The sequence below is a fragment of the Amycolatopsis sp. NPDC101161 genome, assembly GCF_044768185.1.
Taxonomy (GTDB): domain Bacteria; phylum Actinomycetota; class Actinomycetes; order Mycobacteriales; family Pseudonocardiaceae; genus Amycolatopsis.
Genome location: NZ_JBIWPI010000004.1, coordinates 577,306 through 633,188, shown reverse-complemented (window position 1 = coordinate 633,188; position 55,883 = coordinate 577,306). Strand labels below are relative to the sequence as shown.

Annotated in this window: 53 protein-coding genes and 4 tRNA genes (2 of these 57 only partly in view); 42 read left to right on the top strand and 15 right to left on the bottom strand. The window is 69.2% G+C overall.

The window, feature by feature from the left end:
* Positions 1-397: the 5' end (the start) of a YncE family protein gene (locus ACIRSS_RS30615; RefSeq protein ID WP_400900840.1), read on the bottom strand. Its footprint begins 572 nt before the window's first position; 397 of the gene's 969 nt are visible here — the first part of the coding sequence; its start codon is at positions 395-397; its stop codon lies beyond the left edge, outside the window.
* Between the two features lie 134 nt (positions 398-531).
* Here ACIRSS_RS30615 and htpX point away from each other — a divergent pair, with 134 nt between their 5' ends.
* The 3 genes from htpX to ACIRSS_RS30600 are packed head-to-tail and all read left to right on the top strand — an operon-like array spanning position 532 to position 3,843.
* Positions 532-1,383, top strand: a complete 852-nt coding sequence (gene htpX, locus ACIRSS_RS30610) for a zinc metalloprotease HtpX (protein WP_400900838.1) — start codon at positions 532-534, stop codon at positions 1,381-1,383.
* Positions 1,384-1,436: 53 nt separating this feature from the next.
* Positions 1,437-2,531: an LLM class flavin-dependent oxidoreductase gene (locus tag ACIRSS_RS30605; protein ID WP_400900836.1), complete on the top strand. Its 1,095-nt coding sequence runs from the start codon at positions 1,437-1,439 to the stop codon at positions 2,529-2,531.
* Position 2,532: 1 nt separating this feature from the next.
* Positions 2,533-3,843, top strand: a complete 1,311-nt coding sequence (locus ACIRSS_RS30600) for an NtaA/DmoA family FMN-dependent monooxygenase (RefSeq protein ID WP_400900834.1) — start codon at positions 2,533-2,535, stop codon at positions 3,841-3,843.
* Here ACIRSS_RS30600 and rfbA read toward each other — a convergent pair.
* Positions 3,840-4,721 (bottom strand): glucose-1-phosphate thymidylyltransferase RfbA, encoded by an 882-nt coding sequence (rfbA, locus tag ACIRSS_RS30595; protein ID WP_400900832.1) that lies wholly within the window; start codon positions 4,719-4,721, stop codon positions 3,840-3,842. The genes ACIRSS_RS30600 and rfbA overlap by 4 nt on opposite strands.
* Positions 4,722-4,790: 69 nt before the next feature.
* Entirely contained in the window at positions 4,791-5,927 is a 1,137-nt protein-coding gene (locus tag ACIRSS_RS30590) for a sialidase family protein (protein WP_400900830.1), read from the bottom strand.
* Between the two features lie 147 nt (positions 5,928-6,074).
* Between ACIRSS_RS30590 and ACIRSS_RS30585 the strand changes: the two genes are divergently transcribed.
* Both ACIRSS_RS30585 and ACIRSS_RS30580 read left to right on the top strand, forming a co-directional pair.
* A complete protein-coding gene (locus ACIRSS_RS30585; RefSeq protein WP_400900828.1) occupies positions 6,075-6,728 on the top strand; it encodes a hypothetical protein in 654 nt (217 codons plus the stop codon).
* A gap of 419 nt (positions 6,729-7,147) precedes the next feature.
* The gene (locus ACIRSS_RS30580; protein ID WP_400900826.1) at positions 7,148-7,828 is read left to right on the top strand and encodes a hypothetical protein; all 681 of its coding nucleotides are present in this window, start codon (positions 7,148-7,150) and stop codon (positions 7,826-7,828) included.
* Positions 7,829-8,252: 424 nt separating this feature from the next.
* Here ACIRSS_RS30580 and ACIRSS_RS30575 read toward each other — a convergent pair whose 3' ends face one another.
* Together ACIRSS_RS30575 and ACIRSS_RS30570 are read right to left on the bottom strand one after the other, a co-directional pair.
* Positions 8,253-8,726, bottom strand: coding sequence for an HIT family protein (locus ACIRSS_RS30575; protein WP_400900824.1), 474 nt, complete (start codon positions 8,724-8,726; stop codon positions 8,253-8,255).
* On the bottom strand, positions 8,723-9,490 hold the full coding sequence (locus ACIRSS_RS30570; protein WP_400900822.1) for a GntR family transcriptional regulator: 768 nt from the start codon (positions 9,488-9,490) through the stop codon (positions 8,723-8,725). The genes ACIRSS_RS30575 and ACIRSS_RS30570 overlap by 4 nt, the downstream gene beginning before the upstream one ends.
* Before the next feature lie 147 nt (positions 9,491-9,637).
* On the opposite strand from ACIRSS_RS30570, the gene ACIRSS_RS30565 reads away from it, so the two are divergent.
* The 5 genes from ACIRSS_RS30565 to ACIRSS_RS30545 are packed head-to-tail and all read left to right on the top strand — an operon-like array spanning position 9,638 to position 13,148.
* The gene (locus ACIRSS_RS30565; RefSeq protein ID WP_400900820.1) at positions 9,638-10,036 is read left to right on the top strand and encodes a hypothetical protein; all 399 of its coding nucleotides are present in this window, start codon (positions 9,638-9,640) and stop codon (positions 10,034-10,036) included.
* Between the two features lie 3 nt (positions 10,037-10,039).
* Positions 10,040-10,552: a hypothetical protein gene (locus ACIRSS_RS30560; protein ID WP_400900818.1), complete on the top strand. Its 513-nt coding sequence runs from the start codon at positions 10,040-10,042 to the stop codon at positions 10,550-10,552.
* A complete protein-coding gene (locus ACIRSS_RS30555) occupies positions 10,552-11,403 on the top strand; it encodes a replication initiator (protein ID WP_400900816.1) in 852 nt (283 codons plus the stop codon). The genes ACIRSS_RS30560 and ACIRSS_RS30555 overlap by 1 nt, the downstream gene beginning before the upstream one ends.
* Complete coding sequence (locus tag ACIRSS_RS30550) at positions 11,297-11,956, top strand: replication initiator (protein ID WP_400900814.1); 660 nt, start codon at positions 11,297-11,299, stop codon at positions 11,954-11,956. The genes ACIRSS_RS30555 and ACIRSS_RS30550 overlap by 107 nt, the downstream gene beginning before the upstream one ends.
* Positions 11,946-13,148, top strand: a complete 1,203-nt coding sequence (locus tag ACIRSS_RS30545) for a tyrosine-type recombinase/integrase (RefSeq protein WP_400900812.1) — start codon at positions 11,946-11,948, stop codon at positions 13,146-13,148. Before ACIRSS_RS30550 ends, ACIRSS_RS30545 begins: the two co-directional genes overlap by 11 nt.
* Positions 13,149-13,179: 31 nt before the next feature.
* Here ACIRSS_RS30545 and ACIRSS_RS30540 read toward each other — a convergent pair whose 3' ends face one another.
* Entirely contained in the window at positions 13,180-13,671 is a 492-nt protein-coding gene (locus ACIRSS_RS30540; protein WP_400864504.1) for a YajQ family cyclic di-GMP-binding protein, read from the bottom strand.
* Between the two features lie 129 nt (positions 13,672-13,800).
* On the opposite strand from ACIRSS_RS30540, the gene ACIRSS_RS30535 reads away from it, so the two are divergent.
* Positions 13,801-13,883, top strand: a tRNA-Tyr gene (locus tag ACIRSS_RS30535).
* 222 nt (positions 13,884-14,105) lie between these two features.
* The gene (locus tag ACIRSS_RS30530) at positions 14,106-14,900 is read left to right on the top strand and encodes a class I SAM-dependent methyltransferase (protein WP_400900811.1); all 795 of its coding nucleotides are present in this window, start codon (positions 14,106-14,108) and stop codon (positions 14,898-14,900) included.
* 68 nt (positions 14,901-14,968) lie between these two features.
* On the opposite strand, the gene lon is transcribed toward ACIRSS_RS30530, so the two are convergent.
* From lon to ACIRSS_RS30510, 4 genes are all read right to left on the bottom strand, one after another.
* Complete coding sequence (lon, locus tag ACIRSS_RS30525) at positions 14,969-17,371, bottom strand: endopeptidase La (protein WP_400900810.1); 2,403 nt, start codon at positions 17,369-17,371, stop codon at positions 14,969-14,971.
* Between the two features lie 100 nt (positions 17,372-17,471).
* Positions 17,472-18,320 carry an SAM-dependent methyltransferase gene (locus ACIRSS_RS30520; RefSeq protein WP_400900809.1) on the bottom strand — a complete coding sequence of 283 codons (849 nt, stop codon included), beginning with the start codon at positions 18,318-18,320 and terminating at the stop codon, positions 17,472-17,474.
* Positions 18,317-19,171, bottom strand: coding sequence for an SAM-dependent methyltransferase (locus tag ACIRSS_RS30515; protein ID WP_400900808.1), 855 nt, complete (start codon positions 19,169-19,171; stop codon positions 18,317-18,319). The genes ACIRSS_RS30520 and ACIRSS_RS30515 overlap by 4 nt, the downstream gene beginning before the upstream one ends.
* Positions 19,172-19,241: 70 nt before the next feature.
* Positions 19,242-20,180 (bottom strand): GNAT family N-acetyltransferase, encoded by a 939-nt coding sequence (locus ACIRSS_RS30510; RefSeq protein WP_400900806.1) that lies wholly within the window; start codon positions 20,178-20,180, stop codon positions 19,242-19,244.
* 295 nt (positions 20,181-20,475) lie between these two features.
* On the opposite strand from ACIRSS_RS30510, the gene ACIRSS_RS30505 reads away from it, so the two are divergent.
* From ACIRSS_RS30505 to ACIRSS_RS30480, 6 genes are all read left to right on the top strand, one after another.
* Positions 20,476-23,121 carry a putative bifunctional diguanylate cyclase/phosphodiesterase gene (locus ACIRSS_RS30505; protein ID WP_400900804.1) on the top strand — a complete coding sequence of 882 codons (2,646 nt, stop codon included), beginning with the start codon at positions 20,476-20,478 and terminating at the stop codon, positions 23,119-23,121.
* Between the two features lie 80 nt (positions 23,122-23,201).
* Positions 23,202-23,274: transfer RNA gene (locus ACIRSS_RS30500), tRNA-Thr, on the top strand.
* Between the two features lie 51 nt (positions 23,275-23,325).
* Positions 23,326-23,398, top strand: a tRNA-Met gene (locus tag ACIRSS_RS30495).
* A 49-nt stretch (positions 23,399-23,447) separates the two neighbouring features.
* Positions 23,448-23,612, top strand: coding sequence for a 50S ribosomal protein L33 (gene rpmG / locus ACIRSS_RS30490; RefSeq protein WP_005152047.1), 165 nt, complete (start codon positions 23,448-23,450; stop codon positions 23,610-23,612).
* A gap of 77 nt (positions 23,613-23,689) precedes the next feature.
* The gene (locus ACIRSS_RS30485; RefSeq protein ID WP_400900802.1) at positions 23,690-24,139 is read left to right on the top strand and encodes a MaoC family dehydratase N-terminal domain-containing protein; all 450 of its coding nucleotides are present in this window, start codon (positions 23,690-23,692) and stop codon (positions 24,137-24,139) included.
* On the top strand, positions 24,136-24,534 hold the full coding sequence (locus tag ACIRSS_RS30480; RefSeq protein WP_400900800.1) for a MaoC/PaaZ C-terminal domain-containing protein: 399 nt from the start codon (positions 24,136-24,138) through the stop codon (positions 24,532-24,534). Before ACIRSS_RS30485 ends, ACIRSS_RS30480 begins: the two co-directional genes overlap by 4 nt.
* A 180-nt stretch (positions 24,535-24,714) precedes the next feature.
* Here ACIRSS_RS30480 and ACIRSS_RS30475 read toward each other — a convergent pair whose 3' ends face one another.
* Entirely contained in the window at positions 24,715-25,620 is a 906-nt protein-coding gene (locus ACIRSS_RS30475; RefSeq protein ID WP_400900798.1) for an SGNH/GDSL hydrolase family protein, read from the bottom strand.
* A gap of 94 nt (positions 25,621-25,714) precedes the next feature.
* A complete protein-coding gene (locus ACIRSS_RS30470; RefSeq protein ID WP_400900796.1) occupies positions 25,715-26,644 on the bottom strand; it encodes a TIGR03619 family F420-dependent LLM class oxidoreductase in 930 nt (309 codons plus the stop codon).
* A 197-nt stretch (positions 26,645-26,841) separates the two neighbouring features.
* Here ACIRSS_RS30470 and ACIRSS_RS30465 point away from each other — a divergent pair.
* The 6 genes from ACIRSS_RS30465 to ACIRSS_RS30440 all read left to right on the top strand — a co-directional run bounded on the left by ACIRSS_RS30465 (position 26,842) and on the right by ACIRSS_RS30440 (position 30,441).
* Positions 26,842-26,914: transfer RNA gene (locus ACIRSS_RS30465), tRNA-Trp, on the top strand.
* Positions 26,915-26,940: 26 nt separating this feature from the next.
* A complete protein-coding gene (secE, locus tag ACIRSS_RS30460; protein WP_400900794.1) occupies positions 26,941-27,381 on the top strand; it encodes a preprotein translocase subunit SecE in 441 nt (146 codons plus the stop codon).
* A gap of 73 nt (positions 27,382-27,454) precedes the next feature.
* Positions 27,455-28,279 (top strand): transcription termination/antitermination protein NusG, encoded by an 825-nt coding sequence (gene nusG, locus ACIRSS_RS30455; RefSeq protein WP_400900792.1) that lies wholly within the window; start codon positions 27,455-27,457, stop codon positions 28,277-28,279.
* 74 nt (positions 28,280-28,353) lie between these two features.
* Positions 28,354-28,791 (top strand): 50S ribosomal protein L11, encoded by a 438-nt coding sequence (gene rplK / locus ACIRSS_RS30450; RefSeq protein ID WP_043781763.1) that lies wholly within the window; start codon positions 28,354-28,356, stop codon positions 28,789-28,791.
* Between the two features lie 80 nt (positions 28,792-28,871).
* Positions 28,872-29,591 (top strand): 50S ribosomal protein L1, encoded by a 720-nt coding sequence (gene rplA / locus ACIRSS_RS30445; protein WP_400900790.1) that lies wholly within the window; start codon positions 28,872-28,874, stop codon positions 29,589-29,591.
* 70 nt (positions 29,592-29,661) lie between these two features.
* Positions 29,662-30,441, top strand: coding sequence for an alpha/beta fold hydrolase (locus tag ACIRSS_RS30440; RefSeq protein ID WP_400900788.1), 780 nt, complete (start codon positions 29,662-29,664; stop codon positions 30,439-30,441).
* Between the two features lie 10 nt (positions 30,442-30,451).
* Here ACIRSS_RS30440 and ACIRSS_RS30435 read toward each other — a convergent pair whose 3' ends face one another.
* Positions 30,452-31,375: a hypothetical protein gene (locus tag ACIRSS_RS30435; protein ID WP_400900786.1), complete on the bottom strand. Its 924-nt coding sequence runs from the start codon at positions 31,373-31,375 to the stop codon at positions 30,452-30,454.
* A 313-nt stretch (positions 31,376-31,688) separates the two neighbouring features.
* Here ACIRSS_RS30435 and rplJ point away from each other — a divergent pair, with 313 nt between their 5' ends.
* From rplJ to ACIRSS_RS30355, 16 genes are all read left to right on the top strand, one after another.
* Complete coding sequence (gene rplJ / locus ACIRSS_RS30430; RefSeq protein ID WP_086860692.1) at positions 31,689-32,243, top strand: 50S ribosomal protein L10; 555 nt, start codon at positions 31,689-31,691, stop codon at positions 32,241-32,243.
* 49 nt (positions 32,244-32,292) lie between these two features.
* Positions 32,293-32,679, top strand: coding sequence for a 50S ribosomal protein L7/L12 (gene rplL, locus ACIRSS_RS30425; protein ID WP_400900784.1), 387 nt, complete (start codon positions 32,293-32,295; stop codon positions 32,677-32,679).
* Between the two features lie 93 nt (positions 32,680-32,772).
* Positions 32,773-32,910, top strand: a complete 138-nt coding sequence (locus ACIRSS_RS30420) for a hypothetical protein (protein ID WP_400900782.1) — start codon at positions 32,773-32,775, stop codon at positions 32,908-32,910.
* A 288-nt stretch (positions 32,911-33,198) separates the two neighbouring features.
* Positions 33,199-34,395, top strand: a complete 1,197-nt coding sequence (locus ACIRSS_RS30415) for an ABC transporter ATP-binding protein (RefSeq protein WP_400900780.1) — start codon at positions 33,199-33,201, stop codon at positions 34,393-34,395.
* A gap of 38 nt (positions 34,396-34,433) precedes the next feature.
* A complete protein-coding gene (locus ACIRSS_RS30410; protein ID WP_086675527.1) occupies positions 34,434-35,186 on the top strand; it encodes an ABC transporter permease in 753 nt (250 codons plus the stop codon).
* A 4-nt stretch (positions 35,187-35,190) separates the two neighbouring features.
* Positions 35,191-36,027 (top strand): ABC transporter permease, encoded by an 837-nt coding sequence (locus ACIRSS_RS30405; protein ID WP_003060266.1) that lies wholly within the window; start codon positions 35,191-35,193, stop codon positions 36,025-36,027.
* Positions 36,024-37,349 (top strand): MCE family protein, encoded by a 1,326-nt coding sequence (locus ACIRSS_RS30400; RefSeq protein WP_400900778.1) that lies wholly within the window; start codon positions 36,024-36,026, stop codon positions 37,347-37,349. The genes ACIRSS_RS30405 and ACIRSS_RS30400 overlap by 4 nt, the downstream gene beginning before the upstream one ends.
* Positions 37,346-38,374 (top strand): MCE family protein, encoded by a 1,029-nt coding sequence (locus ACIRSS_RS30395; protein WP_400900776.1) that lies wholly within the window; start codon positions 37,346-37,348, stop codon positions 38,372-38,374. Before ACIRSS_RS30400 ends, ACIRSS_RS30395 begins: the two co-directional genes overlap by 4 nt.
* Positions 38,371-39,357 (top strand): MCE family protein, encoded by a 987-nt coding sequence (locus ACIRSS_RS30390; protein WP_400900774.1) that lies wholly within the window; start codon positions 38,371-38,373, stop codon positions 39,355-39,357. Before ACIRSS_RS30395 ends, ACIRSS_RS30390 begins: the two co-directional genes overlap by 4 nt.
* Positions 39,354-40,535, top strand: coding sequence for an MCE family protein (locus ACIRSS_RS30385; RefSeq protein ID WP_400900772.1), 1,182 nt, complete (start codon positions 39,354-39,356; stop codon positions 40,533-40,535). The genes ACIRSS_RS30390 and ACIRSS_RS30385 overlap by 4 nt, the downstream gene beginning before the upstream one ends.
* Positions 40,532-41,707: an MCE family protein gene (locus tag ACIRSS_RS30380; protein WP_400900770.1), complete on the top strand. Its 1,176-nt coding sequence runs from the start codon at positions 40,532-40,534 to the stop codon at positions 41,705-41,707. Before ACIRSS_RS30385 ends, ACIRSS_RS30380 begins: the two co-directional genes overlap by 4 nt.
* Complete coding sequence (locus ACIRSS_RS30375; protein ID WP_400900768.1) at positions 41,707-42,972, top strand: MCE family protein; 1,266 nt, start codon at positions 41,707-41,709, stop codon at positions 42,970-42,972. Before ACIRSS_RS30380 ends, ACIRSS_RS30375 begins: the two co-directional genes overlap by 1 nt.
* Before the next feature lie 36 nt (positions 42,973-43,008).
* Positions 43,009-43,593 carry a hypothetical protein gene (locus ACIRSS_RS30370; protein WP_400900766.1) on the top strand — a complete coding sequence of 195 codons (585 nt, stop codon included), beginning with the start codon at positions 43,009-43,011 and terminating at the stop codon, positions 43,591-43,593.
* Positions 43,594-43,677: 84 nt separating this feature from the next.
* Positions 43,678-44,637, top strand: coding sequence for a hypothetical protein (locus ACIRSS_RS30365; protein WP_400901925.1), 960 nt, complete (start codon positions 43,678-43,680; stop codon positions 44,635-44,637).
* Positions 44,638-45,293: 656 nt separating this feature from the next.
* Positions 45,294-48,797: a DNA-directed RNA polymerase subunit beta gene (locus ACIRSS_RS30360; RefSeq protein ID WP_400900764.1), complete on the top strand. Its 3,504-nt coding sequence runs from the start codon at positions 45,294-45,296 to the stop codon at positions 48,795-48,797.
* Between the two features lie 92 nt (positions 48,798-48,889).
* Positions 48,890-52,801: a DNA-directed RNA polymerase subunit beta' gene (locus ACIRSS_RS30355; RefSeq protein WP_400900762.1), complete on the top strand. Its 3,912-nt coding sequence runs from the start codon at positions 48,890-48,892 to the stop codon at positions 52,799-52,801.
* Positions 52,802-53,163: 362 nt separating this feature from the next.
* Here the strand turns inward: ACIRSS_RS30355 and ACIRSS_RS30350 are convergent, their stop codons facing one another.
* The gene (locus ACIRSS_RS30350) at positions 53,164-53,940 is read right to left on the bottom strand and encodes a M15 family metallopeptidase (protein ID WP_400900760.1); all 777 of its coding nucleotides are present in this window, start codon (positions 53,938-53,940) and stop codon (positions 53,164-53,166) included.
* Positions 53,941-53,987: 47 nt separating this feature from the next.
* A complete protein-coding gene (locus tag ACIRSS_RS30345; protein WP_400900758.1) occupies positions 53,988-54,488 on the bottom strand; it encodes an Lrp/AsnC family transcriptional regulator in 501 nt (166 codons plus the stop codon).
* 95 nt (positions 54,489-54,583) lie between these two features.
* Between ACIRSS_RS30345 and ACIRSS_RS30340 the strand changes: the two genes are divergently transcribed.
* Both ACIRSS_RS30340 and ACIRSS_RS30335 read left to right on the top strand, forming a co-directional pair.
* Positions 54,584-55,753 carry an MFS transporter gene (locus tag ACIRSS_RS30340; protein WP_400900756.1) on the top strand — a complete coding sequence of 390 codons (1,170 nt, stop codon included), beginning with the start codon at positions 54,584-54,586 and terminating at the stop codon, positions 55,751-55,753.
* Between the two features lie 95 nt (positions 55,754-55,848).
* On the top strand, positions 55,849-55,883 hold the beginning of the coding sequence (locus tag ACIRSS_RS30335; protein ID WP_400900754.1) for a zinc ribbon domain-containing protein. The gene runs 607 nt beyond the window's last position; only the first 35 of its 642 coding nucleotides appear in the window; its start codon is at positions 55,849-55,851; its stop codon lies beyond the right edge, outside the window.

The following is a 55,883-nucleotide window of genomic DNA, read 5'->3' as shown; positions in this document are numbered from 1 at the left end:
CGTCCACGGCCAGCGCGGACGCGCCGGCGCCCGCGCCGATCACGCTGACCAGGTCGTGGGTGCGGCCGTCCAGCACCACGACGGTGCCGGCCGGCGGGTTCGCGACGTAGATCCGGTTGGCCTTCGGGTCGACCGCGACGTCGCCGGGAGCGCCGCCGACGGTGATGACCGCGCCGACCGAGGCCGCGCGCGGGTCGATGACCGAGACCGTCCCGGCCTCGGGATCCGTGACGTACGCCAGCCCGGTGACGGGATTCACCGCGACCGCGGTCGGGGACCCGCCGAGGTCGATCGACCGGACGTCCTCCGCCCGCGCCACCCCGGGCAGGACCACGGCCCCGGCACCCGCCGTGACCAGGGCGAACAGGGTCCTCCGGCCTATCGGGCGACCTCGCATCGGCGCCTCCGCTCGTGATCAACTCGCCCTCGGAGCCTAACCCGCGCGATCATCACGTGAAGGAACTTCGCGTCCCCCGATCGCGTTGTTTCCACTGGGTAACCCACTTCCAGAGCGGACGGAGGCGAGCGCGCGTGCACGGGCACCAGAACGGGTTGAAGACGGCGATGCTGCTCGGCCTGATGTCGGCGATCATCATCGCGATCAGCGGCCTGTTCGGCCGCGGTGCGCTGGTCATCGGCCTGGTCATCGCCCTGGGGATGAACGCGTACGCCTACTTCAACTCCGACCGGCTGGCCCTGCGCGCGATGCGGGCGCGGCCGGTGTCCGAGGTCGAGCAGCCCGCGATGTACCGGATCGTGCGCGAGCTCGCGCAGGTCGCCCGCCAGCCGATGCCGCAGCTCTACCTGAGCCCGACCGTCGCGCCGAACGCGTTCGCGACCGGCCGCAACCCGCGGCACGCGGCCGTCTGCTGCACCACCGGCATCCTCGACCTGCTCGACGAGCGCGAGCTGCGGGCCGTGCTCGGCCACGAGCTGTCCCACGTCTACAACCGCGACATCCTCATCTCGTGCGTCGCCGGCGCGCTGGCCAGTGTGATCAGCGTGCTCGCGAACATCGCGCTGTTCTTCGGCGGCAACAACCGCGACGGCAGCCCGCTGGTCAGCCTGATGCTGGTCTTCGTCGGCCCGATCGCGGCCGCCGTCATCCGGATGGGGGTCAGCCGGTCGCGGGAATACCAGGCCGACGCGTCCGGCGCCGAGCTGACCGGCGACCCGCTGGGCCTGGCCTCGGCGCTGCGGAAGCTGGAGGCCGGGACGCGGGCGCGTCCCCTGGTCGCCGAGCCGCAGCTGGTGTCTCAGTCGCACCTGATGATCGCCAACCCGTTCCGCCCCGGCGAGGGCCTGAGCAAGCTGTTCTCGACGCACCCGCCGATCGCCGACCGCATCGCGCGGCTGGAGGAAATGGCCCGCCGCCAGTTCTGATCCCAGCTGGTGGGAGCGGGAATCCCGATCTGACCAGCGGAGTTGGCGTAGGCATGGTTTCCGCACAGCTGCACCTGGGCGTCGCCATCGACGGGGCCGGGTACCACCCGGCCGCGTGGCGTGTCTCCGCGGTCGAGCCCGCCGCGCTGTTCACCTCCGGTCACTACCTCAAGTACGCGAAGCTCGCCGAAGCCGCTTCGCTCGACTTCGTGACCCTCGACGACTCCCTGGCCCTGCAGCCCGGCGGCGAGGAGGTCGTGCGCGGGCGTCTCGACGCGCTGCTCACGCTGTCCGCCCTCGCGCCGGCGACCAGCCGGATCGGCCTGGTCCCGACGGTCACCACCACCCACACCGAGCCGTTCCACGTCTCGACGTCGGTCGCGACCCTCGACTACGCGAGCCGAGGCCGCGCGGGCGTCCTCGCGGTGCCGTCGCTGACCGACGCGGAGGCCGCGCACTTCGGCCGCCGCCCGGCCCCGTCGCCGGCGGACGCCGAGGCCGAGACCGCCGAGGTCCTCGACGTCAGCGCCCGGCTCTGGGACAGCTGGGAGGACGACGCGATCATCCGTGACGCCGCGACCGGCCGCTTCATCGATCGGGAGAAGCTGCACTACGTCGACTTCGAGGGGCGCTTCTTCAGCGTGAAGGGCCCGTCGATCACGCCGCGGCCGCCGCAGGGCCACCCGGTGACCGCGGTCTACGGCGATTCGCCGCACGCCGTCGGCGCCGACGTGGTGATCACCCGCGCGGACCACCTCGAAGCCGTGCGCGCCGCGGCCGCCCGGTTCCCCGGCGCGAAGGTCCTCGCCACGGTGTCGATCGTGCTCGCCGAGACCGAGCAGGGCGCCCGCGACCGGCAGCACGAGCTGGACGCGCTGACGCCGTTCGAGCCCGCGGGCCTCTCGTTCGTCGGCACGCCCGCGCAGCTGGCCGCCGAGCTGCCCCGGTGGGCCGCCGAGACCGGCGTCGCCGGCTTCCACCTGCGGCCCGCCGTCCTGCCCGACGACCTCGACCTGCTCGCCGGCGAGGTCGTCCCGGCGCTGCGCGCGGCCGGCGCGTTCCGGGACGGCTACCGCGGCGAGACCCTGCGCGACCACCTCGGCCTCGGCCGGGCCGTCAACGCCTACGCCGTCACCCCGGGAGCCTGAGATGACCAAGCAGATCAAGCTCGCCGCGCACTTCCCCGGCGTCAACAACACCACGGTGTGGAGCGACCCGGCGTCGGGCAGCCAGATCGACTTCGCGTCCTTCGAGCACCTCGCCCGCACCGCCGAGCGCGGCAAGTTCGACTTCCTCTTCCTCGCCGAGGGCCTGCGGCTGCGTGAGCACGCCGGCAAGATCCTCGACTCCGACGTCGTCGGCCGGCCCAACACGACCACCGTGCTGGCCGCGCTCTCCGCCGTCACGACGCACCTCGGGCTGGCCGGGACGCTGTCCTCGACGTTCAACGAGCCCTACGAGGTCGCCCGCCAGGTCGCGAGCATCGACCACCTCTCCGGCGGCCGCGCGGCGTGGAACGTCGTGACGTCGCCGGACGCCTTCACCGGGCAGAACTTCCGCCGCGGCGGCTTCCTCAAGCGCGAGGACCGCTACGCGCGCGCCGAGGAGTTCCTGACCACCGTGCGCGAGCTGTGGGACAGCTGGCAGCCCGGAACCCTGGTGGGGGACAAGGAGAACGGCGTCTTCGCCCGCGACCGCGGCAAGTTCGTCCACAGTGGACCGCAGTTCGACATCCACGGGCAGTTCACGCTGCCGCGGACCCCGCAGGGCCAGCCGATCGTCATCCAGGCCGGCGACTCCGACGAAGGCCGCGAGTTCGCCGCGAAGGCCGCCGACGTCATCTTCAGCCGCCACGGCAGCCTCGAAGACGGCCAGGCGTTCTTCCACGACGTCAAGCGGCGCCTGGCCGCGTACGGCCGCGAGTACGGCGAGCTGCTGATCATGCCGGCGGCGACGTTCGTCCTCGGCGACACCGACGCCGAAGCCGAGGAGCACGCGCGCGAGATCCGGCTCCAGCAGGTCCGCCCCGCCACCGCGATCCAGTTCCTCGAGCAGGTGTGGAGCCGCGACCTGTCGGACTACGACGTCGACGGCCCGCTGCCGGAGATCGACCCGGACCCGGACGCCGAGCCGCTGACCTGGGGCCGCGTGCGCCACGAGAAGGACCAGATCGCGCTCGCGCGCAAGTGGCGGGCGATCGCGGAGGAGAAGAAGCTCTCGATCCGCGAGCTGGTGATCGAGGCCACGGCGCGCCAGCAGTTCGTCGGCACGCCGTCGACCGTCGCTTCGACGATCAACGAGTACGTGCAGTCCGACGCCGCCGACGGGTTCGTCCTGGTGCCGCACCTGACGCCGACCGGGCTCGACGAGTTCGTCGAAAAGGTCGTGCCGCTCCTGCAGGAACGCGGGGTGTTCCGGACCGAGTACGCCGGGACGACCCTGCGCGAGCAGCTCTTCTAGGCCGAGGCTCCCGCAGCTACGGCGACTGCCTTGACGTAGTCGCCGTAGCCGGACTTCGCCAGCTTCTCGCCCAGCGCGTAGCACTCGTCTGCGTCGATGAAGCCCATCCGCAGCGCGATCTCCTCGAGGCACGCGATGCGCACGCCGGTGCGGTGCTCCAGTACTTGGACGAACTGGCCCGCTTCGAGCAGCGAGTCGTGCGTGCCGGTGTCGAGCCAGGCGAAGCCGCGGCCGAGGTCGACCAGCGACGCCCGGTCCTGGCGCACGTACGTCAGGTTGACGTCGGTGATCTCGAGCTCGCCGCGCGGTGATGGCTTGAGCGCGCGCGAGATCTCGACGACCTGGTTGTCGTAGAAGTACAGGCCGGTGATCGCCTTGTTCGAGCGCGGCTTCGCGGGCTTCTCCTCGATGGTCAGCAGCTTGCCCGCCGCGTCGACCTCGCCGACGCCGTAGCGCTCGGGGTCCTTCACCGGGTAGCCGAACAGGACGCAGCCGTCGAGCTCGCGCACGGCCGTCTGCAGCCGGCCGGAGAAGCCCTGGCCGTAGAAGATGTTGTCGCCGAGCACGAGCGCCACGTCGTCGTCGCCGATGAAGTCCGCGCCGATCACGAAGGCCTCCGCGAGGCCGTTCGGGCTGGGCTGCTCGGCGTAGGAGAACGAGACGCCGAACTGGTCGCCGTTGCCGAGCAGCTTGCGGAACATCGGCAGGTCGGCGGGGGTGGAGATGACGAGGATCTCGCGGATCCCGGCCAGCATCAGCACCGAGATCGGGTAGTAGACCATCGGTTTGTCGTAGACCGGCAGCAGCTGCTTCGACACCGCCTGGGTGATCGGGTGCAGGCGCGTCCCGCTGCCTCCGGCCAGCACGATGCCCTTCATGAACTGCCTCCTCGGATCCGGCGTCGGCCCCACCCTACGGGCTGGCTCAAGCCGCTCACTCGGGAAGCGCTAGAAGGCCGGTCCCTTGCCGAAGTAGGCCTTGCAGCCGGAGCTGTACTCGGTGGCGATCTCGAGCACGTTCTGCCCGTCGTCGACCGGCAGGAGCGTCGAGGAGTAGTTGGGGCAGAAGTTGTTGTAGATGCCGGTGATGTGCACGGGCGCGGGCAGCTCGTACCAGTTGCCGCTGCCGAAGTCGTCGTTCGCCAGCAGGACCTGGCCGTTCCCGGGCTGCGGCTGGCCCTTCGCGTTGGTGTAGATCTGCCCGACCATGACGATCCGCACGCCGTTCGGGCCGCCGGGGAAGAGCGCGATCGTCTGCGCGTGCTGGAAGTAGTTGCCGTTCGCGGTGTTCACGCGGGTGCCGGGGTCGGCCGGGCTGCCCCAGTTGGCGCCGTCGGGGGAGATCTTGAAGTACGGGTCGCAGTAGCGGTCGCGGAAGTTGCAGATCTCGTAGGCGAAGTAGAAGCGACCGTCGGGCAGCCGGCGGATGATCGGCATGCCGGGCCGGACCCGGTCCGGCGGGATGGCCAGGGTGAGCTGCTTGGTGCCCCACGTCACGCCGTCGGTCGAGGCGACGCGGTTGAGGACCTGCGCGTACTTCGGGGCCTGCGTCTCGTCGGCGAAGTGGAGCCAGAGCGTGCCGCCGGCGTCGACGGTGAACTCGGGCTCCCAGATGCCGTCGATGTTGTGCGACCGCGCGGCCTCGGACAGGAACCGCCACGAGCGGCCGCCGTCCGGGCTGGCCCAGACCTTGATGCCGACGCGGCGCTGGGCCCCGGCGTCCTGCCGGTAGGAGGCGGCCCAGAGCAGGGTGCCCGCGCGGAGCCGGCCGACCCGCTGCGGCAGTTCGTAGAGGGTGCCGCAGCACATGCCGTACCGGCCGTCGGGGTCGTGGATGGCGCCGATCTGGTGGAACGTGTCGCCCTCGTCGGTGCTCTCCAGCACCGGCGTGTACTTGCCGCCGGCGTCTTCGCTGGTCAGCGCGGCGACGATGTGCCCGCGGCCGAAGATCGAGTAGTCGAGCCGGACGAGCCGCGCGTAGGAGCCGAGGCCGGGCAGGAGCAGCTTGCGCTCGGCGGCGCTCGCGGGCGTCAGTGTCGCGCCGATCACGGTGAGTGACAGCACGAAGGCGAGCAAGCGGCGCATCCTGACCCTCTCCACGCGGTGACGGCGCGATTAGAGCACGGGGATCGGGTCCTTCGTGGACAGTCACACGGCCCATTCGCGCGTTCGAGGGGTTTGCTGTGCGCTTTCGGGTGACCGGTAACGTGGAGTGGCTGCGAGGGGGAAAAGATGAAACTGCGGTGGTCCGGTCTTCTGGTTCTGGTCCTGCTGGCCGGGTGCGCCCCGGCGACGGGGTTCGGCACGATCGTGACTTCTTCGGCTGTGGCGCCTCCCACCACATCGGCGGCGCCGGTGCTGAAGGACGTGCCGACGGAGACGCACACGGGCAAGGGCGACGGCGAGTTCGCGACGACGTGGCCGGCGGACCAGCTGGGCTTCTTCACGTTCGACTGCCCGAAGTGCTCGTCGAACGTGATGGTGGACACCGACGGCGGCGAGTACGGCCTGGTCAACGCGATCGGCAAGTACAAGGGGACGACGTGGCTGAACACGGAGCCGGACCGCCCGACAACGAAGGTGACGGTCCACGCGAACGCGGCTTGGACGGCGACGATCGCGGACTACCGCAGCTTGCCGGTGGCGGGTCCGGGAGCGACGGCGTCGGGCAAGGGTGACGCGGTGTTCCGGGTGCCAGAAGGGGTTCGGACGGTGGCTTTCACGGCCAAGACGCGGGGGAACGTGGCCGTTTGGGTGCACTCGGAGAAGGTCCGCGATCTGTTGGTGAACGAGATCGGGGATCTGTCGAAGACTGTGGAGGTCGTTGGGCCGGCTTATCTGCTGGTCGAGGGGTATGAGGCCAGCTGGACGATCACCCCGTCCTGAGCCGGTGACGCTTCGGACCTGCTGGGACACGCCGGTCGAGTGGGCCCATGTGCTGCCGGTGTCCCGTGAGGGACTCGCACTCATTCTGGCTTTGGGGCGACCGGAAGTTGTCGACGGATGGGCCGTTCAGGGCGGGCAGAAGGGCATCGGACTCGGAATCTCCGCGTCGGCGAGTGATCGACTCACACCGTCCTGAGCGGGCACCCGGGGTGACCGGGTGCCCGCGGCGGCGTCACCGGTAGTTGGTGAACTGCGTCCGGCCTGGGGTGATGCCGGAGAGTGGGGCTCTGAGCTGCGGCTTTGTGCCCGTTGGTGGTGGTCGTTGGTCGTCGCTGGTTGGTGCCATCTGTACCGAATTTGTGCCCGGCGTTGCCGTGTCGAGTCATGGATGCCTCATGCGTACGACCTAGGCTTTCCCTATGTCCATCGCTCTCGGAACGCTGCCCGACTGGTTCTCGGGAGTAGGCGCAGTTGGCGCGCTCGTTGCGGCAAGCTTGGCGGCCAAGGCGGCGTTCGGGCAGGTAGAGCACATGCGTAACCAGATTGATCACGCGAAAGAGCTTGAGCAAGAAGCTGTCCGGCGCGAGAGGCGAAGTGCTGCATCGCAAGTTGCGATCTGGATTGAGTCGGTTGACCGCGAACTATGTGTCTACTACACGAACCGTAGCGGGTTGCCGATCTACTCGGCGACAATTGTCAGTCGAATAACTTGGCTAAATAAAATTATCAGTACTAACTACGCCACTCTGGGGCCCACTGAGGAGCCGCGCAGGCTGAAGCGTGTGGAACTTGACCTGCGGAAAGTTGTGAAAGAGGAGGTTGGTTTCTTTAGGGTGGCCCAGCCCAAAGGGCAGCCGGCGCAGGGGCGATTCAAGATCAAAAGTGATGGCGCACTCGCAGCCACCGGGTACGAATGGTGGTCCGATCTAGCTGCCGACCAGGTTCGAGTCGGATTGGCCTTCATGGACGCGGCGGAAATTCCGTGGGTTCGGCATCCTCATGGCGAATTGACTGAACATGGAATGAGGGGTGCGGCGGTAGCTTTCTTGGAAGGTGAATGGGAGCGCTTTGAGTTTCCCGTTGTCGAAGAGGTTGAATAGCCTGCTAATTCAAGTGGGTGGCCTCTCGGTATCTCGTCGACCTGGCGCAGCCCGATCACGCCGCGTCAAGGGGGCACCTCCTCGCCTCGGTGACTGAGCTCCGAAACCGGCCCCCTTGACGCGGCGTGATAGCCCTCCGGGAGGTCGACGAGATGCCGTCTGGCCAACCACGGACGCAACGTGCGAGCCCTGCCGGCCATCTCGGAGACCTGCCCGTCCGGCGAGGACACCTCTTCTCGGATCCGCGGCTTACCCCAACCTTCGGCCGACTCGCCCCGGCCGACTCGCGGGGGACCGGCCGCCAGGCCGCATGCCCCCGCGAGGGCTTGGCCGGGGCAAAGAGCTGGGGCCGAGCGGCCCCGGAGGGGCCGCCTTGATCCTGTAGAGAAAGTTCTCACCAAGCCTCCACCTCACGGGCAGTGGCTCAACCGAGGAGAGCCCGAAGCGCTGCGGCATCGCTGGCGAGTTGCGAAGGGTCGATCTGGGATTCGTCGCCACTCTGCGGCAGCAGCGGGAACGGCCTCCCCGGAGCAGGGTCCTCGACGAAACGCGGCACTAGGTGCGTGTGGAGATGCGGGACGGTGTTCCCCAGCGTCTCGTAGTTCATCTTCAGCGGCCGGTAGAACGTGGCTAGCGCCTTCGCCACCGTCAACGTCGCCTTCCAGTACCCCTGCGCCTCCGACTCGCTCAGCTCGAACGGCTCGACGACGTGACGCCCCCGCCAGATCACGAGCGTGTACCCGCGCTGGATGTCGGCTCGCTGGAGCACGGCGTCCACATCGGCCGTCTCGAAGATCCGGATGCCGTAGGCGTCCTCGTCCAAGCGCTTCGACTGGCACATCTCGCACGTTTGGCCGCTGATTCGATCAGCCCAGTCGGCCGGCCACTCGCTCGTCATGGCTGAATGTCGCCTTCGTTCCACTCGTAGATGAACTCGTGCTTGTCGCCCGCGTAGACGTCGTGAGCGGCCTGCAGCGGCCTGCCGTCCTTGTCGTAGTCGACGTCCCACATGTGCATCACCGGCACCCCTGCGTGGAGGTTGAGCAACTCCGTCTCCTCCGGGGTCGGCATGAGGGCGCTGAACACCTCGATCCCTCGGAAGAATGTGTGCCCGAGCGACTCGATCAGCTCGTCGGGCCCCTCCGGCAGCGCGTCCGGAGATTCGAGGCGGGTGTCCGCCGCGAGCCATAGCGGGTAGTAGCTCGCGGAGACCACGACCGGCTCGTCGTCGAGGAACTGCAAGCGACGGCGTACGACTGCCTCGTCGCCGGGTGAGGCGCGTAGCCAATGAGCTGCGTTCGCGGGCAGGGGAGCACGCCCGACGAAGAGGATCCGGCGCGAAGGCACCCGGCCCTGCTCGATGGCTCCGACGTCGAAGACGGGCTTCCCGGTGTCTCGGTGGGCTGCGTGGCGTCGTGCTGCCGAGACGCGACGAAGGGGCGGGCGCCGCCGGACGAAGGTGCCGCGCCCGAACTCGGTCGTCACCAGGCCCTCGGAGACCAGGAAGGCAATCGCCTTGCCGGCCGTCGCCTTGGTCGTGCCGTACTGGGCGATGAGCTGCCGTTCGGACGGGAGGACGGCGCCCGGCGCGAGTTCGCCCTGCATGATCGCCGCGCGCAGGTCGGCCGCGATCCGTCTGCTGAGCGGTAGCCGTTCCGACACGGGGTCTCCTTCGCTGCGTCAGCGTCCAGCGTACGGCCTCCCTAGTGAGACCTCCACACCTTGCTTGACAACCTCCCTAGGGAGGTGCAATCTGAGAATACCTCCCTAGGGAGGTTGACCGGGTTTGGCGCGACGACGGAGGCGAACATGGGCGCTCTTGCACTGCTGGATGACGAGCGGTACGTGACGGTGATCCCGGAGCGGTTCCGGTTCTCCGACGAGAACCCGCTGACGCTGGAGCCGTACGGCCGCAACAAGTTCGGTGACCTGCCGCCGTACATCGAGGACGTGATCACGGACGTCGTCGGGCTGACCGAAGCGAAGTGGGAAGCGCTCGTGGACGCGGGGGAGACCTACACCGTCGTCGGGCCGTTCCAGTACTACTCCCTAGCCCCGCTGTTCCGCACGTTCCCCGACCGCGTGCACCGCGCTGGCCCCGCTGGCTGGTGCCCGGACTGCTGGGGCACCCTCGCGGCCTGCGACACCGACGGCTCGGTGACCGGCACTGTCGGCGCGGCGTTCCTCTGCGACTGCGCGGGGGTCTGAGCCATGACCACCATGCAGCTCGGTGACGTCCTCACCTTCGACTGCTCACGCTGCGGGCAGCCGCACATCCAGGCTCCCGTGATCGCGTGGACGCCGTGCTGGTCGTGCTCAGGCATGGGCACGCTCACGCCCGGCTCCGGCATCGCCTGCCGCACCTGCCGGGGCGAGGGCCAGTTCGGCTCCTACTCCGACATGGTCGTCGCACGGCAGGAACGCCACTGCGCCCAGGTCCGCCGCCTGCCGGGCGAGCGCTTCCGGCTGTCCGACGTGGACTCGGAGACAGGTCGCCGGTTCTGCGATCTGCGGTTCGTCGACCTCCCCGAGCTGGTCCAGGACCTGGTCCTGAACATGGGCGTGTCGCCGGAGCGCTGGAACGCCCTCGTGGAGCACGGGGATGTCCTCGAAGTGCCCTGCCTGGACGGCGTGCACTCGGTGTCCCGTCCCGTTGTGTGGGGTGACCGCCGCTCGACCCGGACCGGTTGGCCCGGGGCCGCTCGGGCGGGGGTGGCTGCCTGATGGTGGCTGCTCCGGCTGGCTTCAGCGAGATGGTGGCCGCGTTCTCGAAGTCCGGCACGCTGGACCCGGCCCTGGCGCATGTGCTCGCCCGCGCGAACTTCGACACCTGGGCTGGGAAGGTCAAGGCCGCTCGGGGCTGCGTGAAGCCGGTTCGGATGGCCGGGTCGTCCACTGTGGTCGACTCCTCCGGCAAGGTCGTCTCCGAGCTGTCCGGCTCGGTGTTCGTCCCGTGCAAGAACCGCCGTGCTGCCGTGTGCGAGTCCTGCTCCGCCCACTACGCGCACGACACGTTCCACCTCATCCGCGCGGGCATGGCCGGGGGTAAGGGCGTCCCCGAGACCGTCACCGGCCACCTGCGCGTACTGGCGACCCTGACCGCGCCGTCGTTCGGGAAAGTCCACTCGCGACCGTTCCGCAATGGACACGTGCGCCGCTGCTCCTGCGGTGAGCTGCACTCCCAGTACGACGACGTCCTCGGCACGCCCCTGGACCCGGAGACCTACGACTACGTCGGGTCGGTGCTGTGGCAGGCCCATGCGGGGGAGCTGTGGCGCCGCTTCACCATCGCCGTGGGCCGCAAGCTCGCCCGCGTCCTCGGGCTGCGTCCGGCTGAGCTGCGCGAGGTCATGCGCCTGTCCTACGCCAAGGTGGCGGAGTACCAGCGGCGCGGCCTTATTCACTTCCACGCCGTCGTGCGAGTCGACGGCCCCGAGGGGACCGGACGGACCACCCCCGCCGGCCGAAGTGACCGACGACCTCCTGACCGCCGTCATCGAGGACGCGGCGGCCTCCGTCGTCGTGCGCACGCCCGAGTCTTCGGCGGTCGGCGTGGTCGAGCTGACGTGGGGTGATCAGGTTGACGTGGAGCCCATCGCGGCGTCGGAAGGCACCTCAGAGGGCTCGGACGGCGGCTGGCACGACCGGCGCGTCGCGGGCTACGTCGCCAAGTACGCCACCAAAGGCACCCGCCTGACGGAGGGCTCCGACTACCGCATCCGGTCGGCGGAGCACATCGAGCAGCTTCCGATCACCGAGCACCACAAGCAGCTCATGCGCACGGCGTGGCGGCTCGGCGGCCTGCCCGAGTACCGGGAGCTGAACCTCCGGAAGTGGGCGCACATGCTCGGGTTCCGGGGTCACTTCCTGACCAAGTCCCGCCGCTACTCCACGACGTTCGGGCAGATCCGCCGGACGCGGGCGGAGTACCGCCTCGATGAGCAGCGCGAGGCCCTGGGCATCGCCGACACCGAGGTCCTGACCGTCGTCAACGACTGGGCCATGACCGGCATCGGCTACCACAACGACGCCGAACGACGGCTGGCCGCCGTGTTCGCCGAACTACACCTCGCCCGGCGCAAGCTCGACGGCCAGGACGACGACGGCGGGGGACCACATGGCCGTTGACGACCTTTGGTACCTGCGCAAACGCGACTCAGAGACCGGCGAAAGGCTGCGCTCGAAGCGCCACGGACGCGGTAAGCGCTGGCGTGTCCGCTGGGTCGACCCTGACACCGGCCAGGACCGAACCGAGCTGTTCGAGCGCCGCGCCGACGCCGACCGGCACGACGCGAACATGCACGCCGACATCTCGCGCGGGCAGTACGTCGATCCTCGAGCCGGTCGGCTGACGTTCCGGGAGTACGCGGACCAGTGGCGGCAGACGCTGCTCCACCGTCCGAGCACGGCCGAACGCACGGAGCGCGTCATCCGCCGGCACCTCGTGCCCGTGCTCGGTGAGCTGCCCATCGCGCAGATCCGAAGCTCGCACATTCGGGGCTGGGTAAAGGATCGAGCCGCGAAGCTCGCTCCGAGCACGCTCACGGTCGTCTACTTTGGAACGCTCGTCCCACTGTTCAACGCGGCCGTCGCGGACAAGCGCATCGGAACGTCCCCGTGCGTCGGCATCCGCCTGCCGGAGATCGAGGACGCCCAGTACTACATCGCGCGGCCCGAAGAGGTCCACGCGCTCCACGACGCACTTCCGGAGCGCTACCGGCCGATCGTCTACCTGGCGGCTGGCTGCGGCTGGCGTGGCGGCGAGATCTTCGGCCTGGAGCGGGACGCGATCGACTTCGACGCGATGGAGGTCGAGGTCCGGCACCAGCTCACCGTCGTGTCCGGCCGGACTCCCTACCTCGCGCCGCCGAAGACCAAGACCAGCCGCCGGGCCAACGAGCTGCCGACGCTGGTCGCGAACTCGCTGCGCGGCCACCTGGAGACCTTCCGGACGCTTCCGGAGGAGATCGACGACGAGACCGACCCCCGCCGGCCGATCCGGCGGCCCGTCAACCTCGTGTTCACGCGGGGCGACGGCCGCCCGATCCACCGGGCCGACTGGTCGTACATCTGGCGTCCGGCCGTAAAGGCCGCTGGCCTGCCGGAAGGCTTCGGTCTGCGTGACCTGCGGCACTACTTCGCCACGGTGCTGATCTTCGGCGGAGCGAACGTCAAGACCGTTCAGCTCGCCATGGGCCACACCACGCCCACGGTGACGCTCAACACCTACGTCGGCTACTGGCCGGACGCGGTGGACCAGACGCGGACGCTAGTGGATTCCGCGCTCGGTTGTACCGACGTTGTACCCACGGGCACCTGAAACCAGATACCCGCAGGTCAACGAGGGTAAGTCACCGGTAGTTGGTGAACTGCAGCGCGATTTCGAAGTCCTTGCCCTTCAGCAAGGCGATCACGTCCTGCAGCTGGTCCTTCTTCTTGCCCGACACCCGCAGCTGGTCACCTTGGATCTGGGCCTGCACGCCCTTCGGGCCCTCGTCGCGGATGAACTTCGCGATCTGCTTCGCCTTGTCCGAGGCGATGCCCTGCAGGATCTTGCCCGAGATCTTGTAGATCTTGCCCGACAGCGCCGGCTCGTCGGCCTCGAACGCCTTCAACGAGATGCTGCGCTTGATCAGCTTCTCCTTGAACACCTCGACCGCGGCCAGCGCGCGCTCCTCGGTCTCGGACTCGATCGCGATCGCCTCCTCGCCGGACCAGTTGATCGTCGTGCCCGTGCCGCGGAAGTCGAAGCGCGTGCCGAGCTCCTTGCTTGCCTGGTTGAGCGCGTTGTCCACCTCCTGGCGGTCGACCTTGCTCACGACGTCGAAAGAGGGATCCGCCACGTGTCCTCACACCTCGTACTCGCTTGTCAGGGGCCACCCAGCCTAGCCCCCACCGGGGGACGGGCATCCCGGTTGACCCCCGCTCGAACCCGTTCGGTAAGCTTCTCCCCGGCCGGTGCGACCGGCCATGGCGGGTTACCCGAGTGGCCAAAGGGGACTGGCTGTAAACCAGTTGGCTTACGCCTACGGGGGTTCGAATCCCTCACCCGCCACCCAGCCGAAACGGCCCCGCGACCACCAGGTCGCGGGGCCGTTTTTGCGAGCCAATGACCTCGCCTTTACTCAACCCGCGATTCGGCGGCAATTCCTCGCCGGTGCGATGGAAGATTCATTCGTCCTTTGGAACCCATTTCCGGAAATCACTGGAAAACGGTAACGGAGTTCGCGGCCGGCCCGACCCCGCAGGTGCCGAACCCAGACCAGTGGAGGTACGCATGCCGGTTCCCGGGACGCTCGACCGCCCGACGCGCGACCAGCTCGTGCGGGTCCAGTACGCAGATGCCGAGCTCGTGGCCGACTACGCCGAGGCGTACGCCGGCCGGGGCCCTACCGCCCGGTTCCACCGATCCCGGATCCACGCCGTCGACCAGGTGCTCGCCGACCACCCGGGCGGCACGCTGCTCGACGTCGGCTGCGGGCCGGGGATGATGGTCCGTCATCTCCTGGAAAGCCGGCCGCGGGAATTTTCCGTGACCGGTTGCGACCGGTCCGCCGCGATGGTCGACGCCGCGCGGCGGAACACCGGGGAAGAAGCGAGTTTTTCCGTCGGCGATATCGAAGAAATGCCGTTCGCCGACGGCGGATTCGACGTCGCGCTCGCGATGGGCGTGCTCGAATACGTCGATGTCACGCTGGCGCTGCGCGAAATCGCCCGGGTTGTCCGCCCCGGCGGCCTCGCCGTCGTCACGATGCTCAACCCGCACAGCCCGTACCGGCTGGTCGAGTGGGGCCTGTACTGGCCGGCGCGCCGCGTGCTCGGCGGGATCGAAGAGGCCCTGCGCTTCCCGCGGCACCACGGCGCGCGCCACACCGGGATCCAGGCCTACGCCCCGCGGCGGCTGCGCCACGAGCTGTGGCGCGCCGGGCTGCAGCCGGAGGACACGCTCTACTACGACGTCACGGCGCTGGTGCCGCCGCTCGACCGCATCGTCCGGCGGGACACGAAGACCGCCCGCGGCGCGGCCGGCCTGCTCGGCACCGGGTACCTGATCGCCGCGCGGCGGCTCTGAACGAAAACGAACGGCCGGTTTCCCTGGGGTGGGGGAAACCGGCCGTTCTCAGGTGGCGGCGCTCGGGGTTACGCCGCCTGGGAAACCGGCGTCGAAGCCGGTGTCAGGGCGAGGTCGAGGACCTCGCGGACGTTCGCCACCGCGTGGACGTCCAGCTGGGACAGCACCTCGGCCGGGACGTCGTCGAGGTCCGGCTCGTTGCGCTGCGGGATGATCACGGTCTTCATGCCCGCGCGGTGCGCCGCCAGCAGCTTCTGCTTCACGCCGCCGATCGGGAGGACGCGTCCGGTCAGGGACACCTCGCCCGTCATCGCGACGTCCGCGCGGACCACGCGGCCCGAGAGCAGCGACGCCAGCGCCGTCGTCATCGTCACGCCCGCCGACGGCCCGTCCTTCGGGACCGCGCCCGCCGGGACGTGGACGTGGATACCGCGCTTGCGCAGGTCGCCGACTGGCAGCTCCAGCTCCGCGCCGTGCGAGCGCAGGTAGGACAGCGCGATCTGCACCGACTCCTTCATCACGTCGCCGAGCTGGCCGGTCAGCTGCAGCCCGGACGCGCCGGACTCCTCGTCGGCCAGCGACGCCTCGATGTAGAGGACGTCACCACCCGCGCCGGTCACCGCCAGGCCGGTCGCCACGCCCGGGGTCGCCGTGCGCTGCGTCGACGCCGGCAGCGACGACTCCGGGATGTGCCGCGGGCGGCCCAGGTAGTCGGAAAGGTCCGCAGCGTCCACCGTGAGCGGCAAGGACACCTGGTCCAGCGCCACCTTGGTCGCGATCTTGCGCAGCACCTTGGCGATCGTCCGGTTCGCGTCGCGCACGCCCGCCTCGCGGGTGTACTCGGCGGCGATCCGGCTGAACGCGGCGTCGGTCAAAACCACGTCCGAAGTGCCCAGCCCGGCGCGCTCCAGCTCGCGGGGGAGCAGGTGGTCGCGGGCGATGGTGACCTTCTCGTGCTCGGTGTAGCCGTCCAGCGTGACGAGCTCCATGCGGTCCAGCAGCGGGCCGGGGATGGTCTCGAGCGCGTTGGCCGTCGCCAGGAACACGACGTCGGACAGGTCCAGCTCGACCTCGAGGTAGTGGTCGCGGAACGTGTGGTTCTGCTCCGGGTCCAGCACTTCGAGCAGCGCCGCGGTCGGGTCGCCGCGGTAGTCGGCGCCGACCTTGTCGATCTCGTCGAGCAGCACGACCGGGTTCATCGAGCCGGCTTCCTTGATGGCGCGGACGATCCGGCCGGGCAGCGCGCCGACGTACGTGCGGCGGTGACCGCGGATCTCCGCCTCGTCGCGGATGCCGCCCAGCGCCACCCGGACGAACTTGCGGCCCATGGCCTTCGCGACGGACTCACCCAGCGACGTCTTGCCGACCCCGGGAGGGCCCGCGAGGGCGAGCACGGCACCGGAACGCCGGCCACCGACCGGGCCGAGACCCGACTCGGCACGACGCTTGCGCACGGCCAAGTACTCGATGATGCGTTCCTTGACGTCGTCGAGTCCGGCGTGGTCGGCGTCGAGCACGGCCCGCGCGGCCGCGATGTCGTAGATGTCCTCGGTGCGCTCGTTCCAGGGCAGCTCCAGGACGGTGTCCAGCCACGTGCGGATCCAGCCGCCCTCGGGGGACTGCTCGGACGTGCGGTCCAGCTTGTCCACCTCGGCCAGCGCGGCCTTCTTGACGGCGTCGGGCAGCTCGGCCCCTTCGACGCGGGCGCGGTAGTCGTCGTCCTGCGCGGTGCCGTCGAGCTCGCCGAGCTCCTTGCGGATCGCCTCGAGCTGGCGGCGCAGCAGGAACTCCTTCTGCTGCTTCTCCATGCCTTCGGCGACGTCCTTGCGGATCGTGTCGGTCACCTCGAGCTCGGCCAGGTGCTCCTTGCTCCACTCGAGCGCCTTCTCCAGGCGGACCGTGACGTCCAGGGCGCCGAGCAGCTCGAGCTTCTGGTCGGTGGACAGGTACGGCGCGTTGCCGGACAGGTCGGCGATCGCGGACGCGTCCTCGACCTGCTGGACGGCGTCGATCAGCTGCCAGCCGCCGCGCTGCTGGAGGATCGAGATGACGACGGCCTTGTACTCGGCCGCGAGCTTGGCGGTCTGGTCGTTCGTGGTCTCGGGGGCGCCTTCGGCGTGCACCCAGCGGGCGGCACCGGGGCCGTCGGCGATCCGGCCGACGAGCGCGCGGGACGTGCCGCGCAGCAGGACGGCGGCCTTGCCGCCGGGCACGCGGCCGATGCGCTCGACGGTCGCGACGGTGCCGTACTCGGCGTACTCACCGTGGACGCGGGGCACGATCAGGACCTCGGCCTTGGTGGCGCCGGTCGACCGGATACCCGGGAACGACGCCTGGCTGGGGGTGTTGGCCTGGGCGGACTCCACCGCTGCCCGGGTCTCGGTGTCGGTCAGGTCGAGCGGGACGACCATGCCCGGCAGCACGACGTCGTCATCGAGCGGGAGCACGGGCAGGAGGCGGGTGTCGGACATGTGCACTCCTCGTGTAGTTGAGTCTGCCTAGCTCAACTCTCCGATGGGTGTGTTTGTTTCCGATGGTGCGTTCGCCCACAGCGATCAGGGAAACCGCAGGTCAGAGCGACGGGCGGCGAGCGACGGCGCACCAGGCGAAGGGCCGCGTCTCCGCGTCGATCGGTGTCGGCGGCTCCTCCGGGCGCCAGTCCGGCAGCGATGTCATCCCTGGCGGGAGCAGCGGCCAGCCGCCGAACCACGGGAGCAGCTCGTCGGCCGAGCGCAGCCACGCCGGGTTCGACGTGTCGCGGTAGGCGTCGATGAACCGCTTCACCTCCGCGGCGCGCTCCGGCGGCGCGTCGTCGCGGCACGTGCCGTGCGTCAACGCCAGCCAGCTGCCCGGCGCGAGCTTCTCGCGGTAGGCCGCCATCAGCCCCTCGGGGTCGTCGGACGGCCCGATGAAGTGCATCACCGTGATCATCAGCAGGCACACCGGACGCGACCAGTCGATGAGCGAGGCCGTCACCGGGTCGGCGAAGATCGCCGCCGGCCGCCGGATGTCCCGCTCGACGAGGCCGGCCCAGTCCGTCGCGCCTTCGCGTTCGAGGATCAGCCGCGAGTGCGCGGCCGCCACCGGTTCGTAGTCGACGTAGACGACCGACGCGCGCTCGCCGGCGGGCAGCCGGTCGCGGACGATCTCGTGCACGTTGCCCGCGGTCGGCACGCCGGAGCCGAGGTCGACGAACTGGCGGACGCCCGCGTCCACCGCCGCCGAGACCACCCGGTTCATGAACGCGCGGTTCTGCCGCGAGATCGGCCGGATCAGCGGCCACACCTTCTCCACGCGCCGGCCGAACTCGCGGTCGACCGCCCAGTGCTGGTCGCCGCCGAGGTACCAGTCGTAGACGCGCGCCGCGGACGGCTTGTCGGTGTCCACCCCGGCCGGGGCGATCGGCGCTCCTTCGCTCACGAGCCCGGCTTGACCCCGATGCCGCACCAGGCGAACGGCCGCGCCTCGGCCTCCAGGGCGTTCAGCTTCCGGTCCGGCCGCCAGTCCGGCAGATGCACGATGCCCGGTTCCATCAGCTCCCATTCGCCGAAGAGGGGCTCGATCTCGTCGCGGTCGCGCAGCCACACCGGGTTGCTCGTTTTGCGGTACTGCTCGACGAACCAGCGCAGCCCCTCCAGCGCCTTGCCGGTCCCGTCGCCCTCGCTCATCTGCGAGATCGCCAGCCAGCTGCCTGGCGCGAGCTTGTCCCGGTACGCCTTCAGGATGCCGACGGGGTCGTCGTCGGGCCCGACGAAGTGCAGGACCGCCATCATCATCAGGCAGACCGGCTGCGAGAAGTCGATGAGCCGCTTCGTCTCTTCCGCGCGCAGCACGGCTTTCGCGTCGCGCATGTCGGCCTGGACGATGCCCGCCCAGTCCGTCGCCATCTCCTCTTCGAGGATCAGCGTCGCGTGGGCGACCGCCACCGGCTCGTAGTCGACGTACACGACTTTCGCGTCGTGGTCCTCGGGCAGCTCCGCCTCGACGACCTCGTGGACGTTGCCCGCCGTCGGGACGCCGGAGCCGAGGTCGATGAACTGGCGGATGCCGGCCCGCAGCGCGGCCCGGACCGCGCGGTTCATGAACTCGCGGTTCTGCTTCGAGCCGGGGCGCACGAGCGGCCACTGCTGCTCCATGCGCCTGCCGAACTCGCGGTCCACGGCCCAGTTCTGCGTACCGCCCAGGTACCAGTCGTAGATCCGGGCCGCGGACGGCTTCTCGGTGTCGACGCCTTCGGGTGCTCTCGGCGCCGAATCGCGCTGGTCGGTCACTTCCGGCTCCCCTCGCTGCTCGCGGGACCAGCCTATAAGGACCGGCCACCCGGGGTAAGCCGCCAGTCGTTCAGCGAACGGCCGGCCGGCGCTGCCAGTACGTCCACAGCGGGCGGTAACCCTGCGCGTACCAGAACGGCGTCGACAGCGGGTTCGCCGCCGCGTGGTGCAGCAGGACGACGTCGGCGCCGACCTCGTCCAGGACGTGGTGGGCGTGCGCGGCCAGCGCGGTGCCGACACCGGACGACCGCGCGGTCTCCGCGACGGCCAGTGAAGAGAGGTAGCCGACGCGCGACGCGTTGACGCGGTCGCTGATCCAGCCGGTTTCGCCCGGGTGCTGGACGTTCACCATGCCGAGCGGACGGCCGTACAGCTCGGCGATCCACAGCGGCGGCTCCGGCCGGTTCAGCTGCTCGGCGAGGTCCTTGGCCATGATGTCCTCGACGCCCTTGCGGAAGTTGACCGTGCCGTACTGCGCGTCGAAGGTGTGCAGCTCCAGGCCCAGCGAGACGACGGTTTCGAGGTCACCGGGCTCGGCGCGGCGGATCTTGACGCCGGGCGTGCCGCGCGGGCCGGCCGGGACCGTCCGGTCCGCCGGGCGGACCGCGATCACCCGCAGCGGCGCGAACCCGTGGTGCAGCATTTCGCGCGTACCGGCGGCGTCGCGGCTCGCCCGCGGCACGATCGCCGCGGTCTCGGTGTCGCCGCGCTCGGCGACCGCGCGCAGATGTTCATCCCATCGTGTGAGGAGTGCGTCGAGGGCCTCGGCGGGCCGCGGACCGGCCAGCTGGAGGTCGAGCCGGTGCTCGGTGAGCGCCCGCCACGGCGCGTTCGGCGCGTCCTGGTGGACCTGGATGCGCGAGGCGAGGGCGGAGGCGGCGGAGTCGCCCGTCGCGACCTCCAGCACCACCGCGCTTTCGGCCGCTTCGAAGGGGGAAGAACCGGGGAGCAGGGAGTCCACCGCCGCGAGCCGGGCCGCGTGTTCGGTGGCGATCACGTCGCTGTGCATGGACTCATTGAAGCGCTACCCGGGATGCCGTGTGCAAAGGACTGACCCCTGGTTCACCACCCGATGCTTGGGGGTCCGGGTGGCGGAGCCCCCGGCCCGGGGCGAAGCCCCGGTTAGCACAGAGTTTCACCCCTTGGTCCACGCAGGTCAGCGCCATCGAGGCATTGTTAACCCTGGGGTGATCTCCTACTGTCTCGAAAGGGACACGGGTACGCCCTACGGGGTACGGTATGGCCCTTGTCCACACCCGAAGTCACGGATCAGTACCGGTGGACAAGCCGGGAGGGAAGGTCGGATGCCGGACACCAACGCCCACGGCGACGCCGTCGCGCAGGCGCAGCCCGGGCCGGGAACCGCTTCCGGGACACCGCCCGTCTCCGTCGAAGCCCGCACGGACGAACGCCGGTTCCGCGCGTACACCTTCGCCGTCCTGAGCATCGGGCTCGTCGCCGCGTTCGCCGTCGGCTCGTGGCTGCCGTTCCACTGGGACAGCCGGCTCTTGTGGATCGGGCCCGTGCTCGCGGTCGCGTTCCTGCTCGCCGAACAGCTCGGCATCAACGTCGACGTCCGCAGCGGTATCTCGTGGACGATCTCCTTCACCGAGATCCCGCTCGTCATCGGGTTCTTCGTCGCGCCGTTCGAAGTCGTGCTGGCCGCGCACCTGGTCGCCGGCATCGGCACGCTGCTGGCGCGCAAAGTCGCCGGCCGCGTCCTCTACAACGCGGGCGCGTTCCTGCTCGAGATCACCGGTGCCTTCGGGGTCGCGGGCCTGGTGAAGGTCGCCGCCGGCGCCGGGGCGGGCGACAAGATCCCGTGGATCGCCGCGCTCGCGGGCACCCTGACCGCGCCGCTGGTGAGCACCCTGCTCGCGCTCGCCGCGGTCCGTGTCCTGCGGCGCCGCATGCGGGTCAGCACGGCCGTCCGGCTCACCGCGCGGATCCTGGTCGTCGGGTTCGTCAACGCCTCGGTCGGCCTGTCCGGCTACCTCGTCATTTCGAACACGCCCAAGGCGTGGCCGCTGGTGCTCGCCGTGTTCCTCGGCCTGACCGCGTTGTACTGGGCCTACTCCGACCTGCTGCGCGAGCAGCGGGACATGGAGGCGCTTTCCGACGTCAGCCTGATGGTCGCCCGCTCCGGCCAGCAGGCCGCGGCGCGGCCGGCCAGCCGCGCGGACGAGCTCGTCGGCGGCGTCGACGTCCGCGAGTGGGCCACGATCGCCGAGCGCATCAAGGACCAGCTCGCCGCCGGCCGCGTCGTGCTGAGACTGCGGCTCGAACCGAAGGACGCCATGCGCGTCGTCGTCGCCGGCGACGACCTGCCGCCCGCCGACCCGGCCGCCGACGACCCGCTGCTGCGCCTGCCCGGCGCGCACGTCCGGCACTTCCGGATCACCGAAGCCAACCCCGACGTCCGCGCGGCACTGCTCGACCGCGGCGCGCAGGAAGCGCTCGTCGTCCCGCTGCGCAGCGCGAACCAGCTGCTCGGCGTCGTCGAGGCGCACGACCGGCTGTCCCGCTGGCGCGGGTTCGGCAAGTACGACGTCCAGCTGCTCGGCACGATGGCCAGCCACCTGGCGACGTCGCTGGACAACCGGCGCCTGCTCGCCACGCTCCGCCACGACGCCTACCACGACCCGCTCACCGGGCACCTCAACCGGCCGGGCTTCCGGCAGGTGGCGAAGGAACCGTTGCGGGACTTCGCGAACGCCGTCGTGCTGCGGATCGACCTCGACGTCTTCTCGACCGTTTCCGACGCGCTCGGCTACGCGTGGGCCGACCGGATGGTGATCGCCGCCGGCCGCCGCATCCGCGACGCGCTCGGCCCCGACGTCCCGCTCGCCCGCCTCGAAGGCGCGTCGTTCGCGGCACTGCTCGTCGGCTGCCCGCCGGAGGACGCGCACGCGGCCGCCGAACGGCTGCGCGAGGAGCTTTCCGCGCCGTACCCGGTGGACCGGCTGTCGGTCGAGGCGAACGCGATGATCGGCTACGCGACGACGACGCCCGAGGAGTCCGGCGACGTCGTCGACATCGAAGGCCTGCTGCAGCGCGCCGACGTCGCCGTCCGCGCCACCAAGGGCGGCGAAGAGGTCCGCGGCTACGTGCCGAGCATGGGCCAGATCTTCCTGCGCCGCTTCCAGATGGTCACGCAGTTCCGGCAGTCCCTCGAGGACGGCCAGGTCAGCGTGCACTACCAGCCGAAGATCACCCTGCCGAACCGGCAGGTCCAGGGCGTCGAGGCGCTGGTCCGCTGGGTGCACCCGGAGTTCGGCCGGCTCGGCCCCGACGAGTTCGTCCCGGCCATCGAGGCGGCCGGCCTGATCGGCGTCCTGACGGGTTTCGTGCTCGGCGAGGCGCTCAAGCGCTGCCGCAAGTGGCTCGACGAGGGCCTGCGGATCTCGGTCGCGGTCAACCTGTCGGTGCGCAACCTGGCCGACGAGGACTTCCCGAACAAGGTGGCCCGCGAGCTGGAGCACTACGGCATCCCGCCGGAGCTGCTGACGTTCGAGCTGACCGAGTCCGGCGTGATGTCCGACCCGCAGAAGGCGCTGCCGATCCTGCGCGAGCTGCACTCGCTGGGCATCACCCTCGCCGTCGACGACTTCGGCACGGGCTACTCGTCGCTGGCCTACCTGCGGCAGCTGCCGGTCGACCAGGTCAAGATCGACAAGAGCTTCGTCCTCGGCATGGGCACCGACCTCGGCGACCTCGCGGTGGTCCGCTCGATCGTCGAGCTGGGGCACTCGCTGGGCCTGACGGTGGTCGCCGAGGGCGTCGAGGAGGACGTGGCGCGCGACCAGCTCGAGGCGATGGGTTGCGACGTCGCGCAGGGCTACCTGATCTCGCGGCCGCTGCCGGAGGACCGCCTGGAGGCGTGGCTGCAGGCCCGCACGGCGCGCTCCCCGGGACGCCACTCCGAGACCGTGCTTACCCTGCTGACCTGAGGTTTTGTGCTAACGGGACCCCGGTTGCACGGCCGAGTGACGGGGGTTGGTAATCTTTCCAAGTCCTCGCGAGAGGCCAGGCCCCTTTAGCTCAGTCGGCAGAGCGTCTCCATGGTAAGGAGAAGGTCTACGGTTCGATTCCGTAAAGGGGCTCTCGACCTCTAGCCGCGTCACGCCCGCGTGTCGCGGCTTGGGTCATGTAAGGGCGGTGTAGCTCAGTTGGCAGAGCAAGCGGCTCATAATCGCTGTGTCGCCGGTTCAAGTCCGGCCACCGCTACGCGGTAACGACGGGGCTGGCCCCCGGACCTGAGAGAGAAGGAAACGCTGTGGCTGCCACCGACGTGCGACCCAAGATCACGCTGGCGTGCGAAGAGTGCAAGCACCGCAACTACATCACCAAGAAGAACCGGCGCAACAACCCGGATCGCCTGGAGATGAAGAAGTTCTGCCCGAACTGCGGTACGCACCGGACGCACAAGGAAACCCGCTGACGTAGCGCGTTCACCCAGCTTTCGAGAAGCCGCCCTGGACCACCAGGGCGGCTTCTTGCTGTTGGTAGCCTCCTCGGGTGCCTTTGGACGAGTCGTTCACCGGGCGGGTGTACCCGCCGCAGACCAGCTACGAAGTGAGCCGGGAGAAGATCCGGGAGTTCGCCGACGCGATCGGCGACGACAACCCGGTGTTCCGCGACCCCGAGGCGGCCCGCGCCGCCGGGCACCCGGACGTGATCGCCCCGCCGACGTTCATCACGATCGTCAACCTCGCCGCCATCAACGCGATCGTCAGCGACCCGGAGCTCGGGCTCGACTACTCGCGCATGGTCCACGGCGACCAGCAGTTCAGCTACAGCCGCCCGGTCCGCGTGGGGGACAAGCTGCTGCTGACGACGCACATCGACAAGATCATGGCCCGGGCGGGCAACGACTTCATCAACTTGCGAGCGGAGATCGCCGACGGCGACGGCGAGCACATCGCCACGACGCGGGCCCAGCTGGTGGTCCGGGGGGAGGACGCGTGAACATCGGCGACGAGCTGCCCGCGATCGAGGTCCGGGTGACCCGCGACCAGCTGGTCCGCTACGCGGGAGCGGCGATGGACTTCAACCCGATCCACTGGAACGAGGCGTTCGCGAAAGGCGTAGGACTCCCGGACGTGATCGCCCACGGAATGCTGACGATGGCCCTGGCCGGCCGGGTGGTGACGGACTGGCTGGGCGACCCGGCCAAGCTGATCGACCTGAGCGCCCGCTTCACCAGGCCGGTGGTGGTCCCCAACACGCCCGAGGGGGCACTGGTGGAGTTCTCGGGCAAGGTGGGGGCCTTGAACGAGGACGGAACGGCAAGAATCGACCTGGTGGCCAAGTTCGAGGGCAAGACGGTCCTGGGCAAGCCCCAAGCTTTGGTGCGCATCTAGCGTCAGCGAGACCAACGCAGGGGCGCACGAGAACCGGCACGGATGAGCACCCAGACCTCCCCGCACCCCGATCCGAAGCCAGAACACGGCCGGCGGCGCCGGGTCAAGGCATCTTTCCCGCCTTGACGCGGTGTTGCCGGCCGTAGTGACAATGACAGCTTCGGGGTGCCGGAAGAGAACTCAGGGAAGCTTGAGAACCCCAAGCACAGCATCAGCCATCCCCTGCTCACCCCGAACATTGGGATGAAGCGGAGCGGTCCGGGAAGCGGGAATGACGCCTTCGACCCACCGCACATCCGAAGCAGAACAAACATCATGCCCCTTGCTGGGCGCGGCGGTATCCGCATAACCCGCATGATGAGCATCAGCTTGATCTTCAAGCATCTTGTTCAACTTCCCCAACGCCCCCCGGAAGTAGTCGACATCCCCGGAGCCCACGGGAAGAACGGGCCAGCACCCATCCCCATCAGGCAAAACGGTCGGATACCCGACAACGACGATCTTCGCCTTGGGCGCCTTCTGATGGATCTTGTCGAGAACAGCCCCCACCTTCGGAGCGGCGGCATCGATCCGCTCGGCGAGCTGATCATGCCCACCAGCGGTGAGCCGATCCCGGCAAGGCGACCCGGACGGATGCGCGGTCGCACAGGACGAAGCAATCGAAATGAACCCGACGTCGTTCCCGCCGATCCCGAGCGTGACGAGCGTGGTCTTGGAGTTGACGGCATCCAGCTGAGCAGGGTTAGTACCGTCGGAAGTCTTCTGAGGCGAGGTCAAATTAGCGGTGGTAGCCCCACTGCAGCTGACATCAGCCAGCTCAGCGGGCTTCAACTTCGCGGAGACGACATGAGGGTAGTTGTCGAGCGAACGCTGGCACCCGGGCGGAGGACCGGCTTGCCGCCCGTTGTGCGGCGACGACGTGTACGAGTCGCCCAACGCGACGTACCGCCCGGACCCACCCCCGGTGTCGGCACCGGTGTCCGGTGGAGCGGACGAAGAGCCGTGCTGCCACTTGTAGTACCCGAAGGCCAGCAGACCGACGACGATCACCACGACGAGGCAGCCGCCCCCACTGTTCTTGGCCACACGTCGTTTCTACCGAAGCGGGGCCGGTCCCGAAGTGGGCAATCCGGGTGACTAGGGGGAACCATCGAACCCCGCTGAGTGACGATGACCTACGTCACACGAGCTCCGCGGCCAGTTCCAAGGCGTGGTCGACGTCCTTGGCGACGTAGTGCAGATCGACGAGCACCTCGGTGATCCCCAGCTCCCGGGCCACGTCCAGGCAGGGGGCGACGTCCGCGACCGTCTCGACCCCGGTGCCCGCGCGCGGGTTGATCCGCAGCACCCGCCGCAGGGTCTCGGGATCGCGCCCGGCCTTCTCGGCCGCGTCGAGTGCGACCGCCCAGAGCCCGATCAGGTACTCCTTCGGCATCCACCCCGCCAGCCAGCCGTCCGCGCGCCGGCCGACCCGGGCCAGCGCCGGCGGCGAGAACCCGCCGAGCAGCACGGGCGGCCGCGGGTCCTGCGCCGGGCGCAGCCCGACGGTCGACGGCGCGATCCGCCACTGCGGGCCCTCGTGCGCCACGGGATCACCGGTCCACAGGGCTTCGAGCGCGTCCAAGACGTCGTCGAGCCGCTTGCCGCGGCCCTCCCACGGGACGCCCGTCGCGAAGTACTCCTCGCGCAGCCAGCCGAGCCCGAGGCCGACGTCCAGGCGGCCGCCGCTGGCCAGGTCGAGCGAGGTCAGGGCCCGGGCGAGCAGCACCGGGGAATAAACCGGGCCGGTCAGCGCGCTCATCCCCAGGCGAGCCGTGCGGGTCACCGCGGCCGCGGTCGCCAGCGTCGTGAACGGGTCCGCGAAGGTCTCGAACTCCTTGGGGTACGGGTGCTCCGGCGTCCCGCCGCCCGGGTAGAGGTCCGAAGGCGCGTGCGGCGTCAGGATCCGGTCGCCGACCCACAGGGACCCGAAACCCAGCTCCTCGGCGGCGGTCGCGAAGCGCGCGACGGCCGCGGGGTCGGCGAGCGCGCCGTACTGCGGCAGCGCGAGCCCCAGCCGCGTCCCGCTCACCGGTGAGCGGGACTCCGGGTTGTCCGTCATGGCGGACATCCTGGCATGATCAGGTGGCCGGCGGGGAGTTTTCCGCAGGCCGGCCGGGGTTCGGCGGTCGATCGGGGGGCGCGGTTGCGGGCTCTCGCGAGGCTTGCCGTAGACTTCGGGACTTGGAACGCACTACGGTCATCCCCGCCTGGATGGTGGGGATGATGGAATGCGTCCTCCGGGGCTCCGAGCGATCGGGGCTCCACAGGGGTGTAGCTCAATTGGCAGAGCAGCGGTCTCCAAAACCGCAGGTTGCAGGTTCAAGTCCTGTCACCCCTGCGTAACGGAACTGGTGGAGCGGAGGAGTGGTCGTGAGCGACAGCGACGCCAGCGGCGGCGAGCAGGATCAGGACGGCACCGGGCAGAAGCCCGAGAGCTCGTCCCGTCCGGTCACAGCCGCTGCCCGGCGTGAGCGCCGTGCGACCGCTCGTCCGGCGGGCAAGTCCGCGGCACGTGCGGACGACAAGTCCCGGCCGGCCGGGAAGTCGGGGGAGAAGACCGCTCCCGACGCGAAGGGCGCTCCGACCCCGAAGCGGGACCAGAAGGCGAAGAAGGCCTCGGTGTTCGCGCGGCTCGTGCGCTTCATCCGTGAGGTCTGGGCCGAGCTGCGCAAGGTCATCTGGCCGAACCGCAAGCAGATGGTCACCTACACCGCGGTCGTGCTGGCCTTCGTGGTGTTCATGGTGGCCCTGGTGAGCGTGCTCGACCTGGCATTCAAGTGGGGCATCGGCAAGATCTTCGGCTGACGCGCCCCGGCGCGCGCCGATGGGGCTCAGGTCCCGGCCTGACCCCGGCAATGATCAACTGAGAGGACGGAACGTGACCTCCGACAACGGCACATCAGCCGGTCACGACCTGACCGAGCTTTCCGACGAGCAGGTGCACGCGGCACTCGGTGACGAGGAATCCGCGCACCTGGAGCCCGTCGAGGTGTCCGACGAGGTCGACGAAGCCGTTTCCGGTGACGAGGGCGCTTCCGACGAGGCCGCGGCCGACGAGGTCGCCGAACCCGCCGAGGACGACGAGGACCCGGTCGCCAAGCTGCGCGCCGAGCTGGTCGCCGCGCCCGGCGAGTGGTACGTCGTGCACTCGTACGCCGGGTACGAGAACAAGGTGAAGACCAACCTCGAGACCCGGACCACGACCCTGGACGTCGAGGACTACATCTTCCAGATCGAGGTCCCGACCGAAGAGGTCACCGAGATCAAGAACGGCCAGCGCAAGCAGGTGCAGCGCAAGGTGCTGCCCGGCTACATCCTGGTCCGGATGGACCTGAACGACGCCTCGTGGAGCGCGGTGCGCAACACGCCGGGTGTCACCGGGTTCGTCGGCGCCACTTCGCGGCCGTCGCCGCTGACCGTGGACGAGGTGCTCAAGTTCCTCGCGCCGCAGGTCGAGAAGGAAGCCCCCGCGAAGGCGGGCAAGGGCGAGTCCACCGCGACCGCGGCCCCGCTCGGCGGCCCGGCCGTCGAGGTCGACTTCGAGGTCGGCGAGTCGGTCACGGTCATGGACGGCCCGTTCGCCACGCTTCCGGCGACGATCTCCGAGGTCAACGTCGACGGGCAGAAGCTGAAGGTCCTGGTGTCGATCTTCGGCCGGGAGACCCCGGTCGAGCTGTCGTTCAACCAGGTCTCCAAGATCTGACGGCCGCCCGTTCGGCCGCAGTCCCCACGTCCACGGCAGGTACGCGGGGAACGTAGTACAGGACAGGAAAAGAAATGCCACCCAAGAAGAAGAAGCTTGCGGCGATCATCAAGCTGCAGATCAAGGCGGGTGCGGCCAACCCCGCGCCGCCGGTCGGCCCGGCGCTGGGTCAGCACGGCGTCAACATCATGGAGTTCTGCAAGGCCTACAACGCCGCGACCGAGTCGCAGCGCGGGGACGTCGTCCCGGTCGAGATCTCCGTCTACGAAGACCGGTCGTTCGACTTCAAGCTGAAGACGCCGCCGGCCGCCAAGCTGCTGCTGAAGGCCGCGGGCGTGGAGAAGGGCTCCGGCGAGCCGCACAAGACCAAGGTCGCCAAGGTCACCTGGGACCAGGTCCGCGAAATCGCCAAGACCAAGGAGACCGACCTCAACGCGCACGACATCGACCAGGCCGCGAAGATCATCGCCGGCACTGCTCGTTCGATGGGCATCACGGTCGTCGACGCCTGACGTCTGCAGCTTTACCCGTGGGAGAGCCGAGTGCTGGCTCGTCACCACACTGATCCATTTTCGAAGTTAAGGACAGAAGCATGACCAAGCACAGCAAGGCTTACCGCCAGGCTGCGGAGCTCATCGACAAGGCGCGCCTGTACGCGCCGCTCGAGGCCGCGAAGCTGGCGAAGGAAACCTCCAAGACCAAGATGGACGCGACCGTCGAGGTCGCGATGCGTCTCGGTGTGGACCCCCGCAAGGCCGACCAGATGGTCCGCGGCACCGTGAACCTGCCGCACGGCACCGGTAAGACCGCCCGCGTCATCGTCTTCGCCGTCGGCGACAAGGCCGCCGAGGCCGAAGCCGCCGGCGCGGACGCGGTCGGCACCGACGAGCTGATCGAGCGCATCCAGGGTGGCTGGCTCGACTTCGACGCCGCGATCGCGACGCCGGACCAGATGGCCAAGGTGGGCCGCATCGCCCGCATCCTCGGCCCGCGTGGCCTGATGCCGAACCCGAAGACCGGCACGGTGACCCCCGCGGTCGAGAAGGCCGTGAAGGACATCAAGGGCGGTAAGATCAACTTCCGCGTCGACAAGCAGGCCAACCTGCACCTGGTGATCGGCAAGGCTTCCTTCGACACGGAGAAGCTGGTCGAGAACTACGCCGCCGCGCTGGACGAGATCCTCCGCGCCAAGCCGTCGTCGGCGAAGGGCCGCTACCTGAAGAAGGTCACCTTCACCACCACGATGGGCCCGGGCATCCCGGTCGACCCGCTGCGGACCCGCAACCTCCTTTCCGAGGACGCGAACGTCTGAGTCTGAGATCACCGGAAAGGGCGTCCCCGCTTGCTGCGGGGGCGCCCTTTCTTCGTGTCTCATGGAGGTCATGCCGACTTTCGCGTCGTTCGACGGCCTCCGGTTGAACTACACGGTGTGGGAGGGCGACGGCGCCCACCACCCGGTACTGCTGCAACACGGCTTCGCGGCCGACACGAACGCAAACTGGATCTCCACGGGCGTGGTCGCGGCGTTGCGGGCGGCGGGTCTGACGGTGATCTCGCTGGACGCGCGGGGCCACGGCCGTTCGGAGAAGCCCCACGACGAGGCGGCGTACACGGGCGACAGCATGGCTCGCGACATCTCGGCGCTGCTGGACGAGCTGGCGCTGGACGAGGTGTCCCTGGTCGGCTATTCGATGGGCGCGATCATCGCGCTCTCCTCGACGGCATCGGACAAGCGCATCCGCCGGCTGGCCACGGGCGGAGTGGGGTCGGGGATCGTCGACTTCGGCGGGGTCGACCTGCGAGTGGTGAAGCCGGCGGAGATCGCTTCGGCGTTGCTGGCGGAGGACCCGTCGACGGTGCCGCCATCGGGGGTGCCGTTCAGGTTGCTGGCCGACGCGACCGGTGGCGACCGTCAGGCGCTGGCGGCGGCGGCGTTGGCGTCGGACTCGCAGGAGGGGAGCTTGAACCTCTCGGCGATCGGAGTGCCGACGCTGGTGTTGGCGGGCGACCAGGACTTGCTGGCGGCCGAGCCGGAAAGGCTGGCAGCGGCCATCGCGGGGGCGCGGTTGGTGCGGATCCCCGGTGACCACATGACGGCGGTGATGTCCCCTGCGTTCTCGGAGGCGTTGGTGGCCTTCTTGACGGCGCCGCAGCCCCGCTGAGCGTCGCCGATCAGCTCGTCGGCGTGGTGGTGGGGACTCCGCTGCACTTCGCCGGGCCGATGGCGTGGCCGGTGATGAGCCACTGTCCCTTCTCGACCTTTGACACCGTGAAGACGCCGAGTGCCGGGCCGCCGCTGATGGGGAACGTGCAGGAATCGATCGTGACGGTGTCGCCGGGCAACGGGTCCGAGACGCTCGACGGCAGGGATTCGGCGTAGTCGTTCTTGTTCGTCACCTGGGTGGCGAGGAACTCGACGGCCTTCTTGCAGTCGGTCTGGGCGGTGTTCTGGCGGAACGTCTGCGCGATGTCCTGGGCGAACTGGGTCTGGATGTCGCGCTGGCCTTCGTTCTGGAAGCGGCCGCAGGCGTCGTCGACCCGGCCCTGGGCGATGTTGTGGTAGACGAACCGGACGGCCTCGTACGGGTTCGTCGAGAAGATGTGGTTCGTGTGGTACTTCCCGCCGCCCTCCTGGGCGAGCTGGGCCGAGGTCTTGCCCGCGTCGTTCGGGAAGAAGTGGTTGTACAGCCACGTTCCCGCCACGCCGAGGATGACGATCGCCAAGACCCACGCGATCACCTTCTTGCCCAGCCAGCTCAGCCACCGCGGCGCACGACGGCGTTCGGTCGGGACCAGCTGGTAGCCCGGCGGGATCATCGGCGGCTGGGCGCCACCCTGCTGGGTGGACGGCGGGGCTTGGACCACGCCGGTATCGGGCGCGGACGCCGGCTGGTTGCCCTGCTGGGTTTGGGCGAACCGCAGGTAGTCCTGGAACTGCTGGAACTGGCGGAACTGCTCCAGCTCCGCCGGGTCCATCGGCGGCTCCGCGCCGCCGTCGGAAGGCTGGGGGAGCGCCGGTGGCTGGGAAGCGGGCGCGTTGGGGCCCGCCGGTTCGAGTTCTGAGCTCGGCTTTCCGTCATCGCGCTGCTCCGCCACGTCACCATGATGCCCTCCCGGGCCCCGGTGCGAACCCCCAGCCGCCCTAAACGCAGGTCAGAGCACCCCCCGGAGAAGCCCTGCCGGAACGACAAGGTAGTCTCGATGACGGTTCTACCGAAGACCGCTGGTTTTCCCCGCCAAAACGGGGAACGAAGGTCCCGCAACTCGCCGGGCGGCCCGCGCAGGAGGAACGAGGCAGGGCACCCACGTGCCCACTACAACGCCCCGCGCCTGCTTGCGCGAGGGCGTTTCGTCGTTTCGCAGGGCCCCTCGATGCCAGTGGAAACACTAGCCAAGAGAGGAGGCGACCATGGCGAAGCCCGACAAGGTGGCGGCCGTCGCCGAGATCGCGGAGAGCTTCCGCAACAGCTCGGCCACCGTCGTTACCCAGTACACCGGCCTCTCCGTGTCCCAGCTGTCCCAGCTGCGCCGCGCTCTCGGCACCAGTGCCAAGTACCGGGTCGCGAAGAACACCCTCGTCAAGCGTGCCGCGGAAGACGCGGGCGTCACGGGGCTCGAAGACCTGTTCGTCGGCGCCACCGCCATCGCCTTCGTCGAGGGTGAAGCGGTCGACGCCGCCAAGGCGCTTCGCGACTTCGCGAAGGACAACAACGCGCTTGTGATCAAGGGCGGCTACATGGACGGCAAAGCGCTGTCCGTGGACGAGATCAACAAGATCGCCGATCTCGACAGCCGTGAGGTCCTGCTCTCCAAGGCAGCGGGCGCGTTCAAGGCGAAGCTGTCCCAGGCCGCCGCGCTGTTCCAGGCGCCGGCGTCCCAGGTCGCCCGCCTGGCTGCCGCGCTGGAGGAGAAGCAGCGCAACGCCGCCGGTACCGAAGCAGCCGAAGCACCCGCCGAGAGCTGAACCACCCCCACCCCGAACGTCTAGTTCGTTTTTCTGAGAGGAAGCCATCATGGCGAAGCTGAGCACCGCCGAGCTGATCGACGCCTTCAAGGAGCTCACCCTCCTCGAGCTCTCCGAGTTCGTGAAGGAGTTCGAAGAGGTCTTCGACGTGACCGCCGCCGCGCCGGTCGCCGTCGCCGCCGCGGGCCCGGTGGGCGCCGCTGCCGCCCCGGTCGAGGAGCAGGACGAGTTCGACGTCGTCCTCGAGGGCGCCGGCGACAAGAAGATCCAGGTCATCAAGGTCGTCCGCGAGGTCGTCTCCGGTCTGGGCCTGAAGGAGGCCAAGGAGCTGGTCGAGGCCGCTCCCAAGGCCCTCCTGGAGAAGGTCGACAAGGAGGCCGCCGAGGCCGCCAAGGAGAAGCTCGAGGCCGCGGGCGCCAAGATCTCCATCAAGTGATTCAAGGCGCGCAAGCGCCACCGCGAAAGGGCGGGCACCCACGGGTGCCCGCCCTTTTGTTGCATCGACGTTCTCCCGAGCGACTCGATGACCATGACCGACCCCGAGTACGTCGAACTCCTCGCGCAGCAGCTGACCGACCGCGAACCGCTCCTCACGCTCTCCTTGGCCGCAGTCGTCGCGCCCGTGGTGTTCCTGCTGGTCGTCGCCGCCTTCACGCTGATCCCCTAGGAGTGCTGTCCGAATAGCCCCGGGTCCCTAAATCGTGGGTTCCGGGCTTCGGAGATCTGCGTCGTTGCCCCGAATGGACTACCGTGCCTGCAGTTGCCGATCACGGCGGGGTGTCGATGAACCCAGGGCTGGCCAGAAAAGAAAACTGGTGAGTAACCTGTTCGCACTCAGCTCGTTGCACCTGGTTGACGCGGGTTCTTGGGGCGCCAGGCCCGCACCCGCCGCCGGCACGGGGTGGCATGGGTGTGGCAGCGGGCGCAATGACGCGGAACAGCTCCTGGAGGTGCGATGGGTGCCGAGGTGGTCATCGAAGGCCTGACCAAGTCCTTCGGTAAGCAGGCCATCTGGCGGGACGTCACGCTGACCCTGCCCCCGGGCGAGGTTTCGGCGATGCTCGGCCCGTCGGGAACCGGCAAGTCGGTGTTCCTCAAGTCGATGATCGGGCTGCTCAAGCCCGACCGCGGCCGGTGCGTGATCAACGGTGTCGACATCGTCACCTGCTCCGAGCACAAGCTCTACGAGATCCGGAAGCTCTTCGGCGTCCTCTTCCAGGACGGCGCGCTGTTCGGCTCGATGAACCTCTACGACAACGTCGCCTTCCCCCTGCGCGAGCACACGAAGAAGTCCGAGACGGAAATCCGCCGGATCGTCCTCGAAAAGCTCGACATGACCGGTCTGAACGGCGCCGACAAGAAGCTCCCGGGCGAGATCTCCGGCGGTATGCGCAAGCGCGCCGGCCTCGCCCGCGCCCTGGTGCTCGACCCCGAGATCATCCTGGTCGACGAGCCGGACTCGGGCCTCGACCCGGTCCGCACCACCTACATCTCGCAGCTGTTCCTCGACGTCAACGCGCAGATCGACGCGACGTTCCTGATCGTCACGCACAACATCAACCTGGCCCGCACGGTCCCGGACAACCTGGGCATGCTCTTCCGCAAGGAACTGGTCATGTTCGGCCCGCGCGAGGTGCTGCTGACCAGCGAGGAGCCGGTCGTCAAGCAGTTCCTCAACGGCAAGATGCAGGGCCCGATCGGCATGTCCGAGGAGAAGGACAGCGCCCAGATCGCGGCCGAGCAGGCGATGTTCGACGCCGGTCACCACGCGGGCGGGGTCGAGGACGTCAGCGGCGTGCCGCCGCAGATGCAGCCGACGCCGGGCGTGCCGACCCGGATGGGCGCGGTCCGCCGCAAGGACCGGGTCATGGAGATCATGCACCGGCTGCCGGACGCCGCCCAGCAGAGCATCATCGCGTCGCTGAGCCCCGAGGAGCAGCGCCACTACGGCGTCAGCCCGCGGCAGGTCGCGCACGCCCAGCAGCAGCAACAGCAGCAGGTCCCGGCCGGCGCGCGCCCGCAGGGTGACGGCGTCCCGAACCAGCACCACGGCCAGCTGCCCGCCGACCAGGTCGCCCGGATCCCGGGCGGCCAGCCCCCGAGACCCGGCACGCACCGAATGCCGCCGAACAACGGGCCAGGTGGCCGGTGAGCTCTCCCGCATCACAGGCGAAGATCCCCGGGATCGGCATGCTCCGCGAGACCGGGAACCTGTTCGCACTCGGCCTGGACATCATCCGCGGCCTGTTCCAGCGCCCGTTCCAGCTGCGGGAGTTCATCCAGCAGTCGTGGTTCATCGCGAGCGTGACCATCCTGCCGACGGCCCTGGTGGCGATCCCGTTCGGCGCGGTCATCTCGCTGCAGTTCGGCTCGCTCGCCCGCCAGCTGGGCGCGCAGTCCTACACCGGCGCGGGCTCCGTGCTCGCCACCGTGCAGCAGGCCAGTCCGCTGGTCACCGCGCTGCTGGTGGCGGGGGCGGGCGGCTCCGCCGTCTGCGCCGACATCGGCGCCCGCACCATCCGCGAGGAGATCGCCGCGATGGAGGTGCTCGGCGTCTCCGCGGTGCAGCGGCTGATCGTGCCGCGCACCCTCGCGATGATGCTGGTCGCGTTGCTGCTCAACGGCATGGTCAGCGTCATCGGCGTGCTGGGCGGCTACTTCTTCAACGTCGTGCTGCAGGGCGGGACGCCGGGCGCGTACCTGGCGAGCTTCTCGGCCCTCGCGCAGCTGCCCGACCTCTGGGTCGGTGAGCTCAAGGCGCTGATCTTCGGGTTCATCGCCGCCGTCGTCGCGTCCTACCGGGGCTTGAACCCCTCCGGCGGCCCGAAGGGCGTCGGGGACGCGGTGAACCAGTCGGTGGTCATCACGTTCCTCATGCTCTTCGTCGTGAACTTCGTGATCACCCTGATCTACCTGCAGATCGTGCCCGGAAAGCTGGACTAGCGCCATGACGTTCCTCCAGGGCGCGAAACGCGTCGCCAACCGACCCCTCCAGACACTGGACACCCTCGGTGACCAGATGTCGTTCTACGGCCGGGCGCTGCTGTGGACGCCGCGGACGCTGCGCCGCTACACGAAGGAAGTCCTCCGGCTGCTCGCCGAGGTCAGCTTCGGCTCCGGCTCGCTCGCGGTCATCGGCGGCACGGTCGGCGTGATGGTCGGCCTGACGCTGTTCACCGGTGTCCTCGTCGGCCTCCAGGGCTACTCGGCGCTGAACTCGATCGGGACGTCGGCCTTCACCGGCTTCCTGACGGCGTTCTTCAACACGCGTGAGATCGCGCCGCTGGTCGCGGGCCTCGCCTTGAGCGCCACGGTCGGCGCCGGGTTCACCGCGCAGCTGGGCGCCATGCGGATCTCCGAGGAGATCGACGCGCTGGAAGTCATGGGCGTGCCGAGCCTGCCGTACCTGGTGACGACGCGGATCATCGCCGGGTTCGTCGCGGTCATCCCGCTCTACATCATCGGCCTGCTGAGCTCGTACCTCGCGTCACGGCTGGTCGTCATCTACATCTACAACCAGTCCGCGGGTACCTACGACCACTACTTCGACCTGTTCTTACCACCGCAGGACGTGCTGTATTCGTTCATCAAGGTGCTGCTCTTCAGCGTCCTGATCATCCTGTCGCACTGCTACTTCGGTTACCGCGCGACCGGCGGCCCGGCCGGCGTCGGCGTCGCGGTCGGCAAGGCCGTGCGCCTGTCCATCGTCACGGTGTCGATCATGAACTTCTTCATCGGGTTCGCCATCTGGGGAACCGACGTCACGGTAAGGATCGCGGGATGAGGACGCTCCGACGCAGGCTGCTCGGCCTGCTGCTCATCGCCGTGATGGTCGGCGGGGTGGCGCTGTCCATCGCGCTCTACGACAAGGCGTTCACGCCGGTCGTCACGGTCAAGCTGCAGGCCGACAAGATCGGCAACCAGCTGATCAAGCAGTCCGACGTCAAGGTGCGCGGGCTGATCGTCGGGTCGGTCCAGGACATCGTCGCCACCGACCACGGCGCCGAGCTGACGCTCGCGCTCAAGCCGGAGTCGGCGAAGCTGATCCCCGAGAACGTCTCGGCGCGGTTCCTGCCGAAGACGCTCTTCGGCGAGCGGTTCGTCTCGCTGGAGATCCCGAAGGACCCGTCGGCGAAGACGCTCTCCAGCGGCGACGTCATCCCGCAGGACCGGACGTCCAGCGCGGTCGAGCTGGACCAGGCGTTCGAGCACCTGATGCCGGTGCTGCAGGCGGTGCAGCCGCAGAAGCTGTCGGCGACGCTCACCGCGATCTCGACGGCGCTGCAGGGCCGCGGCGACCAGCTCGGCGACACGCTGACGCAGCTGGGCACCTACATCGGCGAGCTGAACCCGCACGAGCCGGAGCTGCAGCACAACCTCAAGGCGCTCGCGGAGTTCTCCGACCACCTCAAGGACGCCGCGCCGGACCTGGTGCAGAGCCTCGACAACCTGAGCACGACGACCCGGACCGTGGTCGACGAGCAGCAGAACCTGTCGAACCTCTACGGCAGCCTGACGACCGCGTCGATCGACCTGCAGACGTTCCTGCAGAACAACAAGGACAACATCATCTCCCTCGTCGACACCGCCCGGCCCACGGCCGAGCTGCTGGCGAAGTACGCGCCGGAGTACCCCTGCGTGATCTCCCAGATGGCCCAGAACGTGCCGCTGATCGACCAGGCGCTCGGCAAGGGCACCAACCAGCCCGGCCTGCACGCGACCATCGAGATCATCGTGCCGCGCGCCCCCTACAAGGCGGGCAAGGAAGAGCCGCGGTTCGAGGACAAGCGCGGCCCGCGCTGCTACGACATGAAGGACATCCCGAAGCCGTTCCCGTCCGAGCCGCCGGACGGCGCGTTCAAGGACGGCACGCAGCACCAGGCCGCGCCGAAGACCGTCGGTGAAGGCCTCAACCCGGCCAAGTTCAAGCAGGACGCGGCGGGTGGCAACGGCAGCGGCGGGGACCTGGCGTACTCGAGCGCGGAGCAGGGCTTCCTGGCCGACCTGCTCGGCCCGCAGCTCGGCATGAACGCGGCCGACGTCCCGGGCTGGAGCTCGCTGCTCGTCGGACCGCTCTACCGCGGGGCGGAGGTGACGGTGAAGTGAGGGGCCTGCTCGCGCCGCTGATCAAGCTCGGCATCTTCGTGGTCGTCACCGTGCTGTTCACGACGATCCTCGGGATCAGCATCGCCAACATCAACACCACCAGCACCAACGCCTACAAGGCGCGCTTCACCGACGCGACGCTGCTGCTGCCCAACGACGACGTCCGCATCGCCGGCGTCCGGGTCGGGCAGGTCAAGGACGTCAAGATCGTCGACAAGCGCCAGGCCGAGGTCGAGTTCGAGGTCGACGCCGGCCGGACGCTGCCGGCCGGGGTGACCGCGCAGATCAAGTTCCGCAACCTGGTCGGCCAGCGCTACGTCTCCCTCGGCGAGGGGGAGAACAGCGGCGGCAAGACCCTGCAGCCCGGCGGCACCATCCCGCTGGACCGGACCACGCCGGCGCTGGACCTGACCGAGCTGTTCAACGGCTTCAAGCCGCTGTTCACCGCGCTCAACCCGGACGACGTCAACAAGCTGTCCTACGAGGTCATCCAGGTCCTGCAGGGCGAGGGCGGCACCGTCGAGAGCCTGCTGTCGCACACCGCGTCGCTGGCCACCACGATCGCGAACAAGGACCAGGTCATCGGCGAGGTCATCGACAACCTCAACTCGGTGCTCGACACGGTCAACGCGCACACGCCGCAGCTCAACGACCTCATCATCAAGCTGCAGCAGCTGACCTCCGGCCTCGCCGCCGACCGCAAGCCGATCGGTGACGCCATCGAGAGCCTCGGCAACCTGGCCGAGACGACGTCCGGCCTGCTGGGTGACGTCCGGGAGCCACTGAAGAACGACATCAGCGCGCTCGGCAACCTGACCGACAAGCTGAACAAGAACGAGCCGGAGCTGGAGCACTTCATCCAGTTCCTGCCGACCAAGGTGAGCACGCTGACCCGCACCGCGGACTACGGCTCCTGGTTCAACTTCTACGCCTGCGAGTTCTCCGGGAGCGTCAGCTTGCCCCCTCTGATCAACGACGTGGCCCTGCCCCTGCTCCCCGTGAACCGGGAGAGGTGCACGGGATGAAGTCGTTCCAGAAGCGCAACCCGGTGCCGATCGCGCTGGTCGGCATCGCCGTGCTGGCCCTCGGCTTCATCGCCGCGCTGAACTCCGACGACCTGCCGGTGATCGGCGGCGGCACCACCTACAGCGCCGAGTTCAGCGAGGCCTCCGGGCTGCAGAAGGACAACGACGTCCGGATCGCCGGCGTCAAGGTCGGCAAGGTCAGCGACATCCAGCTCGACGGCGCGTCGGTCAAGGTGTCGTTCAAGGTCAAGGACGCCTGGCTGGGCGACCGGACCGCGGCCGCGATCAAGATCAAGACGCTGCTCGGCCAGAAGTACCTGTCGCTGGACCCGCAGGGCCAGGGTTCGCTGAACCCGGGCACGGCGATCCCGCGCGACCGCACGATGGCCCCCTACGACGTGCTCGACGCGTTCCGCGGGCTCTCCCAGACGGTCGACAACATCGACACCAAGCAGCTGGCGCAGAGCTTCGACACGATCTCGCAGACGTTCGCCAACACGCCGCAGGACGTGAAGGGCGCGCTGTCCGGGCTGTCGAAGCTGTCGGACACGATCGCCTCGCGCGACCAGCAGCTGTCGAACCTGCTGGCCAACACCCGCGAGGTGTCGCAGACCCTGGTCGACCGCGACGCCGAGGTGCAGAAGCTGCTCACCGACGGCAACAAGCTGCTCGACGAGCTGTCGAAGCGCGAAGACGCGATCACGTCGCTGCTCAACGGCTCCCGCGAGCTGGCGACGCAGCTGCAGGGCCTGATCGACGACAACGGCAAGCAGCTCGACCCGGTGCTCACGTCGCTGGACCAGCTGACGTCGATGCTGCAGCGCAACCAGGATTCGCTCGCCGAGGGCATCAAGAAGTTCGCGCCGTTCATCCGCGTCTTCACCAACACCATCGGCAACGGCCGCTGGTTCGACAACTACATCTGCGGCCTGCTGCTGCCGTCGATGGGCCCGATCAACGAAGAGGGGTGCTACACGAAATGAGTGACACCCGCTTCGGAGCGGCCCTGACCCGGGGCTTCACCATCGCGATCGTCCTCGCGCTCGTCGTCGCCGGCGGGATCTGGTGGACCCTCAAGGACGCCGGCCGCAACCACCTGACCGCGTACTTCGCCGGCGCCGTCGGCCTGTACGAGGGCAACAGCGTGCGGATGCTCGGCGTCGACATGGGCACGGTCACCAAGATCCAGCCCATGGGCAACCAGGTGAAGGTCGAGTTCGAGTACGACCGCTCGGTCGCCGTCCCGGCCGACGCCAAGGCGCTCATCGTGGCGCCGTCACTGGTGTCCGACCGCTACGTCCAGCTCGCCCCGGCCTACACCGGCGGCCCGCGGATCTCCGACGGCGCGGTCATCGGCCTCGACCGCACCGAGGTGCCCCTCGAGGTCGACCAGCTGGCCGCCAGCCTGGCCCGGGTCAGCGAGACCCTCGGCCCGAACGGCGCCAACAAGAACGGCTCGCTGTCGAACCTGCTGAACACCGCGGCGGCCAACGTCGACGGCAACGGCCAGGCCCTGCACGACACGATCACCAAGCTCGGCCAGGCGGCCGGCACGCTGGCCGGCAACAAGGACGACCTGTTCTCCACCGTCGAGAACCTCGGCAAGTTCTCCCAGACGCTGGCCGACAGCGACAAGTCGGTCCGCAGCTTCGAGAGCCAGCTCGCCGACGTCAGCGGCTACCTGGCGTCGGAAAAGGACAACCTCGCCGCGACCGTGCAGCAGCTGGGCACCACGCTCACCTCGGTGCAGGCGTTCATCGACCAGAACCACGACCGGCTCAAGTCCAATGTGGACAAGCTGGCCGGGATCACCAAGGTGCTCGTCGACCAGCGCAGCTCGCTCGCCGAGATCCTGGACGTCGCGCCGGTCGGCCTGAGCAACCTGGTCAACACCTACAACGGCGCGTCCGGCACGCTCGACGCCCGGCCCAACCTCAACGAGCTGACCCAGCCGCCGCTGGTGATGATCTGCCGGCTGCTCAAGCAGGCCGGCAAGGGCATTCCGGACGTGCTCGGCAACGCCTGCGAGAGCATCGCCGGAGTGGTCGACAAGGTGATCCCGCTGCCGTCCGTGGCGCAGACCGTGCAGGCCCTGCAGTCCGGTCAGCTGCCGCCGCTCCCGCTGCCCATCGCCGGGCAGCTCTACGGAGGTGGCCAGTGAAGAAGCTGCTGACCGTCGGAGCGCTGGCCACCGTGTCCGCGCTGACGCTGTCCGGCTGCGCGTTCAACGGCATCTACGACCTGCCGCTGCCCGGTGGCGCCGACCTCGGCGACCACCCGTACACGGTGAACGTCGAGTTCCGGGACGTGCTCGACCTGACCCCGCAGGCCGGGGTGAAGGTCAACGAGGTGCCGATCGGCCGGGTCGAGAACGTCGGCCTCACCAAGGACGGCTGGCACGCGCTGGTGACCCTCAAGGTCAACGGCGACGTCAAGCTGCCGGCCAACGCGCTCGCCAACGTCAAGCAGTCGAGCCTGCTCGGCGAGAAGTACGTCGAGCTGGCCTCGCCCGGCGACGACCAGGCCCAGGGCAGGCTCGCCGACAACGCGACCATCCCGCTGGCCCGGACGAACCGCAGCGTCGAGGTCGAAGAGCTGCTCGGCGCGCTGTCGCTGCTGCTCAACGGCGGCGGGGTCGACCAGCTCAACACCATCACCAAGGAGCTCAACAACGCCACCTCCGGCCGCGAGCCGGACATCAAGGCGCTGCTGGACAACGCGAACCAGCTGGTGACGAACCTCGACCAGCAGTCGCGCAACATCACCCGGGCCATCGACGGGCTGAACCGGCTGTCCTCGACCCTGAACGACCAGAAGGACAAGCTGGTCGGCGCGGTCGACAACCTCGGGCCCGGCCTCGGCGTGCTCGAGCAGCAGCGCGGCCAGCTGGTCACGATGCTGCAGGCCCTGGACAACCTCTCCGGCGTCGCCACCGACACGGTGAACCGGTCGCAGAAGGACCTCGTCGCCGACCTGAAGGCGCTGACGCCGACGCTGCAGAAGCTCGGCGAGGCGGGCAACGACCTGCCGAAGGCCCTGCAGATCCTGCTGACGTTCCCGTTCAGCGACCAGGCCGTCAACGGCGTCAAGGGCGACTACTTCAACCTGTACGCGAAGGTGGACCTGAACCTGAAGACCGTCGTCGAGAACCTGGGCAACAGCCGCCAGAACGCACTGGCCGGGCAGATCCCGCTGCCGGGCCTCACCGGCGGCGTCGAAGGCACGCCGGCCAACCAGCCGCCGCCGCTGCCCATCCCCGGGCAGTCGCCGTCCGGTGCCTCGCAGCCGGGCCTCGGCAACCTCTTCGGGCTCCTGTCGGGAGGTGCGGGCTGATGCTGATCCGCCGGACGAAGATCCAGCTGATCGCCTTCGCGGTCATTTCGATCGTCGCGATCGTGTACGCGCTGATCCGGTTCGCCGGGCTCGGCACCGTGTTCGGCAACAGCGGCTACACGGTGAAGCTGCAGCTCAACGAGTCGGGCGGCATCTTCACCAACGCCGAGGTCACCTACCGCGGCTACAACATCGGCCGGGTCGGCGACATGCGGCTGACCCCGACCGGGCTCGAGGCCGACCTGAACATCGACCCGTCGGCGCCCCAGGTGCCGGCCGACCTCGACGCCGTCGTGGCCAACCGGTCGGCGGTCGGCGAGCAGTACGTCGACCTCAAGCCGAAGGCCGACAAGGGTCCGTACCTGGCGTCGGGTTCGGTCATCCCGGCGTCGAAGACGACCACCCCGGTCAGCACCGACCGGTTGATCGGCGACCTCGACAGCCTGGCCGCGTCGGTCCCGGTCGACTCGCTGCGCACGGTCGTCGACGAGTCCTACGACGCCTTCCGCGGCACCGGCGGCGACCTGCAGAAACTGCTGGACACCGCGCGCAGCTTCACCACGACCGCCCAGCAGTACTTGCCGCAGACCATCCAGCTGCTCGACCAGGGTGGCAAGGTCCTGGACACGCAGAACGCCGAGGCGGCGAACTTCGCGTCGTTCAGCAAGAGCCTCAACCAGCTGACCGGCACCCTGAAGAACTCCGACGGCGACCTGCGCAAGCTCATCGGCATCACGCCGCAGGTGGCGACGCAGATCAGCCAGGTGCTGAAGGAGTCCGGCCCCGGCCTCGGCGCGCTGACGGCGAACCTGCTGACCACGGCCAACCTGACCGTGACCCGGCTCGACGGCATCGAACAGGGCCTGGTCACCTACCCGGCGCTGGCCGGCGCGGCGAGCAGCGTGGCGCCGGGCGACGGCACCGCCCACCTCGGCCTGGTGCTCAACCTGTTCAACCCGCCGTCGTGCACCAAGGGGTACCTGCCGTACTCGCAGTACCGCACCGGCAACGACCTCTCGGCGAAGCCGGCGAAGGAAGACGCGTACTGTGCCGAGCCGAAGGGCAGCCCGATCAACGTCCGCGGGGCGCAGAACGCGCCGTACGGCGGGGTGCCGGTCGCGCCGTCCGACTCCGACGTTTCGGCCAACGCGAACCGGCCGGCGCAGGAGCTGGCGGACGAGCGCGACACCCGGGGTGTGCCGGGCATCGTCGGCAGCCCCGGCGTCAGCCTGAACAGCCTGGGTTCGCTTCTCGGGCTCGCCTGACGTGGATTTGATGACCGTTACCTACCCTGGAGTGCTATGAGTTCGGACGAGCCGGCCGCCGTGGCGGTGGACGAGGCCGGGGAGCCGGCCCCCGAGTCGCCGTGGAAGGACCCCTCGCGGCTCCTCGTGCTCCCCGCTGCGGCGCTGGCGCTGGCCGCGCTGATCGCGGCGGCGATCTTCGGCGTCCAGTGGTGGGTGGCCGCCAACGACGACAACGCCGGCTTGGCGGCCTCGCGCGAGGCCGTGGTCAAGGCGGGCACCAACGCGCTGAAGGCGTACACCGAGGTCGACTACCAGGACCTGGACGGGTTCTTCGCCCGGCAGAAGTCGGTCTCGGACGACAAGATGTCGCAGCAGATCGACCAGTCGGCGCCGACGTTCCGCAAGGCGCTCGCCGACGCCAAGACGAAGGTCGTCACCGACGTCCAGGACATCGCCGTCGAGGAGCTGGACGACCACGAAGGCAAGGCCAGCTTCCTCGCCGCCATCGCCACGACCGTCACCCAGGGCGACAAGAGCAGTGCGAAGCCGCTGCGCCTCGAGGTGTCGATGACCCGCGTCGGCGAGGATTGGAAGCTGTCCGGCATCGACAGCGTCCCGCTCGTCGCGGCCGGCCAGTAGCGTCACCTTAAGGAGCTTGTAGTGCCCCCCTCCCGCCGCCAGCCGCCTCGCAGCAGCAGCACCCCGCCGTCGCGCCGGCCGCGCGTGGCCGGCCTGCGCAAGCCGCCGACGGACGAGTCCGCCGCCGAGCGGACCGGCCAGCTCCCCGCGGTCCCGGCCAAGCCGCGGCCGCGCCCGGCACCCCGGCCGGCGCCGCGACCGGCGGCCAAGCCCGCCCCGGAGCCCTTCGACGCCGACAGCGGGCAGCTGGACACGGCGTCCGCCGAGGACACGCAGGTCTTCGCGGCGGTCGGCACCGAGGAGGAGCCGCAGGTCGACGCGCTCACGGGCGAGCCCGAAGCCGAGGCCGCCGACGAAGAGGCCCCGGCGAAGCCGGCCCCGCGGCGGAAGAAGCGGGACACGGGCATCGCGAAGCCGACGGAGGAGTCCGAGGTCCCGGTCGCCGACGTCGCGGACGAGGAGCCGGCGAGGCCGAGGGCGGCGCAGCGGCCGTACGTGGTCGCGGGCGCGCTGGTGCTGGTGGCGCTGGTCCTGGGTGGTCTGGCGTTCTGGTTCAAGTCCGAGGAGGTCAAGGTCTCCGACGCGACCAGCAACACCGCGCTGCTGGACGTGGCCAAGACCGCGCAGGTCAAGGACGCGGTGTCCAAGGCGGCCGAGGCGCTCTTCTCGTACGACTTCAACAACATCAAGAAGACCGAGGACGCGGCGAACGACCTGCTCGCCAACGACGACGTCAAGAACAAGTACAACTCGCTGATGGGCGAGGTGAAGCGGCTCGCGCCGGCCCAGAAGATGGTCGTGACGTGCAAGGTGACCCGCGCGGCGGTGATCATGCTGAACGGCGACCTGGCGAAGGTGATGGTCTTCGTCGACCAGACGTCGACCCGCACGGACACGAAGAAGACGACCGCGGGGACCGCCCAGCTCCACTTGAACGCCCAGCTGCAAGGGGACAAGTGGAAGATCACGGACATGGACACCTACAACGCCCCCAAGGTCCCGGCGGCCACCCAGGCGCCGGCGTCCCCCTCGCCGACCAAGTAGCTCCCGGCGGCGGCCCGCGACCCGATCGGTCGCGGGCCGTTTCCGCGCCCGCAGCGGCCCGGTGAGCCGCCGTCACGGGCGCGGGACACGTGTGACGCCTGAGACGTCCGGCACCCCCTGGAAACCGGCTCCGGGCCGATCACCCGAATCGCCCGCGACACGCCGCCGGCGGCGGAACCGGTCCCGTCCGAAGTGGCCTGGAACACAGCTCCGCGGTGCCCCGGTACGCGGGAAACCCCCAGGTCCGGCCCCTATTACTGGCGCTACCAGCCGGTAGCTGGAAGACTATTCGGCCGCTCACGCTCCGCTGACCTTCTCCAACGCTGCGCCAACCGGCGGGACCCCCGTGTGGCATCTTGACTCTCGGGCCCGGTGGGTTCACGCTTACTCCCGACGGCGAAACCGGCGGCCCTTGCGGGAGGGACAACCGGCTCGCCTGGAGGCATACCTGAAGACGTCGCGAGGCAGGCTGGGCCCCATCGGGAGCGCCCCCTGGACAGACCGCGCCGTTCGGGCTAGACTGCCTCTTTGCGCTGCCCTCTTTCAGGCTGCCCGGAGCCGGTAGTTAGGATAGTGGGCACACGGCACCCTTGACAGTCGCTCATAGCTGTTGCTATGGCGGCCGTCACCGCTCATTGTCCCCGGAAGGACGCATCTTGGCAGTCTCTCCCGCGAACCAGGCCACTGCTGCGACCACCTCGGCTGAATCTCGCTCGGAGTCCACGGGAATCCCCGGCGCGCCCAAGCGGGTTTCCTTCGCAAAGATTCGCGAACCCCTGAACACCCCCAACCTGCTCGACGTCCAGATCCAGTCGTTCCAGTGGTTCACCGGGGACGAAGCGTGGTTCGAACGCCGTGTCGAAGAAGGTGAAGAAAACCCGGTCGGCGGCCTCGAAGAGGTCCTGAACGAGATCTCCCCGATCGAGGACTTCTCCGGTTCGATGTCCCTGTCCTTCTCCGCTCCGCGGTTCGACGAGGTCAAGGCCTCGATCGAGGAGTGCAAGGACAAGGACATGACGTACGCCGCGCCGCTGTTCGTCACGGCCGAGTTCGTCAACAACAACACCGGCGAGATCAAGAGCCAGACGGTCTTCCTGGGCGACTTCCCGGTCATGACCGACAAGGGCACGTTCATCATCAACGGCACCGAGCGTGTCGTCGTGTCCCAGCTGGTCCGCTCGCCGGGCGTCTACTACTCGAAGGACGTCGACAAGACGACCGACAAGGACGTCTTCAGCGTCCGCGTGATCCCGAGCCGCGGCGCGTGGCTCGAGTTCGACGTCGACAAGCGCGACACCGTCGGCGTCCGCATCGACCGCAAGCGCCGCCAGCCGGTCACCGTGCTGCTGAAGGCGCTGGGCTGGACCACCGAGGCGATCCGCGAGCGCTTCTCCTTCTCGGAGACGCTGCTGGCGACCCTCGAGAAGGACCACACCGCCGGCACCGACGAGGCGCTGCTCGACATCTACCGCAAGCTGCGCCCGGGCGAGCCGCCCACGAAGGAGAGCGCGCAGACCCTGCTGGAGAACCTGTTCTTCAAGGCGAAGCGCTACGACCTGGCCAAGGTCGGCCGGTACAAGGTCAACAAGAAGCTGGGCCTCGAGACGCCGTACGACACCGGGACGCTGACCGAAGAGGACATCGTCACGACCATCGAGTACCTGGTCCGGCTGCACGCCGGCGAGGACAAGATGGACGCGCAGAACGGCACCGAGATCCCGGTCGAGACCGACGACATCGACCACTTCGGCAACCGGCGCCTGCGCACGGTCGGCGAGCTGATCCAGAACCAGATCCGGGTCGGCCTCTCCCGCACCGAGCGCGTCGTGCGCGAGCGCATGACCACGCAGGACGTCGAGGCGATCACGCCGCAGACCCTGATCAACATCCGCCCGATCGGCGCGGCGATCAAGGAGTTCTTCGGCACCTCGCAGCTGTCGCAGTTCATGGACCAGAACAACCCGCTGTCGGGCCTGACGCACAAGCGTCGTCTGTCGGCCCTCGGCCCGGGTGGTCTGTCCCGTGAGCGCGCCGGCATGGAGGTCCGGGACGTCCACCCGTCGCACTACGGCCGGATGTGCCCGATCGAGACGCCGGAAGGCCCGAACATCGGCCTGATCGGCTCGCTCTGCTCCTACGCGCGGGTCAACCCGTTCGGCTTCATCGAGACGCCGTACCGCAAGGTCGTCGAGGGCCGGGTCACCGACCAGGTCGACTACCTGACCGCGGACGAAGAGGACCGGTACGTCAAGGCCCAGGCCAACGCGCCGATCTCGGACGACGGCACCTTCGTCGAAGACCGGGTCATGGCCCGCCGCAAGGGCGGCGAGGTCGAGCTGATCGACCCGCTCGACATCGACTACATGGACGTCTCGCCGCGGCAGATGGTCTCGGTCGCGACGGCGATGATCCCGTTCCTCGAGCACGACGACGCGAACCGCGCCCTGATGGGTGCGAACATGCAGCGCCAGGCCGTGCCGCTGCTGCGCAACCAGGCCCCGTACGTGGGCACGGGTGTGGAGCTGCGCGCCGCGGTCGACGCCGGTGACGTGCTCGTCGCCGAGCAGGCCGGCATCGTCGAGGAGCTCTCGGCGGACCTGATCACGATCATGCACGACGACGGCACGCGGAAGAGCTACGGGCTGTACAAGTTCCGCCGCTCGAACCACGGCACCTGCTTCAACCACCGCCCGATCGTCAACGAGGGCGACCGGGTCGAGCAGGGTCAGGTCATCGCCGACGGCCCGTCCACCGAGAACGGTGAGATGGCGCTCGGCAAGAACCTGCTCGTCGCGGTCATGCCGTGGGAGGGCCACAACTACGAGGACGCGATCATCCTCTCCGAGCGCCTGGTGCAGGACGACGTCTTGACGTCGATCCACATCGAGGAGCACGAGATCGACGCCCGCGACACCAAGCTGGGCGCCGAGGAGATCACCCGGGACATCCCGAACGTCTCCGAGGAGGTCCTGGCCGACCTCGACGAGCGCGGCATCATCCGCATCGGTGCCGAGGTCCGCGACGGCGACATCCTGGTCGGCAAGGTCACGCCGAAGGGCGAGACCGAGCTGACGCCGGAAGAGCGCCTGCTCCGCGCGATCTTCGGCGAGAAGGCCCGCGAAGTCCGCGACACCTCGCTGAAGGTGCCGCACGGCGAGACCGGCAAGGTCATCGGCATCCGCGTGTTCTCGCGCGAGGACGACGACGAGCTGCCCCCGGGCGTCAACGAGCTGGTCCGCGTCTACGTGGCCCAGAAGCGCAAGATCCAGCCGGGCGACAAGCTCGCCGGCCGGCACGGCAACAAGGGTGTCATCGGCAAGATCCTGCCGGTCGAGGACATGCCGTTCATGGAGGACGGCACCCCGGTCGACATCATCCTGAACACGCACGGTGTGCCGCGACGGATGAACATCGGCCAGATCCTCGAGCTGCACCTGGGCTGGCTGGCCTCGCAGGGCTGGACGATCGAGGGCGACCCGGACTGGGCGAAGAACCTGTCGCCGGAGCTCTACGACGTCGCGCCCGGCACGAACACCGCCACCCCGGTGTTCGACGGCGCGAAGGAAGAGGAGCTCACCGGGCTGCTCAGCGCGACCAAGCCGAACCGCGACGGTGAGCGCATGGTCAAGGAGAACGGCAAGGCCACGCTGTTCGACGGCCGCTCCGGCGAGCCGTACCCGTACCCGGTCGCGGTCGGCTACATGTACATCCTGAAGCTGCACCACCTGGTCGACGACAAGATCCACGCCCGCTCCACCGGCCCGTACTCGATGATCACGCAGCAGCCGCTGGGTGGTAAGGCGCAGTTCGGTGGCCAGCGCTTCGGTGAGATGGAGTGCTGGGCGATGCAGGCGTACGGCGCCGCCTACACGCTGCAGGAGCTGCTGACGATCAAGTCGGACGACGTGGTCGGCCGCGTCAAGGTGTACGAGGCCATCGTCAAGGGGGAGAACATCCCCGAGCCGGGCATCCCGGAGTCGTTCAAGGTGCTCCTCAAGGAGCTCCAGTCGCTGTGCCTCAACGTCGAGGTGCTCTCCAGCGACGGCGCGGCGATCGAGATGCGCGACTCCGACGACGAGGACCTCGAGCGCGCCGCGGCCAACCTCGGCATCAACCTGTCCCGCAACGAGTCGCCCTCGGTGGACGACGTCGTGCACTGATCGCGAGCTGAGCGTCGGGGCCGGCCTCCCGCAGGCCCCGACGCTCGCCCGCCAACCCCCTCTAGCCGAAACAACCCCAAGGGGATCTAGACGTGCTGGACGTCAACTTTTTCGATGAGCTCCGGATTGGCCTCGCCACCGCCGACGACATCCGTCAGTGGTCCTACGGCGAGGTCAAGAAGCCGGAGACCATCAACTACCGGACGCTCAAGCCCGAGAAGGACGGCCTCTTCTGCGAGAAGATCTTCGGTCCGACCCGGGACTGGGAGTGCTACTGCGGCAAGTACAAGCGCGTCCGCTTCAAGGGCATCATCTGTGAGCGCTGCGGCGTCGAGGTGACCCGCGCCAAGGTGCGCCGCGAGCGGATGGGCCACATCGAGCTGGCCGCCCCGGTCACCCACATCTGGTACTTCAAGGGTGTTCCCTCGCGCCTCGGCTACCTGCTGGACCTGGCGCCGAAGGACCTCGAGAAGATCATCTACTTCGCTGCTTACGTCATCACGGGCGTGAACACGGAGCTGCGCCACAACGACCTGCCGACCCTCGAGAACGAGATCGGCGTCGAGCGCAAGAACCTCGAGACCAAGCGCGATGCGGACATCGAGGCCCGCGCGCAGAAGCTGGAAGCCGACCTGGCCGAGCTGGAGGCGGAGGGCGCCAAGTCCGACGTCCGCCGCAAGGTCAAGGAGGGCGGCGAGCGCGAGATGCGCCAGCTGCGTGACCGCGCCGGTCGCGAGCTGGACCGCCTCGAGGAGGTCTGGACGACCTTCACGAAGCTCGACACCCGCCAGCTGATCGCCGACGAGCTGCTTTACCGCGAGCTCGTCGACCGCTACGGCGAGTACTTCACCGGCGGCATGGGCGCGGAGGCCATCCAGAAGCTGGCCACCGAGTTCGACGTCGCCGCGGAGGCCGAGAGCCTGCGCGACACGATCCGCAACGGCAAGGGGCAGAAGAAGCTCCGCGCGCTGAAGCGGCTCAAGGTCGTCGCGGCGTTCCAGGCCACCGGCAACGACCCGCGCGGCATGGTGCTCGACGCCGTCCCGGTCATCCCACCGGACCTGCGCCCGATGGTGCAGCTCGACGGTGGCCGGTTCGCGACGTCGGACCTGAACGACCTGTACCGCCGCGTGATCAACCGGAACAACCGCCTCAAGCGGCTGATCGACCTCGGCGCGCCCGAGATCATCGTCAACAACGAGAAGCGGATGCTGCAGGAGGCCGTCGACGCGCTGTTCGACAACGGCCGCCGCGGGCGTCCGGTCACCGGCCCGGGCAACCGGCCGCTGAAGTCGCTGTCCGACCTCCTCAAGGGCAAGCAGGGCCGGTTCCGCCAGAACCTGCTCGGCAAGCGCGTCGACTACTCGGGCCGTTCGGTCATCATCGTCGGTCCGCAGCTGAAGCTGCACCAGTGCGGTCTGCCGAAGGACATGGCGCTCGAGCTGTTCAAGCCGTTCGTCATGAAGCGGCTGGTCGACCTGAACCACGCGCAGAACATCAAGTCCGCCAAGCGGATGGTGGAGCGCTCGCGGCCGCAGGTGTGGGACGTGCTGGAAGAGGTCATCACCGGCCACCCGGTGATGCTGAACCGCGCGCCGACGCTGCACCGCCTCGGCATCCAGGCCTTCGAGCCGCAGCTGGTCGAGGGCAAGGCCATCCAGCTGCACCCGCTGGTCTGCGAGGCGTTCAACGCGGACTTCGACGGTGACCAGATGGCGGTGCACCTGCCGCTGTCGGCCGAGGCGCAGGCCGAGGCCCGGATCCTGATGCTGTCGGCGAACAACATCCTGTCGCCGGCGTCGGGCCGTCCGCTCGCCATGCCGCGGCTGGACATGGTCACGGGCCTGTTCCACCTGACCCGCCTGACCGAGGACGCCGAGGGCGCGGGCAACGCGTACTCGTCGCCGGCCGAGGCCATCATGGCCTTCGACCGCAAGGCGCTGAGCCTGCACGCCCCGGTCAAGATCCGCATCACCGACCGTCAGCCGGCGAAGGCCGACGAAGCGGCGCTGGCGGAGAAGGGCTGGGAGCCGGGCAAGGCGTGGCTGGCCGAGACGACCCTGGGCCGCGTGCTGTTCAACGAGCTGCTGCCGGCGGACTACCCGTTCATCAACGAGCCGATGCCGAAGAAGCGTCAGGCCGCGATCGTGAACGACCTCGCCGAGCGGTACTCGATGACCCAGGTCGCGCAGACCCTGGACCGCCTGAAGGACGCCGGTTTCTACTGGGCGACCCGCTCGGGCGTCACCGTCGCCATCTCGGACGTGCTCACCCCGGTGGGCAAGGCCGCCATCCTCGACGAGTACGAGGGCAAGGCCTCCCAGGTGGAGAAGCGCTACCAGCGTGGTCAGCTGTCGCACACCGAGCGCAACAACGAGCTCGTCAAGGTGTGGACGCAGGCCACCGAAGAGGTCCACAAGATCATGGAGACGGCGCTGCCGGACGACAACCCGATCGCCATGATCGTGAAGTCGGGCGCGGCGGGCAACATGACGCAGGTCCGGTCGCTGGCCGGTATGCGTGGCCTGGTGTCCAACCCGAAGGGTGAGTACATCCCGCGTCCGATCAAGGCCAACTTCCGTGAGGGCCTGTCGGTGGCGGAGTACTTCATCGCGACGCACGGTGCCCGGAAGGGCCTGGCGGACACGGCGCTCCGGACCGCCGACTCGGGTTACCTGACCCGGCGTCTGGTGGACGTCTCGCAGGACGTCATCGTCCGCGAGGTCGACTGCGGCACCACCCGCGGCATCATGATGCCGATCGGCGAGGACATCGGCGACGGCAAGGTCCTGCGCGACCAGCACGTCGAGACCTCGGTCTACGCGCGGAACCTCGCGACGGACGCGGTGGACGCCAAGGGCAACGTCGTGCTGAACGCGGGCGACGACATCGGCGACCCGGCCATCGACAAGCTGCTCTCCAGCGGCATCTCGAAGGTCAAGGTCCGCTCGGTGCTGACCTGCGAGTCGGCCGTCGGCATCTGCGCGACCTGCTACGGCCGCTCGATGGCGACCGGTCAGCTCGTCGACGTCGGCGAGGCCGTGGGTATCGTCGCGGCCCAGTCGATCGGTGAGCCCGGTACGCAGCTGACGATGCGTACGTTCCACCAGGGTGGTGTCGCCGGTGACGACATCACGACCGGTCTGCCCCGTGTGCAGGAGCTCTTCGAGGCTCGTGTGCCGAAGGGCAAGGCGCCGATCGCCGACGTCGATGGCCGCGTGCGCATCGAGGAGAGCGAGCGGTTCTGGAAGATCACGCTGATCCCGGACGACGGCGGCGAAGAGATCGTCTTCGACAAGCTGTCCAAGCGTCAGCGGCTCGCGAACACCCCGAACGGCCCGCTGGGCGACGGCGACCACGTCAACGTCGGCCAGCAGCTGCTCGAGGGCACGCCGGACCCGCACGAGGTCCTGCGGGTCATGGGGCCGCGCGAGGCGCAGATGCACCTGACGGACGAGGTCCAGAAGGTGTACCGGGCGCAGGGTGTGTCGATCCACGACAAGCACATCGAGGTCATCGTCCGGCAGATGCTGCGCCGGGTGACGATCATCGACTCCGGTGCCACGGACTTCCTGCCGGGCGAGCTGCCCGAGCGGACCAAGTTCGAGGCGACGAACCGGGCCGCGGTCGCCGAGGGCGGCGAGCCGGCTTCGGGTCGTCCGGTGCTGATGGGCATCACGAAGGCGTCGCTCACCACGGACTCGTGGCTGTCGGCGGCGTCGTTCCAGGAGACCACGCGAGTCCTGACCGACGCGGCGATCAACGGCCGCTCGGACAAGCTCGTGGGCCTCAAGGAGAACGTGATCATCGGTAAGCTGATCCCGGCCGGTACGGGCATCAACAAGTACCGCAACATCCAGGTGCAGCCGACGGAAGAGGCCCGGGTCGCGGCGTACGCGATCCCGTCCTACGACGACGGCTACTACACCCCGGACGTGTTCGGTACGGGTACCGGTGCCGCGGTGCCGCTGGACGACTACGACTTCGGCCGCGACTTCCGCTGAAGCTGAGTCACGAGAAAGGCCCTCGCCGGGATCCCGGCGGGGGCCTTTCCCTTTCCTCGAAACGGCGACGTCCGGCTGGAAGAGCGGCGGTCGACGTCGCCACCGCGTCGGCGTTGACCGGCGTGTTCGCCACAGGCGCAGGACGATCCCGTTCCCCAACCGCGATCGTGCGGGTCTTCGGTACCGCGACGTCGACCTCGGCAACCAAGTCCGGGCCCCGGACCAAGCCGCGGTTCCGGGCGCCGAGGCCACCGTCGTCGGTGGCCTCGCCAGCACCGCCGTCGACGCGTTCGGGCTCGGCGGTGGCCCGGTGGTCGGCGCCCGCCAGCGGCGCCGCTCGGGCCTCACGACCGGCAAGTGCCTCAGCGCAGGCTGCAGCGGGACACCGGGAAGTCGAAGTACGTGTCCGGGAACGGCTCGCCGTTCAGCGTGTAGTGCCACCACTCCTCGGGCAGGTTCCGGAACCCCGCCTCCGTCATCGCGTTCCGCAGCAGGTCGCGGTTCGTCCGCGCTGCTCCCGTGATCGCCGGGTTGTCCGTGTGGGCCAGCGGGTCGAAGCAGTCGTAGCCCGTCCCCATGTCGACCGTGTTGTCCGGGAACCGCTGGTCCCGCGGTGCGAAGCACGGCTTCAGCGGCTCGCCGGGAATGTACGGCCGCTGGTGGCGCGGTGGGAGCTTCACCAGCGTGAGGTCCATCGTGCTGCCGCGGCTGTGTCCGGACTTCTCGGCGATGTACCCCTCCTCGAACAGCCGGTCCTTCTCGACGTTCGGGTAGAACCCCGCCTTCATCTTCTCGTCGGCGAGGTCCTTCGCCCACCGCACGAAGTGGTCGACCGCGCGCTGCGGGCGGTAGCAGTCGTACACCTTGAGCGTGTAGCCCTGCCGGAGCACCCGCGCCTGGACCTGCCGCAACCCCGAGGCCGCCTGGCGGGTCAGGATGCAGGTCGGCTCGAGGTAGCCGTCGATCCGCTGCCCGACGAAGTTGTGCCGGGTCGCGTAGCGGATGTCCTGCAGGATCGACGGCGCCACGTCGGACAGCGCCACGAACTCCGAAGCCGGGGCGGCGGCCGACGCGGGAGCGGGAACGGCGACCCCGGCCAAGGCGGCGAGGGCGACGGCGAAAACGCGGAAGATCGGCATCCCTCTCCTCTACCAGCTCGGCACCCCGGCGATCAGCCGCCAACCGGTCAGGACCAGCCCTCAGACGTCGTCGCGCGCAGGAAGTCGTCGGACGGCGGCTGCACCGGCCGGCCCTCGAACTGCGTCGACAGCACCACCGACGACCGCAGCTCGCCGTGCTTGCCCAGCCGCTCCAGCAGGCCCTCGAAGTGCTCGAGCGACGCCGTCCGGATCTTCAGCATCGTGCAGTGGTCGCCGGACAGGCGGTGGATCTCCACGACCTCCGGGTAGTCCTCGGACTTCGACGTCTTCAGTAGGCAGCTGCTCAGCGCGCAGCGCATCTCGACGAACGCCTGCAGCGGCTGGCCCGCGCGCCGCGCGTCGACCTGCGCGCGGTAGCCGGTGATCACCCCGGTCTCCTCCAGCCGCCGCACCCGCTCGGCCACCGCCGGCGCCGACAGGTTGATGCGCCGGCCCAGTTCCTTGAACGACAGCCGGCCGTCGGCCTGCAGCAGGTCCAGCAGCCGCCAGTCGACGTCGTCCAGCGGCTTTTCCGAACGGAAGGTCATGGGCCCCATTTTCCTTCCGAAGCGCGGCCGGGGCCACGGATTTGCCGTTCACCGCCCCTTCGATCATGCGCCGGAAGTTCCTAAAGTTGCTGGTCATGGGGACTTTGACGACGACCGGCCGGGCCCGGTCCGTGGGAGCGCTGTTCGCCGGCGTCGCGCTGCTCAACACCGCGACGGTCGGGTTGAGCACGGCGGCGACGCTGATCGTCGCCGCGGGCAGCGGGCCGGGCTGGAGCGGCTTGCCGAGCGTCGCGAACGTGCTCGGCACGGCCGCCGGCGCGCTGGGCGCGGGCCTGCTGCTGCCGAGCCACGGCCGCCGGCGCGTGCTGAGCGCCGGGTACGCCGTCGCCGCGGCGGGCGCGCTGGTCGCGTTCGCCGGCGCGCTGACGACGTCGCTCGTGCCGCTCCTGCTGGGCATCCTGCTGGTCGGCCTCGGCAACGGCGGCGCGCAGCTGTCGCGCTACCTGGCCGCGGACCTCTACCCCGAGGAACGCCGGGGCCGCGCGCTCTCGAACGTCGTCTGGGCGGGGACCGTCGGCGCTCTCGCCGGGCCGGCGCTGATGGCCCCGGCTGCGGACGTCGTGACCGGCTTCGGCTGGCCGGCGCTGTCCGGGCCGGTCGCCGTCGCGGTGCTCGCCACGGCCGGGGCGGCGCTGGCGGCGGCGTTCCTCCCGCGGCACGTCCCGCCACCGCGAGAAGCGCCGGTGAGCGCCCCGGTGCGGGCGACCGGCGTCGCGCGGCCGCTGGTCGCGATGGTCGCCGCGCAGCTCACGATGGTCGCGGTCATGACGATGACGCCGTTGCAGCTGCAGAACCACGGGCACGGGCTCGACGTCGTCGGCTGGGTGCTGAGCGCGCACCTGTTCGGCATGTTCGCGCTGGCGCCGCTGTCCGGCCGGATCGCCGACCGCTGGGGCCCGCGCGTCACCGTCAACGCGGGCCTGGGCGTGCTCGCGCTCTCGACGGCGACCGCGCTCGCGGCCCCGACCGCGCACACGTCCGGCCTGCCGGTGGCGTTGTTCCTCCTCGGGTACGGCTGGAACCTGGTGTTCGTCGGCGGCAGCGCGCAGCTGAGCCGCGACCTCGCGCCCGCGACGCGCAGCCGGGTGCAGGGGACGGTCGACGCGGTCGTCTGGTCGGCGTCCGCGCTGGCCGGGCTGGGTTCCGGGCAGCTGTTCGCCGGCGGCGGGTACGCGCTCGTCGCGGTCGTCGGCGGGGTGCTGGCCCTGCTCCCGCTGGTGTTGCTGGTTCCCCGCCGGCCGTGACATCCGGTGATCTTCCCAGGTCGACGGACCGTAGCCGGGCGGTTGTAGGCAAAATTCTCGTCCCGGTGGCCGCCGAGGGCTGGCGAAGATGGGCCGTGGCTGACTCTGTGCCCTTCACGGACAACTTCTC

Excerpts from the sequence above, each read along its gene's own strand:
- ACIRSS_RS30585 (WP_400900828.1), top strand. The coding sequence starts at position 6,075 with ATGAAACTGCGGTGGTCCGGTCTTCTGGTTCTGGTCCTGCTGGCCGGG.
- rplK (WP_043781763.1), top strand. The coding sequence starts at position 28,354 with ATGCCACCCAAGAAGAAGAAGCTTGCGGCGATCATCAAGCTGCAGATC.
- ACIRSS_RS30510 (WP_400900806.1), bottom strand. The coding sequence starts at position 20,180 with ATGCACAGCGACGTGATCGCCACCGAACACGCGGCCCGGCTCGCGGCG.
- ACIRSS_RS30370 (WP_400900766.1), top strand. The coding sequence starts at position 43,009 with ATGAGTTCGGACGAGCCGGCCGCCGTGGCGGTGGACGAGGCCGGGGAG.
- ACIRSS_RS30590 (WP_400900830.1), bottom strand. The coding sequence starts at position 5,927 with ATGCGCCGCTTGCTCGCCTTCGTGCTGTCACTCACCGTGATCGGCGCG.
- ACIRSS_RS30350 (WP_400900760.1), bottom strand. The coding sequence starts at position 53,940 with ATGCCGATCTTCCGCGTTTTCGCCGTCGCCCTCGCCGCCTTGGCCGGG.
- ACIRSS_RS30415 (WP_400900780.1), top strand. The coding sequence starts at position 33,199 with ATGGGTGCCGAGGTGGTCATCGAAGGCCTGACCAAGTCCTTCGGTAAG.
- ACIRSS_RS30410 (WP_086675527.1), top strand. The coding sequence starts at position 34,434 with ATGCTCCGCGAGACCGGGAACCTGTTCGCACTCGGCCTGGACATCATC.
- ACIRSS_RS30555 (WP_400900816.1), top strand. The coding sequence starts at position 10,552 with ATGGTGGCTGCTCCGGCTGGCTTCAGCGAGATGGTGGCCGCGTTCTCG.
- ACIRSS_RS30505 (WP_400900804.1), top strand. The coding sequence starts at position 20,476 with ATGCCGGACACCAACGCCCACGGCGACGCCGTCGCGCAGGCGCAGCCC.
- rplA (WP_400900790.1), top strand. The coding sequence starts at position 28,872 with ATGACCAAGCACAGCAAGGCTTACCGCCAGGCTGCGGAGCTCATCGAC.
- ACIRSS_RS30545 (WP_400900812.1), top strand. The coding sequence starts at position 11,946 with ATGGCCGTTGACGACCTTTGGTACCTGCGCAAACGCGACTCAGAGACC.
- ACIRSS_RS30405 (WP_003060266.1), top strand. The coding sequence starts at position 35,191 with ATGACGTTCCTCCAGGGCGCGAAACGCGTCGCCAACCGACCCCTCCAG.
- ACIRSS_RS30565 (WP_400900820.1), top strand. The coding sequence starts at position 9,638 with ATGGGCGCTCTTGCACTGCTGGATGACGAGCGGTACGTGACGGTGATC.
- ACIRSS_RS30560 (WP_400900818.1), top strand. The coding sequence starts at position 10,040 with ATGACCACCATGCAGCTCGGTGACGTCCTCACCTTCGACTGCTCACGC.
- ACIRSS_RS30385 (WP_400900772.1), top strand. The coding sequence starts at position 39,354 with ATGAGTGACACCCGCTTCGGAGCGGCCCTGACCCGGGGCTTCACCATC.
- lon (WP_400900810.1), bottom strand. The coding sequence starts at position 17,371 with ATGTCCGACACCCGCCTCCTGCCCGTGCTCCCGCTCGATGACGACGTC.
- rplJ (WP_086860692.1), top strand. The coding sequence starts at position 31,689 with ATGGCGAAGCCCGACAAGGTGGCGGCCGTCGCCGAGATCGCGGAGAGC.
- ACIRSS_RS30580 (WP_400900826.1), top strand. The coding sequence starts at position 7,148 with ATGTCCATCGCTCTCGGAACGCTGCCCGACTGGTTCTCGGGAGTAGGC.
- ACIRSS_RS30390 (WP_400900774.1), top strand. The coding sequence starts at position 38,371 with ATGAAGTCGTTCCAGAAGCGCAACCCGGTGCCGATCGCGCTGGTCGGC.
- ACIRSS_RS30420 (WP_400900782.1), top strand. The coding sequence starts at position 32,773 with ATGACCGACCCCGAGTACGTCGAACTCCTCGCGCAGCAGCTGACCGAC.
- ACIRSS_RS30375 (WP_400900768.1), top strand. The coding sequence starts at position 41,707 with ATGCTGATCCGCCGGACGAAGATCCAGCTGATCGCCTTCGCGGTCATT.
- ACIRSS_RS30345 (WP_400900758.1), bottom strand. The coding sequence starts at position 54,488 with ATGACCTTCCGTTCGGAAAAGCCGCTGGACGACGTCGACTGGCGGCTG.
- ACIRSS_RS30440 (WP_400900788.1), top strand. The coding sequence starts at position 29,662 with ATGCCGACTTTCGCGTCGTTCGACGGCCTCCGGTTGAACTACACGGTG.
- ACIRSS_RS30400 (WP_400900778.1), top strand. The coding sequence starts at position 36,024 with ATGAGGACGCTCCGACGCAGGCTGCTCGGCCTGCTGCTCATCGCCGTG.
- ACIRSS_RS30530 (WP_400900811.1), top strand. The coding sequence starts at position 14,106 with ATGCCGGTTCCCGGGACGCTCGACCGCCCGACGCGCGACCAGCTCGTG.
- ACIRSS_RS30605 (WP_400900836.1), top strand. The coding sequence starts at position 1,437 with ATGGTTTCCGCACAGCTGCACCTGGGCGTCGCCATCGACGGGGCCGGG.
- ACIRSS_RS30340 (WP_400900756.1), top strand. The coding sequence starts at position 54,584 with ATGGGGACTTTGACGACGACCGGCCGGGCCCGGTCCGTGGGAGCGCTG.
- ACIRSS_RS30575 (WP_400900824.1), bottom strand. The coding sequence starts at position 8,726 with ATGACGAGCGAGTGGCCGGCCGACTGGGCTGATCGAATCAGCGGCCAA.
- ACIRSS_RS30470 (WP_400900796.1), bottom strand. The coding sequence starts at position 26,644 with ATGTCCGCCATGACGGACAACCCGGAGTCCCGCTCACCGGTGAGCGGG.
- rfbA (WP_400900832.1), bottom strand. The coding sequence starts at position 4,721 with ATGAAGGGCATCGTGCTGGCCGGAGGCAGCGGGACGCGCCTGCACCCG.
- ACIRSS_RS30600 (WP_400900834.1), top strand. The coding sequence starts at position 2,533 with ATGACCAAGCAGATCAAGCTCGCCGCGCACTTCCCCGGCGTCAACAAC.
- rplL (WP_400900784.1), top strand. The coding sequence starts at position 32,293 with ATGGCGAAGCTGAGCACCGCCGAGCTGATCGACGCCTTCAAGGAGCTC.